42 protein-coding genes and 1 pseudogene are annotated in these 54026 nt (G+C 58.9%); 12 read left to right on the top strand and 31 right to left on the bottom strand.

The genetic code is table 11. The features are described 5' to 3' along the window. Nucleotides 1-311: 311 nt before the first annotated feature. The gene (locus V7730_RS11725; RefSeq protein ID WP_335747776.1) at nt 312-1619 is read right to left on the bottom strand and encodes a tyrosine-type recombinase/integrase; all 1308 of its coding nucleotides are present in this window, start codon (nt 1617-1619) and stop codon (nt 312-314) included. Nucleotides 1620-2142: 523 nt separating this feature from the next. Here V7730_RS11725 and V7730_RS11720 point away from each other — a divergent pair. The 3 genes from V7730_RS11720 (at nt 2143) to V7730_RS11710 (ending at nt 5332) form a co-directional block, all read left to right on the top strand. Beyond that, a complete protein-coding gene (locus tag V7730_RS11720) occupies nt 2143-2889 on the top strand; it encodes a sugar transferase (RefSeq protein ID WP_335747775.1) in 747 nt (248 codons plus the stop codon). Between the two features lie 77 nt (nt 2890-2966). Further along, nucleotides 2967-3890 carry a CpsD/CapB family tyrosine-protein kinase gene (locus V7730_RS11715; RefSeq protein ID WP_335747774.1) on the top strand — a complete coding sequence of 308 codons (924 nt, stop codon included), beginning with the start codon at nt 2967-2969 and terminating at the stop codon, nt 3888-3890. A gap of 146 nt (nt 3891-4036) precedes the next feature. Beyond that, nucleotides 4037-5332: a DUF874 domain-containing protein gene (locus V7730_RS11710; protein ID WP_335747773.1), complete on the top strand. Its 1296-nt coding sequence runs from the start codon at nt 4037-4039 to the stop codon at nt 5330-5332. Here the strand turns inward: V7730_RS11710 and V7730_RS11705 are convergent, their stop codons facing one another. Further along, nucleotides 5333-6679: an oligosaccharide flippase family protein gene (locus tag V7730_RS11705; protein WP_335747772.1), complete on the bottom strand. Its 1347-nt coding sequence runs from the start codon at nt 6677-6679 to the stop codon at nt 5333-5335. A 112-nt stretch (nt 6680-6791) separates the two neighbouring features. Between V7730_RS11705 and V7730_RS11700 the strand changes: the two genes are divergently transcribed. Beyond that, nucleotides 6792-7988, top strand: a complete 1197-nt coding sequence (locus V7730_RS11700; protein ID WP_335747771.1) for a glycosyltransferase family 4 protein — start codon at nt 6792-6794, stop codon at nt 7986-7988. Here V7730_RS11700 and V7730_RS11695 read toward each other — a convergent pair. The 8 genes from V7730_RS11695 to V7730_RS11660 all read right to left on the bottom strand — a co-directional run bounded on the left by V7730_RS11695 (nt 7985) and on the right by V7730_RS11660 (nt 26602). Beyond that, the gene (locus tag V7730_RS11695; protein ID WP_335747770.1) at nt 7985-8821 is read right to left on the bottom strand and encodes a glycosyltransferase; all 837 of its coding nucleotides are present in this window, start codon (nt 8819-8821) and stop codon (nt 7985-7987) included. The two genes, V7730_RS11700 and V7730_RS11695, sit on opposite strands and share 4 nt — an antisense overlap. After that, complete coding sequence (locus V7730_RS11690; protein WP_335747769.1) at nt 8818-11334, bottom strand: hypothetical protein; 2517 nt, start codon at nt 11332-11334, stop codon at nt 8818-8820. The genes V7730_RS11695 and V7730_RS11690 overlap by 4 nt, the downstream gene beginning before the upstream one ends. Then, complete coding sequence (locus V7730_RS11685) at nt 11331-12281, bottom strand: hypothetical protein (RefSeq protein ID WP_335747768.1); 951 nt, start codon at nt 12279-12281, stop codon at nt 11331-11333. Before V7730_RS11685 ends, V7730_RS11690 begins: the two co-directional genes overlap by 4 nt. A gap of 13 nt (nt 12282-12294) precedes the next feature. Continuing rightward, nucleotides 12295-12999 carry a 4'-phosphopantetheinyl transferase family protein gene (locus V7730_RS11680; protein WP_335747767.1) on the bottom strand — a complete coding sequence of 235 codons (705 nt, stop codon included), beginning with the start codon at nt 12997-12999 and terminating at the stop codon, nt 12295-12297. Next, nucleotides 12996-17483, bottom strand: a complete 4488-nt coding sequence (locus V7730_RS11675) for a MupA/Atu3671 family FMN-dependent luciferase-like monooxygenase (RefSeq protein ID WP_335747766.1) — start codon at nt 17481-17483, stop codon at nt 12996-12998. Before V7730_RS11675 ends, V7730_RS11680 begins: the two co-directional genes overlap by 4 nt. Continuing rightward, nucleotides 17480-18454: a glycosyltransferase family 2 protein gene (locus tag V7730_RS11670; RefSeq protein WP_335747765.1), complete on the bottom strand. Its 975-nt coding sequence runs from the start codon at nt 18452-18454 to the stop codon at nt 17480-17482. The genes V7730_RS11675 and V7730_RS11670 overlap by 4 nt, the downstream gene beginning before the upstream one ends. 4 nt (nt 18455-18458) lie before the next feature. Then, nucleotides 18459-24863, bottom strand: coding sequence for a type I polyketide synthase (locus V7730_RS11665; RefSeq protein ID WP_335747764.1), 6405 nt, complete (start codon nt 24861-24863; stop codon nt 18459-18461). Between the two features lie 278 nt (nt 24864-25141). Further along, on the bottom strand, nt 25142-26602 hold the full coding sequence (locus tag V7730_RS11660) for a hypothetical protein (RefSeq protein ID WP_335747763.1): 1461 nt from the start codon (nt 26600-26602) through the stop codon (nt 25142-25144). 196 nt (nt 26603-26798) lie between these two features. Between V7730_RS11660 and V7730_RS11655 the strand changes: the two genes are divergently transcribed. Further along, nucleotides 26799-27545, top strand: coding sequence for a WecB/TagA/CpsF family glycosyltransferase (locus tag V7730_RS11655; RefSeq protein WP_335747762.1), 747 nt, complete (start codon nt 26799-26801; stop codon nt 27543-27545). Here V7730_RS11655 and V7730_RS11650 read toward each other — a convergent pair. The 10 genes and pseudogenes from V7730_RS11650 to V7730_RS11605 form a co-directional block, all read right to left on the bottom strand. Continuing rightward, nucleotides 27546-28466, bottom strand: a pseudogene (locus V7730_RS11650) (glycosyltransferase). 110 nt (nt 28467-28576) lie between these two features. Then, on the bottom strand, nt 28577-29914 hold the full coding sequence (locus V7730_RS11645; RefSeq protein ID WP_335747761.1) for an NAD(P)/FAD-dependent oxidoreductase: 1338 nt from the start codon (nt 29912-29914) through the stop codon (nt 28577-28579). 4 nt (nt 29915-29918) lie between these two features. Next, entirely contained in the window at nt 29919-31418 is a 1500-nt protein-coding gene (locus V7730_RS11640; protein WP_335747760.1) for an aldehyde dehydrogenase, read from the bottom strand. Beyond that, nucleotides 31418-32338, bottom strand: a complete 921-nt coding sequence (locus tag V7730_RS11635) for a dihydrodipicolinate synthase family protein (protein WP_335747759.1) — start codon at nt 32336-32338, stop codon at nt 31418-31420. The genes V7730_RS11640 and V7730_RS11635 overlap by 1 nt, the downstream gene beginning before the upstream one ends. Further along, complete coding sequence (locus V7730_RS11630) at nt 32335-33039, bottom strand: GntR family transcriptional regulator (protein ID WP_335747758.1); 705 nt, start codon at nt 33037-33039, stop codon at nt 32335-32337. The genes V7730_RS11635 and V7730_RS11630 overlap by 4 nt, the downstream gene beginning before the upstream one ends. Nucleotides 33040-33114: 75 nt before the next feature. Continuing rightward, complete coding sequence (locus tag V7730_RS11625) at nt 33115-34143, bottom strand: GGDEF domain-containing protein (protein ID WP_335747757.1); 1029 nt, start codon at nt 34141-34143, stop codon at nt 33115-33117. Next, entirely contained in the window at nt 34140-34727 is a 588-nt protein-coding gene (locus V7730_RS11620; RefSeq protein ID WP_443070211.1) for a heme NO-binding domain-containing protein, read from the bottom strand. Before V7730_RS11620 ends, V7730_RS11625 begins: the two co-directional genes overlap by 4 nt. Nucleotides 34728-34812: 85 nt before the next feature. Continuing rightward, nucleotides 34813-36372, bottom strand: a complete 1560-nt coding sequence (locus V7730_RS11615; protein WP_335747755.1) for a trimethylamine methyltransferase family protein — start codon at nt 36370-36372, stop codon at nt 34813-34815. Between the two features lie 90 nt (nt 36373-36462). Then, nucleotides 36463-37179 (bottom strand): HAD family hydrolase, encoded by a 717-nt coding sequence (locus tag V7730_RS11610; RefSeq protein WP_335747754.1) that lies wholly within the window; start codon nt 37177-37179, stop codon nt 36463-36465. Continuing rightward, a complete protein-coding gene (locus V7730_RS11605; RefSeq protein ID WP_335747753.1) occupies nt 37176-37460 on the bottom strand; it encodes a DUF3572 domain-containing protein in 285 nt (94 codons plus the stop codon). Before V7730_RS11605 ends, V7730_RS11610 begins: the two co-directional genes overlap by 4 nt. A gap of 81 nt (nt 37461-37541) precedes the next feature. Between V7730_RS11605 and V7730_RS11600 the strand changes: the two genes are divergently transcribed. Next, complete coding sequence (locus V7730_RS11600; RefSeq protein ID WP_335747752.1) at nt 37542-38972, top strand: diguanylate cyclase; 1431 nt, start codon at nt 37542-37544, stop codon at nt 38970-38972. Nucleotides 38973-39014: 42 nt separating this feature from the next. Here V7730_RS11600 and V7730_RS11595 read toward each other — a convergent pair whose 3' ends face one another. The 4 genes from V7730_RS11595 to V7730_RS11580 all read right to left on the bottom strand — a co-directional run bounded on the left by V7730_RS11595 (nt 39015) and on the right by V7730_RS11580 (nt 40990). Beyond that, the gene (locus tag V7730_RS11595; RefSeq protein ID WP_335747751.1) at nt 39015-39467 is read right to left on the bottom strand and encodes a periplasmic heavy metal sensor; all 453 of its coding nucleotides are present in this window, start codon (nt 39465-39467) and stop codon (nt 39015-39017) included. A 4-nt stretch (nt 39468-39471) separates the two neighbouring features. Then, a complete protein-coding gene (locus V7730_RS11590; RefSeq protein ID WP_335747750.1) occupies nt 39472-39810 on the bottom strand; it encodes a hypothetical protein in 339 nt (112 codons plus the stop codon). Further along, nucleotides 39791-40384: an RNA polymerase sigma factor gene (locus V7730_RS11585; RefSeq protein ID WP_335747749.1), complete on the bottom strand. Its 594-nt coding sequence runs from the start codon at nt 40382-40384 to the stop codon at nt 39791-39793. Before V7730_RS11585 ends, V7730_RS11590 begins: the two co-directional genes overlap by 20 nt. 63 nt (nt 40385-40447) lie before the next feature. Then, complete coding sequence (locus tag V7730_RS11580) at nt 40448-40990, bottom strand: EF-hand domain-containing protein (RefSeq protein ID WP_335747748.1); 543 nt, start codon at nt 40988-40990, stop codon at nt 40448-40450. 261 nt (nt 40991-41251) lie between these two features. On the opposite strand from V7730_RS11580, the gene V7730_RS11575 reads away from it, so the two are divergent. Next, complete coding sequence (locus tag V7730_RS11575; RefSeq protein ID WP_335747778.1) at nt 41252-41602, top strand: DUF983 domain-containing protein; 351 nt, start codon at nt 41252-41254, stop codon at nt 41600-41602. A gap of 26 nt (nt 41603-41628) precedes the next feature. After that, the gene (locus V7730_RS11570; protein ID WP_335747747.1) at nt 41629-42336 is read left to right on the top strand and encodes an NUDIX hydrolase; all 708 of its coding nucleotides are present in this window, start codon (nt 41629-41631) and stop codon (nt 42334-42336) included. On the opposite strand, the gene V7730_RS11565 is transcribed toward V7730_RS11570, so the two are convergent. The 7 genes from V7730_RS11565 to V7730_RS11535 form a co-directional block, all read right to left on the bottom strand. Next, nucleotides 42333-43238: an EamA family transporter gene (locus tag V7730_RS11565; RefSeq protein ID WP_335747777.1), complete on the bottom strand. Its 906-nt coding sequence runs from the start codon at nt 43236-43238 to the stop codon at nt 42333-42335. The two genes, V7730_RS11570 and V7730_RS11565, sit on opposite strands and share 4 nt — an antisense overlap. Nucleotides 43239-43258: 20 nt before the next feature. Then, on the bottom strand, nt 43259-44185 hold the full coding sequence (locus V7730_RS11560) for a fatty acid desaturase (RefSeq protein WP_335747746.1): 927 nt from the start codon (nt 44183-44185) through the stop codon (nt 43259-43261). 89 nt (nt 44186-44274) lie between these two features. Continuing rightward, a complete protein-coding gene (locus tag V7730_RS11555) occupies nt 44275-45021 on the bottom strand; it encodes an SDR family oxidoreductase (protein WP_335747745.1) in 747 nt (248 codons plus the stop codon). After that, nucleotides 45018-46487: a carnitine 3-dehydrogenase gene (locus V7730_RS11550; RefSeq protein ID WP_335747744.1), complete on the bottom strand. Its 1470-nt coding sequence runs from the start codon at nt 46485-46487 to the stop codon at nt 45018-45020. The genes V7730_RS11555 and V7730_RS11550 overlap by 4 nt, the downstream gene beginning before the upstream one ends. Further along, entirely contained in the window at nt 46484-47017 is a 534-nt protein-coding gene (locus tag V7730_RS11545; RefSeq protein WP_335747743.1) for a lipocalin family protein, read from the bottom strand. The genes V7730_RS11550 and V7730_RS11545 overlap by 4 nt, the downstream gene beginning before the upstream one ends. After that, nucleotides 47014-47925, bottom strand: a complete 912-nt coding sequence (locus V7730_RS11540; RefSeq protein ID WP_335747742.1) for a 3-keto-5-aminohexanoate cleavage protein — start codon at nt 47923-47925, stop codon at nt 47014-47016. The genes V7730_RS11545 and V7730_RS11540 overlap by 4 nt, the downstream gene beginning before the upstream one ends. A 90-nt stretch (nt 47926-48015) precedes the next feature. Next, nucleotides 48016-49059 carry an aldo/keto reductase gene (locus tag V7730_RS11535; RefSeq protein WP_335747741.1) on the bottom strand — a complete coding sequence of 348 codons (1044 nt, stop codon included), beginning with the start codon at nt 49057-49059 and terminating at the stop codon, nt 48016-48018. 157 nt (nt 49060-49216) lie between these two features. Between V7730_RS11535 and V7730_RS11530 the strand changes: the two genes are divergently transcribed. The 4 genes from V7730_RS11530 (at nt 49217) to V7730_RS11515 (ending at nt 53591) form a co-directional block, all read left to right on the top strand. Further along, a complete protein-coding gene (locus tag V7730_RS11530; RefSeq protein WP_335747740.1) occupies nt 49217-50449 on the top strand; it encodes an MFS transporter in 1233 nt (410 codons plus the stop codon). 86 nt (nt 50450-50535) lie between these two features. Then, on the top strand, nt 50536-52248 hold the full coding sequence (gene metG, locus V7730_RS11525) for a methionine--tRNA ligase (RefSeq protein WP_335747739.1): 1713 nt from the start codon (nt 50536-50538) through the stop codon (nt 52246-52248). Continuing rightward, nucleotides 52208-53038 carry an enoyl-CoA hydratase/isomerase family protein gene (locus V7730_RS11520; RefSeq protein ID WP_335747738.1) on the top strand — a complete coding sequence of 277 codons (831 nt, stop codon included), beginning with the start codon at nt 52208-52210 and terminating at the stop codon, nt 53036-53038. The genes metG and V7730_RS11520 overlap by 41 nt, the downstream gene beginning before the upstream one ends. 154 nt (nt 53039-53192) lie before the next feature. Further along, on the top strand, nt 53193-53591 hold the full coding sequence (locus V7730_RS11515; protein WP_335747737.1) for a hypothetical protein: 399 nt from the start codon (nt 53193-53195) through the stop codon (nt 53589-53591). The last annotated feature ends 435 nt before the right edge of the window (nt 53592-54026 follow it).

The raw sequence follows: 54026 nt of genomic DNA, 5'->3' as shown, positions 1-54026 counted from the left end.
TTCGGGTTGGATACATCTTAGCACGCTGTCCAATTTTGCCGGACCACTTCAGGCGCCGTACAGTGATCGAAGTTCAGACGGAGCATAGGTACGCCCCCATTCACACAGTTGTTGGCAAAATTCGATGGCTTCGCGTCTCGTTTTGAACCTATCTGGATGCTCCGAATATGCCCAAATAACTAACGCGGCGCGCATAGAGTCGTCGTCTTTAAACACCTCTTTTCGGGGCCTTCCGCGCGGCTTTGCCTGACGGGGCATCATCTGTTCTAATAATGCACGCACAACAGCAGACTGATTGGTAATTGGATCCGTCAACGCGTTATCTCCAAATATGCGACTGTCTGCCCTCGCTCCCCGGTGAGAAAGCGTCCCCATGCTACCATCATCGCCCGCCGCCTCTCTAGCATGTCGCTGCGTTGATAGGCGCGTTCCACATCGGACCCGATAAAATGTGCCAAGGCGATTTCGGCCATGTCGCGGGGGTAGCCTTGTTCCGCAGCCCATTGCCGAAAGGTCGAGCGCAGCCCGTGCGGCACGGCGGGGCGTTTGCTGCGTGGATCAACAAAGCCATTCCTGCCAGCCTTCACTTCGCTTTCCTGCATCCTGCGCATGACAGCGGAAATGGACATATCTGACAGCATCCCGCCACGCTGTGCAAAAAACACGTAAGGGCTATCTTTCATGCGGGGCAGAGCGCGCAGAATTGCCACGGCTTGCGGTGTCAGGGGCACGCGATGTTCACGCTCCGCTTTCATCCGTGCCGCCGGTATCGTCCATGTCGCAGTTGTCGCAGGTGTCGCAAGGGGGTGCGCGCTAATTCCATCATCCGGTCCAAGGTCCAGTTCATCCCATGTTATGCCGCGCACTTCGCCAGAGCGTGAAGCAGTAAGGGTCAAGAATTGCAAAGCCTGCGCCGCCATGCCATCGCGCAGGGCAAGGCTGCGCCACCATTCCGGCAAATCGCCCAGCGCCAACGCGGGTTGGTTCTGAACCTGCGTCACCTTACTGGGTGCAGGTAGCAGTTCCTTGAGGTTTCCTGCCCAGCGCGCCGGATTATCGCCCTTTCGATGCCCCGCAACCGTAGCCCAGTTCAAAATGGCTTCGACCCGTCCGCGCAATTTTTTCGCAGTAACGGTTCGTTCGCGCCAATGCGGTTCCAGCATCCGCAAAACGTCGGCCACTTCGATGTTTCGCACTGACGTGTCGCCCAAAACGGGAAGTGCGAGACGCTCAATCGACGATACCCATTGCTTGCGGTGCTTTTCACTTTCAAATTCTTTTAGCTTCACGGCTGCATAGGCGTCTACTGCCTGCGCAAAGGTCAGCGATGCGCGCGCCGCCCTTTTTTCCGCGAGCGGGTCGCCCCCCTGCATCGCCATGCCCCGGCTCTCCAACGCCACCTTTCGCGCCGCCGCCAGCGGCACGGCGGGCGGACTGCCTAATCCGAGTTCACGCCGTTTTCCGCGAATTGTGATGCGCTGCACCCATTGCTTCGCACCATTCTTGGCAACGCGCAGGAAAAGACCTTGCCCGTCAAAGTGCTTTCCCGGTTCCGTCACCGTCTCCACAAAACGCGCAGAAAGCGCTCGCTCCGGCTTTCTACAATTTTCCTGCGCCACCTCTCATCCCCCACAACATCCCCCACCATAACCGGAATTGTAGGGAAATATGCCGGAACATGTCGGACAAAGAAAGCCATAAATATCTTTGTAAAAATAGGATTTAATAGAGCACCTCGGAACAGCCCGGAACATGGCATGGCGGCCCTACGGGCTGCCACATCCCCCCATGATAAAAAGCGTCCCGCCGTACACCCTATGGTTGTTTTTGACCGTATGGTGCTCCGGCGAAACAATTTGTTTCGAAAATTCCCCATGAATTGTGGCGAAAATCTGTTATATATCGGTCAGAGGTCGGGCAATAACGTGCACCTTGCCCGAGTCGGAATTGGGGCAGGTCCATTCGACGCAAACGACAAACGGGTTTAACCGGTACCCGCAAAAACCATTCGCCTAAAGGGCACTTTCGCATCTGCCAATGCGGGAACATGACAGCAGGCAGCCCCTGCACTACGGAACGGATGCTTCGAATGAATCGTGGCGCGAATACAGAAGACCCACGAACACTGGGGGGGTTTGGACAATGAAAAGATTTGACCCTGATCAGTCAGGCTACGGGACGGCGCATTTCGCAGCGGCAAGCAGTGAAATTACCACGCCTGTTACCCTGCTGCGATCGGCCAACACCCTGCTTGAACCTCACGCCGAAATGATTCCCCAGTCCCTCTACCGCATGGGCGTCAAGCGGCTGTTCGAAATGCTGCTGGTCATTCTGAGCCTGCCCTTCTTTGTCCCTATTGTCCTGATGTCCGCGGTCGCGCTTTGGTTTGAAGGTGGCAACCCTTTCTACCGTCAGCAGCGTTTGGGTCGGAACGGCAAGGCGTTCTCGATTCTCAAGCTGCGTACGATGGTGCGTGATGCCGATGCCGTGCTGGAGCAGTATCTGGCAAGCAATTCCAACATGCGCCGCGAATGGGACGAGAAGCAAAAGCTGATTAATGACCCCCGCGTCACACGTGTGGGTGCCATCCTCCGCTCGACCTCTCTGGATGAGCTACCACAGTTTTGGAATGTGCTGACCGGCGACATGAGCCTGATCGGCCCACGTCCGATGATGCCCGAGCAATTGCCGATGTATGGCAATCCGGACCATTATTTTGCGCTACGCCCAGGCATTACCGGCCTGTGGCAGATTTCTGCCCGCAACGAGAACCGCTTTTCATTCCGCAACGAAGTCGACGCGACCTACAACCGCTCGCTCTCGGTTTTTGGTGATATTGCGATCATCTTCAAGACAGTCGGCGTGATGCTGCGCAGAACCGGCCATTAGGCAGCAGACCCCATCTTTGAATCCAACCACGCGTGCGTTATATCAGACGTATGATCAAACCCCGAAAGGCAGATGCCATGAAGGATACTTTTTCCTCCTCGCCCGCAAACGGAGCGGCGGCGCGCAGTGACCTTATGGTGCCTGCGCAGGGCAGCTTTACGCGCCCGCGCCGCTTTGACAGCGCGTCAAAGCCACAAGACAAAGACGTGGATCTGGTTTTGGACAATAGTACTACCGAGCCGGTAATAGCCCCTTACAACAATCAAGACGCGCTTACCACGGCAGCATCTCGCGACTTGTGGGACCTGCTTCACCTGCAAGAGCCAGGCACAGATCAGCACATTCTGGATGGTAGCCAAGCCGCAGAAGACTTCCGCGAGACAGAGGTTTCGCGCGCGTTTGACCTGCTGCGCACGCGTCTGCGCCAAACGATAAAGCAGAACGGCTGGGTTAACGTCGCGGTGGCGTCGCCGACGGTGGGCTGCGGCAACACATTTATTGCTGCTAATCTGGCGGCCAGCCTGTCACGCGTTCCATCCTCGCGCACGGTTTTGATGGACTTCAACATGCGCAATCCCGGTCTGGCCAAGACGCTGGATATGGATGCAAGCCAGTCAGGCGATTTGCGTGATTTTCTGGCGGGTGATGTTGCGATCAGTGACTATATTCTGCGCGTGAGCGATACGCTGGCAGTCGGACTTGGGGACAAGACGCACAGAGATGCGTCCGAGATCATGCAAGACCCCGCAACCGCTGCAAGCCTTGCTGAAATGCGCGCATCCCTGCGCCCTGATATCGTTTTATATGACATGCCACCGCTGTTGTCGTTTGATGACACCGCTGCGTTCCTTCCGCAGCTTGATGGTGTGCTGCTGGTCTCTGACGGCACCCAGACGATGGCCAAACATCTGGCAGAGTGCGAACGTATCCTCGACGGTCAGGTACCGTTGTTGGGCGTCATCCTTAACCGCGCCCGCGCGTCCAGCATCGAGCGTTTTTAAGATACCAGCACCATACCGCATTGCGCGGTACAATGGCGTCATATAATAGCCCGAATTTAACTCTACATAGCTAAAAACACCGTCCCCGAACGGGGCGGCATGTCCGGTTTCAAGCGGACGCAAAGACAGGTTCGAGCGAGGCACTCATGAGTCCGATCTATACATGGCAGGATTTCCTGGACATGACCCGGCGCAGGCTGGGCGTGATTGCGTTTGTGATAATCGCAGGTTGCTTCGCATCGCTGTACTGGGCGATGAGCTATGTTCACCAGTACCAGTCTTCCGAGGTCATTCAGATAGAGCAGCCCAAGATCATTGATGATCTTGCCCGTTCCACCGTCGAAGGCTCTTCGGCGCGCCGCTTGCAGCTGATCCAGCAGCAATTGATGGCCCGTGCCAGCCTCCAGAGCATTATCGAAAAATACGACATCTATGCCAACCTAACCGCGCTTAAACCCAGCGAGAAAGTCCAACTGCTGCGTCAAGCTGTGACAATCAACGGCGTCGCTGCAGCTCGCGACGGTTCTTCCGACGACGGCGCCATTTCCGTCCTGACGATCACCGCTCTGATGGAGAAGGCCGAACTGGCCCGCGATGTGGCGCATGAGTTTGCTGAACAAACGCGCGCGCTCACGGCCGCCCAACGCCGTGATCAGACCGTCCAAACACTCGCCTTTTTCCAGCAACAAGAACAGGTGGTGCTGGAAAATATCGCCTCCCTTGAGGCCGAGCTTGAAACCTACCGGACAGAGAATGATCTGATAATCGGAGGGGGCGTGGAATTCCGCCTGTCCGAGATAGCTCAGCTCAACGAGGCCATTCTTGATCTTGACCGTGAGATCATCAGCACCCAACTGGCCCGAACCCAGATTGACCGCACAACTCGCGCCTCAACTGTTGAGCGTGAAGAGCGTGAACTTGACACACAGCTCCAGACATTGGCCCAGCAGCGCACCCTGCTTGACCAGCGGCGCAGCGCCTTGCGCGCAACCATACAGGGTTCTCCCGAGATTCAGCGCACGCTGGCAGATTTTGACCGCCGCATGGAACAGCTGCGCACTCAACTCGAAGTCATTGCAACACGCCGCAACCAGGCTCAGGTCGGTTTCAACCTCGAAGTCGGCGCGCAGGGCGAGCGTCTAACCACCATCGAGGAAGCGCAGGTTCCCGACTTTCCTGTTACAATGAGCAAGAAAAAGCGCGCAATCATTGGCGCTATGGGCGCGACCGGTCTGGCCTTTGTCATCGCATGGCTACTAGAGCTACGCCGCCCGGTTATCCGCTCGGCCCGCCAGATGGAGCGTGAGACAGGCATTCTGCCCGTGGTCGCAATTCCGGAGCTTGCGCCTAAATACCAGAGCTCAAAATGGCGCAGCGCGCGTGAAAAACGCCGCGAGGCAGGTAAGGCGGGACGTGCTGCGCGGTTGGCACGTCACTCCTGATCACGTAAATGCGGTAAGGGCCGTAATAGCATCCCTATTAACCCAAAGCGCCAGCGCAGCCAGTGCGCCTGCACAGAGTGCACAGATCACATCGTGACGCATATCCCACGCGTCGTGTTTACGCGCCAGCCAGATCACCACCGGATGGGTCAGCAGGTGTGCAATTCCCATGCCCACAATCGCCCCTACCAGCCCGAACAAGCTTACCCCGACAATCAGGCATGTGATCTGCATGATCGCACGTGTTGCCGTCAACACGAAAAAGCGTCGTGAATCGCCCGCCGCAAGCGCTGACTGATCATAGCTCATCCCGATGGCCAGCGGAATCTGCGCCACGGCCAGAAGCGTCACAATCGCGCCACCCAAAGCATAGCGTGCGTCATAGAGCACACCAACCAGCCAAGGTCCCGCAAATGCCATCACCAGCAATAGGCCCAGCGTTACTGCGCTTAGGCCCGCGCGCAACTTGGCGATTTTACCCACTTCATGCTTGGCATCACGGTAAACAGGGATCATGACGCGGCCCGATACAGCCATCCCCAATTGCAGCGCAAAACTGGCCAGAAAATAGGCGATATTATAGACGCCAAGGCTCTCAAGGCTCAGGAACTTACCCAGCACCGCGCGGTCGCCCTGACTGGCAAAAAACCAAAACGCCGTGCTGAGGAATATCCATTTCCCGAAAGTTACCAGCTCACGTACCGCCGCAGGCTCCCAGCGAAAGCGGTCGGCCGGACCGGGAAGGAACATCCATGTCAGCACCAGATTTATCAGCGGCGCGACTACCCCGCCGAACACCAGCGCCCAGACTGATTGCCACCACCACGCCAGTGCGACCATCACCACCAGCCCGATGAACTGCGATGTCAGGTCCAGCACCGTCAGGCGCCCCATCAAAAGATGCCGGTGCGCAGTCTCGATCCGCGTCGGGTTAAATCCGGTGATCAGCAACGCAAGGGCGGCAACAGGCAGATAGCTTGCCAGTTCGGGCGCGTCATAGAAGACCGAAAAAGGATAGGCCAAGCCGGTGGCAATCGCCCATAGGCAGACACCGCGGATCACCTGAATGCTCCATGCCGTGTTCAGGAAATCGGGATCATCGCCACGCTTGCTTTGCGCAATCGAAGGGGCAATGCCCACATCCGAAAACAGCATAAGCCCGATAGTGACCAAACTGATCAACGCCATGAGGCCGAAGGCTTCGGGAAACAGCAGGCGCGTCAGGATCAGGTTAGAGGCAAGCCGCAGCCCCTGACTGCCGCCATAGCCCAGCAAAATCCACGACGTGCTGCGAAACACCCGCGCCATCAGGCGACCGCCACGCAGCTCCTGCAAAATACCACCCATTTGCCCTATTCATCTCCGGTTTAACCGCTAGAACCTTGCTAACGCTCCCCCGCCCCTTGTGCCAGCGCCAAGCGACCTTGTAGAACCGAAGTGAGACACGAAGGACGCACCCTTGTACATCGCCTATATCCTTAACAGCTATCCGCAACCAAGCCACAGCTTCATCCGCCGAGAGATCCGCGCACTGGAGACGCAGGGCCATACGGTCACGCGGCTGGCTATGCGGCCGGGCGACGCGCCCTTGGTTGATGTTCAGGATCTGGAAGAAGCAGCCGCCACCCAATATGTACTCAAAGCTGGCGCAGTGACCCTTCTGCGCGCTGCTGCTCAAAGCATCGTTTCATCCCCGAAACGCTTTGCTTCGGCACTTTCACTGGCTTTTCGCTGTGGTCGCCGTTCCGAAGCAGGCATAATAAAACACCTGATTTACTTGGTAGAAGCGGCCTATGCGGTACAGGTCTGCGCTGCGGCCGGTGTCACCCATGCCCACGCACATTTCGGCACAAATGCCGCCGCTGTTGCTATGCTCACGCGCGCCCTTGGCGGGCCCGAGTACAGCTTTACCGTGCATGGCCCCGAGGAATACGACGCGCCGCGCGCCCTATCGCTAGACGAGAAAATCGCCCGTTCGAAATTTACTGTCGCCATCACCAGCTATGGCCGCAGCCAGCTAAGCCGTTGGGCGGAACCGGATCACTGGAGCAAGATCAAAGTGGTGCACTGCGGCATTGAGCCTACTCGTTTCCCCCAACCACTGCCGCTGCCTGAGGGTGGCCCCCGCTTTGTCGCGATTGGCAGGTTCGTTGAACAGAAGGGGCAGCTTATTGCGCTTGATGCGCTTGCCGAGGTGATCAAAACGACCCCGCAGGCACATTTGACCCTGATCGGCGATGGTGAAATGAGGCGCGCGATTAAGGCCCGTATTACAACGCTTGGCCTATCAGATCACGTGACCCTAACCGGCTGGGTAGACGAAGCGCGCATTCTCACTGAACTCCAGAACGCCCATGCTTTATTGATGCCCAGTTTTGCCGAAGGTCTGCCCATGGTTATCATGGAAGCAATGGCTGCCGGCCGCGTCGTCATCGCGACCTATATCGCCGGAATTCCAGAACTCGTCCTACCCGAAAAAACAGGGTGGCTGGTCCCTGCGGGGGACGCAGCTGCGCTGGCAGATGCGATGCGAGAGCTGGCAAAAACCGCACCTGCCGAGCTCGCGCAAATGGCACAAACGGGCCGCAAACGCGTGATGGACCGCCATGACGTGCAAGCAGAAGCCGCAAAACTGGCCGCTTATATCGCATCTTAACGCCCCCGTGCCCAGCGGTCCTGCGCACGGTGCGGCATCCGCACCGCCAACGCGACCATTGCAAATGCTCCGAACCCCAGGGGATCGCGCAACGCACGGCGCCACATCGGGGGGGCATCTTCTGGTACCGGATCGTGGTTGGCCCAAATCGCAGGAAACCGCTCTTTCACCTCTGCCACGCCAATATCCTGACGGCGGCGAACGCGGATCAGCGGCCCTGCCCCTTCGATCATCGGCCAGTCATAACTTGCTGCCACGCGATACCGCTCTTCGGGTCTGAAACTGAGGCGGACAAAAGTGTCATCCGAAATGATGTCGGGGAACTCTCCCCACCGCGTCCGCGCAGCAGAGTTGACGGCAAAGACGCCAAAGCCCGGCACGCCGTGGGTACAAAACGGCAGGCTGGCCCAGAACCGCGCGTAGACCCGCGTGAACGCACTGCCTGAGGCACGCACAACCGGATTGCCACTGGCATAGCGCGGTTCGGGCGCGTCCAGAACCGCCACCAACTGAGCCAGTAGCGGTGCGGATACAACCACATCCGCATCCACATAGACGCGCGCGCCGTGCTGCGCGATGTTGTCGCCCGCATTAAGCGCGCCCATCTTGCCGCCCTTCTCAAGGTCGAGCACCATCAGCGGCCATCCTTTGTCGGAAAAGCGGCCCTCAAAACTGTGCGCTACTGCTACGGTGCGGTCGGTGCAGCCATTGGCCATCACGATCACCTCCACCGCTGCACCGATCCACTCGGAAGCTAGCAAAGCCTCCAAGCAGGGTTCGATATAACCAACTTCATTATGGGCGGGGATCAGGATGCTACACGCCGTGCTCATTGTCCGGTCACCAATGCGTCCCAGCGCGGATTGGCGTCATCAAGGTGGCGCAGCGCGCCCCAGCTGCCCCATTTCGTCGGCACGTAGACATCCGCATAAGCGTTGAACAGGCGTCCGCCTGCTTCCGTCCAGCCCTTCATCAGCTCAGTATAAAGCAGACCCATTTCAGGCGAATAGTTAAAGTGGTGGAAGAAAGCAGTCAGCCTAGCGTCATCCACCTGTGCACCAATACCCACCACGTGGGTCCCTCCTTCGTACATGATCAGTTCAAGCCCTGCCTTCTTCGCCACCTGCGCATGATAGGGCCAGACACGTGTGAGCAGATCGCTCACAGTGTCCACGCCTTGACCGCTGACCGAGCCGTCTGTCAACTCTTGCGCGGCTAAAGTTGTAGCATAATCATATTGCGCAGCCTCGATCGCCTGCTGACGCGCAGATCCGGTGAGGCCTTGAGCCTGTGCGCTATCCGCCGCACGTGCAAAGCTTTCATCAAGCCAGCCTGTCACTGCATCCCGCCGTGCTTCAAGACCCAGAATACCGCCGAAATAGCCGGTGACCGCATAGGCATCAAAAGCCTCCAACGGCTTGGGCGCCCCCTCTGCCACCACCAGTGGGGCATTGAGAATGCTCTCTTCCAGCCCCAGCCAACCGGTCTGGGATGAGATCACATTGACCAACTGCCGCTCAGCGCCCGCAAACTCCGCCGACCATATCCGCGCCACTTCAGCCGCACGCATTGCATAGAATTGCGTGCCCACATCCGCCTGCGCCCAGCGCGCCTGTGCTTGAGCATCGGCCCAACGCGTCTGGGCAAACTGGAAATTCCACACCTCGTTTGAATACTCGACATACACCGTGCGCGCTGGATCAAGCCCCGTGCGCAGCTTGCGGGCGAAGGCTTGCACGTATGCGTCATCTGCCAGATGGGGCATGTTCACCCAGATATTCTTGCCCAGACTATTGGCCAACGCCAGCATCACCTCAAGCGGCACCCCCTTGTGCGCCCAGCTTGCGTCACTCACCTGGGGACGGTCTTCCCAACGCGATTGGGTTGAATTGTTGGTTTCCATCCAGTCCATGAACCGCAGCGTGTCAAACGGAGCTAGGCGCGCAATCCAGTCGGGGTTGAACACCGCACCGCTTTCCCACATCTCCATCCGGCCCTCGCGGACAACTGTAATACGGCGCACCGGATTGCTGGCATTGCTGCGCTGGATGCGGATTTCCACGCTGCCCGGACCGGGAGTATAATCGAACCGCACTTCGCCACGACCATAGCGGATGTTGGTCGCGCGGCCTGTCGGTTCTACCACGCCTGCCCCTTCAAAGCGCAGCACATAGCGGCCTTCCAGCGATGGCGCTGCCGCCTCTGGCAGATCAGTCAGGATCATCGTCCCGATCGAGCCCGCTTCGCGTGGCAGACTGCGCACCCATCCGTCGCTATCGATATGGCCGCCTTTAACGAGGTCTTCATATTCGATCCCACCAAACTGCCCGGCTAGATGTCCCAACCATGGACGGGCTGTCTTCATCACATCAAGGAACGGTTGCTGCGCGGACCAGTCCGTGACCGGAGCAAGCCCGACCGCAAGCGCACCAGCAGGGGTTTCGTTTTTGACGCCAACGGGAACGACTGATGCGCTCTCTACCGGTGGTGCCCGCGGACTTTGGGGAGCGGCCGTTGTCTGAACAGGGGCCGCAATCACCTCGCCGCCGCGATAAGCTTCAACCGCTTCGCGTGCGACCCGTTGCAGGGCGGCTGCCGTGGCAGCATCTGGCCCATCAAAATGCTTGCCGTAACTGTCTTTAACATCATGCGGCAGGCCCTCTGGGCTGACCCCCGTCAGAACCGCATATTGCACCATAGAAACAAAATAGTGGCCCAAAGTGTTCAAGTGGATATCATCGTCGAAGACGCCACTGATCGCACTCAACCCCGGCACCTCATGCGCCGCAATCGCATCATCCAACCGCGCCAAGGCTTGCCCTGCTGGGATCAACTGCACACGCGCGTTGCCATCCTCGACACCTGCACGCAACAGGGTCACGATGCCTTCCCAATCTGCAAGGTCTTCTTGCAGCCGCACGCGCCACGGTGTCGCGGCTTTGTCATCATAGTCGATTTGCGCGCCGGTACCGCTTTTCAGGCTGTGCCATGTCTCTTGCACAAACACGCGTGCATCGGCATTGCCGCTCAGCGCAAGGTCGGCGAAGGCCTGCGCGTAATCTTCGGTTCCGCTCCACTTCAGGTGGTTGGCTAACGGTATCGCTTCGGTGAGGATCAGATCGGTCGCCTGCCCCTGCGGTAGCACTCTACGGGCCTCGATTCCCTGCGCCTCTGGCCCATGCTCCCAATTATATTTCAGCGGCGCGCCATTGATGATCTGGGCCTGAACCGTGACGGTGGAACTAGTCGCTGCCAATGCGTCTTGCAGCATGTCCGGCCCTGTGGTGCCGAACAAACTATGCCCCACCATGACAACGGAAAAAACTGCGCTGGCCAGATCGCTCATGCTGTTACTCCGCTATACGGCAACGCGCGCACCACGTCCCAAACCACCTGCTGCATCAACGTGCCCGCATCGCCATCCGGCGCTCCGGCCGCCGTACCGTCCGCACGCCGCAGGGCCAACGGCAGCCCTACCGGACTGCGCTGATAAAGCGCTGCGTAGTGGGTAAGCGCAATGAGATATGCCCCTATGTCCCCCAAATGGATTGTATCCACCCCACCCTCCGGCGTTCGCGCAAACAGCGCATCGCGTGACGGTACATTGCCGACTCCGCCCTGCGCTTCAACCGCGCGCACGAACGCGGCCAGCACTTGCCCGCCGGGGATCACATAGATCGGACCGCCCGCCGCAACCGCCGCAGGTAGCGTAAGCCTGTCCAACCAAAGCGCTTCAAGGTCGGTGTCGATCCGGTCGAGCCAGCCAGCGGGGTCATCGGTGTTATGCCATGTCTCATAAAGATAAAGCCGCACATCAGGCCGCGCCGCCCGTGCGAACTGTGCCCAGTTTGCCAGATATTCAGGGCTGTCATGGTATTTGATGGCATCGGTAAGCTCGACCATCTCGGTCATCACCACAGCGTCAAAACCGCCGTTTTCCAGCGCGGCGCGTGCGGGAAGGAATTTGCCATGCGCATTCTCGGTCTCGAACCCGTTCACCGGCACGTTTGGATACCAATGCGCCCGCAAAGGCGTGCCCCACCCCAGCTGGCTGCCATAATCGTGACCTTCAGGGGCTAATTGCGCCAGCATCGCAGGCATATCGCGCCCCACCAATGAATGGCCCAAATGAAAGACCCGCAATGCTCCTTCAGGAGCCGCCATTCCGCCAGAATACAAGTCGCGCGCCATATCCAGTTGCATCATGTCCCAGCCCGCACGCACGGACATGGTCGCGCCGATGCCTACCAGTCCCGCAGCGCCCAGTTGCAATATGCCCCGTCGTGACATCATCTTCGCTGCCCTTTCATCCGCCGGTCAATTTTGCTGCTTCAGCTTGCCTCACCGCCACGCCAGTGACAAGCAATCCCGCAGCATGGACATACAAACCGGCAAGAATTGTACCTGCAACAATGGGCCCCTGATCGTCTTGGAAACAAGCCTCGAAGCGGCTTGTATTGCGGTCGATGGAAAGCTCCAGCGCATCGAAGCCAAACAGCGTCCTGCTCAGCGGGTATTGAGCCTTGTACGCAGCCTCTTTGGCGGAAAAAATCAGCTTGGCCATCAGGCCACGGTCTGCCGCAGGCTGCTGTCCAAGCCAGCGTTGTTCGGCTCTGGTACAAATCTCGCCGACCAGCAGAGGATCAAGCCCGGTCGCGTCTTCGAGATCGACACCAACGCCCGCCCAAACCTCACGCAGACCGACAGCGGCAACGCATGTTGTTGCGGTATGCGAAATGCTGCCCGTCACACCGTTGGGCCAAAGCGGCGCGCGATCAGGGCCCATGGGTACAGGACTCGGCGGCAGCCCAAGTGTGACCATCGCCGCACGCGCTGCGGCACGACCTGCATGAAACTCGGCCAGACGACGCGGCACAGCGCCTTTCAGGGCGTCCGCCTCTTGTGGATCAGCGGCCGAAGGCATCAAACGCGGATCACGCACCGCCACAGCCAACCCCGAGGGCAAAACAGATTCAGACAGCGCCTTGACGAGTGCCGGATCAGGGCTCACGTGTCGGCCTTGGCCCGGCCCGCTCGCATAGCGCGGCGTTTTGATATGGTTTCGGCCTTGGCCGGCGCATCCAGCACCTCTGCTTCAGGCGAAGAAGCTACTTTGCCTTTGTCGAGGTGTGCTGCCAGCCCCTCAAGGGTCGGAAAGCGGAAGATATCCGTGATGCCGAGCCGATCTACCCCCAGCGCCGCCTTGATGTCGCGGTGTGCCTGAACGGCCAGCAACGAATGCCCCCCCAACGCAAAGAAGTTATCCGACGGCCTGATGTTCGACACGCCCAAAATAGCGCTCCAGACCTGCGCGATAGCGGCTTGCGTGCCGCCTTCTGGCGCTGCCTCGGCGCTGTTTGGCAGTGCTGCGGTTTTAGGGGCCGGATCAGGCAAGGCTTTACGGTCGATTTTCTTGTTAGGCGTCAACGGCATGTGTGCCACTTCGACGATCCGTGTCGGCACCATGATATCAGGCAAGCGCGCGGTGAGCGCGCCGCGCAGTGCCTCTTCGTCAAATGCCTTAGCCGTGACATACCCAACCAGCTGCGCTCCGCCTGCAGCCTCTCGCGCGACCACCACTGCCTGCGTGACGCCCGCCTGCGCGGCCAAGGCGCTTTCTATCTCGCCCAACTCAATCCGGTGGCCCCGAATTTTCACCTGATCATCGGCACGCCCCATAAAGCCAAGCGTGCCATCCGCGCGCCAAGCAGCCAGATCGCCTGTCCGGTACATCTTGCCACTGCCAAAGGGATTATCGACAAAGCGCTCTGCGGTCATTTCCGCGCGGTTGTGGTATCCTTGGGTGACACCGTCGCCTGCGATATATAGCTCTCCCGCCACCCCGATGGGCCGAGGCGCATGCGCCTCATCCAGCACGTAAACCTGCGTATTAGCGATCGGTGTGCCAATGGCGGCGGTAGCCTCTGCCTGTTCGACCATCTGGGTGGTGGACCAGATCGTGGTTTCGGTCGGGCCGTACATGTTCTGCACGCGTCCGCCGCAGGCTTTCATCAATTCAGCCGCCAATGACCCCGGCAACGCCTCCCCGCCCACCATCAGCTCTCGCAGACCGGACAGGGCGTGGCGTGTTTCATCGTTCATAACCAGCATCTGCGCCATTGAGGGGGTGCATTGCAGATGGCTGACCTTGTGACGCATCAACTGCGCCGCAAGCGAGAAGTCGTCGTCAGCCAGCGCTGCACCCTGGTTCGCGCGCGCCAGAACCCCTGCCAGAGGGGTCAGCCCCGCCATCACCGTATCCACCGCAATGCCGTAATCGATCAAGCAGGCGATTTCGTCTACGCCGATCCGTTTAAGCTGCTCAGCCCGCGCGACCCCATCGGCCACGGTGCCGAATAGACCACTGTCGTTAAAATAGCGCTGGAAGGCGAATTCAAGGATCGCTTCCATTTCTTCATCATCTAACCCGCCAAGATCGACCTCAAAGGGGTTGTTCACACCCTTGGGCTTTTTGAACGCCGGAAACGCCCATGCATATTGCTTGATCAGGCCAGCAGCAGAGCGCAAGTAATCCTTCATCGGGCCACGTGCGGTTTCTTCGGCTTCTGCGCGAGTGTCGGCCAGATAGGTATGCAGCATCACGGTTACGGTAAAGTTAGCCGGATTATGGCCCGCCTCGCGCAGAGCAGTGTGATAGATTTTGATCTTGTCCGCGACCTCATCAACCGACTGGCCCAACAGGTGCGTCAGAACATTAGCACCGATCTGACCCGCCTCTTTCCACGTCTCTGGATTACCCGCTGTGGTCACCCAGATAGGCAACTCTTTGGACACAGGGCGCGGCTGCGTCACCACCGCAAAGGGAGTGCCGTCTTTGTTCGGGAACTCGACCGCATCGCCGCGCCACAGGGCGCGCAACTGATCAATGGCGGCATACATCGCCGGTTTGTTCTCAGGCGGTGCATTCTCGGGGCGCAGCACAAAATCATCGGGCTGCCAGCCGCTGGCAATCGCCAGCCCGACACGTCCGTTGGTAAGGTTGTCAATCACCGCCCATTCCTCGGCAATACGGGCAGGATGATGCAAGGGTGCAACGCAAGAGCCGGCACGTACATCAAGGTTTTGCGTCACCGCAGCCACCGCCGCGCCCGTGACCGAAGGGTTCGGATAGGGACCGCCAAAGGCATGGAAGTGCCGCTCTGGCGTCCAGACAGCGTTGAAACCATGGGAATCAGCGAATTTCGCGCCTTCCAGCAGCAGGCGGTATTTTTCTGGCCCGACCCCGTCATCATTGCCCCAGTAGAACAGGTTGAACGCGATCTTGCGGTCAGAGACTGCGATCGGCCCTTTGGACAGTTCTGTGCGGCTGTCGTCGCCCGCAAGCACCAGTTTGAACCCACGCGACAGCGTCCAGAACAGCTCAAGCACCGAGATGTCAAACGACAGGCTGGTCACGGCAAGCCAAGCATCCCCGTCCTGCCGCGTGATCCGCGCATCCATACCGGCAAAGAAATTCGCCACATTCCCGTGGCTCACCATCACGCCTTTGGGCGTGCCGGTGGAGCCGGAGGTGTAGATCAGATAGGCCAGCGTCTGTGCCACCGCGCCTGCATCAGGATTGGTATCGACCACGTCGACCAACTGTGGATCATTGTCGAGCACGAGCAAATCGGCGTGGCCCTTGGGCAAGCTGTCCACCAGCGCCGATTGTGTGACGATCACTGGTGCGCCGCTGTCGGCGATGTAGTGTTTAATACGGTCTGCCGGATACGCAGGATCAAGCGGCACATAAGCGCCCCCAGCTTTCAGAATTCCCAGCGCGCCAACCAGCAAATCGGGTCCCCGCGAAGTGGAAAGGCCCACTGGTGTGCCGCTGGTGATCCCCATCGCGATCAAACGATGCGCCAGCCTATTTGCTGCTGAATTCAAGGCAGCGAAACTAAGGGATTGGCCCTCGAACACCAGTGCGGTGGTATCGGGCGTCCGCGCAACCTGCGCCTCAAAAGCGGTGTGCACCGGTTCAGGTGTGTAGTCAGTTTGCGTTGCGTTCCACGTCTCCAACAAAGTGGCACGCTCGCCGTGAGGCAATCCTTGCCCACCAGCAAGGCTGTGGCCCAGCCGGGCGGCAAGCACATCCATCGCCGAAGCAGACAGCACCCCCGTATCGCCATGCAGGACAATTCCGGCGCCCGAAATCTGCACCGTCAGCGCGCTGCCCTCTACCGGACTATCGGCCAGCATGATCTGAGGCTGCTCAAGATTCAGTTGCGGATCACGCAGCGACAAATCAGCGGCAAAACCACCTGTGCGCTCAATCCGGTCCATTTGAGCGGCCAGCGGCGCGTCACTACGCAACGGCACCCAAGAGGATGCATATCCTGCCACTGCTGGTGTGATAGCATGGCCAACATCCCCAGCCGCCTGCCATGCACTCAACACTGCTGCTTTCAGAACAGCCACTATCGCAGCTTCTTGTGAAGACCCCTGCGGCAATGCCACGCTGCGCGTATCCCATGAACCAGAGGGCGCGCCCTGCGCCAATGGCACAGGGATCATCTGCGCGGTGGCCAATTTATTGCGCCAGTAAGCCTCATCCGAAAGAAGCTGCTCTTGCGCGGCCTCATGCGTCTTGTCGGCCGCCACCAGCAGGCCCCCCTTTTGAGGCAACGCAGCAATGACGCCCAGCGCCGCCACGCCGGTCAATTTCACCGCGCCATCCGCTGTGGCGACCACCAACGTATCACCAGAAGCGTCTAGCACGTTGCCAACAGCACCCTCACCCGTCACAGGTTCCGCCCCAGCTACCGTGAAGACAGCGTCACCGGACGCGATCTTTGCCACGCCCAGCGGGTTCCAGTAGCCCCCGAAGTCAAGACCCCGCAACAGCGCGCAAACACGCTCTGTGCTCTGGTTGAAATCAATAAGCCCCAATACGGCTGGCCGCTGGTTACGTGCAAAATATCTGCGTTGGCTAAGATCCTGCGCTGTGCGCTCGGGCACGCCTACTTCAAGCTGCGCAATCACGCGGCCAAAGCTTTCCATGCCGGCTGCGTAGCATTTGGAGTTCAGGCTGAAAGCCGTGTCGTCGGCGGCAATGTCGATCAGCTCTTGAGCAAGAAGATCACCTTCGTCCACGCCGCCTTCGATCACGTGCCAGCTTACGCCGTGCTGTGTCTCACCGTTGATGATCGCCCACGCAGGCGTATTCAGACCCGCATACCGTGGCAGCGGGCCATCGTGAAAGTTCACCGAGCCTTTGAGTGGCAGCGCCAAGGCAGCGTCGGGAATGATGCGCAGATTTGCGATGCTCAACAACCAGTCAAACGCGGGCAGCTCTGCTCCGGCCAGATCCGCAGGCTTATCCAGAACAACGATGCCCTTCGCTTGCGCCCAGCCGCGCACATCCGCATCCGAACTAATCACCGCAATGACATTGTGTCCCCCCGCAGCAATCATGTCCGCGCACGCGATGGTCAGTGATTGATCCCCAAGGATCACACAGGAAAATGCAGCTGGATTAATCGGGGAAGTCATGAGCGGTCCTCCGGGGACAGTCGGTATGGAGTGATGGCGTGGGCAGCAAGATCACGCAGGAACCAGTTTGGATCCTGTGGCCGTCGTCCCGCAAGCCCTACACGCAGACGGTGCAAGACCCCGCCTAGCAGATGCGCAAAAAGGGCGGCAGCCGCATAGGCTCGCCCGTGGTTTTTGATAAAATAATGGCGACGCGAGTCGTACCAATAAGACGGCATGCGCCGCTTGGTCTTCATGCCCGTAGAGACTGAGCCGATGTGCACAACACGGCTGTCCGGCACATACCAGCAGGACCAACCTGCACGCGCGGCGCGCAGACACAGGTCTGTTTCTTCAAAATATAGAAAGAATGTCTCATCGAAGGTGCCTATCTGCTTCAGCATGGTGCGGCGCAGCATCATACTGGCTCCCGCGCTCCAATCGACCTGCATGGTGGTCTCGGGCTGAGGCATGGGTACAGGGGCTTCGGGCATTATCCGCTCGATAAAGCCCAGGCGCGCAGCACCCACAAACTCACCCGCAATTGAGGGGAAGCGGAAGGCGGTGGTGTGCACCAGATTATCTTCACCCCGGATATGCGAACAGGCGATGCCTGCGTGTGGATGAGTTTCAAGGTGCCCCAGCAGGGTCGCTGTTGCGCCTTCATCGGGAAAGGCATCGGAATTCAGGATGTAGTAATAGTCCGGTGCGCGCCCGTTACTAAGCTTCATTTTAAGGCCGATGTTGTTACCCGCCCCAAAACCACCGTTCACGGGCGATGCCACAACGCGCACCAATCCGCCGTCGCCCCAGCCACGCGCGGCGACCTGCTCGGCCAGCATCTCATAAGATCCATCGCCGGATGCGTTGTCCACAATCACCAGTTCTCCGCCCAGACCATGCAGATCAGCAAGCGCCGCCTCGGCTGCACGCAGGGTCATCGCAGGCGTGCGAAAGTTCAGCAGGATGCACAAGATAGCAGGTCGGGACATAAGATTACTCAGCCGCCGTAGCTTGGCGCGGCCGACCATCAGCCAGCGCATCGCGGATAACTTCGCGCAGTTCGGATGCCATGACCACCACATTGGGCGATAGAACCATGCTGTCATGGCCCCCCGGCACTTCGATCACCCGAACCTGCGGCGCGTAGCACGTCCAGTCATTATCTGCAAAGACATACTCCCGCTCTGCGCTGACCCAATTGCCACCACTAACCTTGTACTTGCGATCCAGAACCGGACGCAAAAGGGTCATTGACCCGTCCCACTGCGGCGTCTGGTAGTGCGCCACAGCGCGCAAGAAGGCCGCTTCGATCTTGGTGTTGTTAAATTGCGCCGCTTGAGCCTGCTCGGTCTTGCCGACCCGCTTTGTCTTTTCCCAAGCAATGCGGTTCTGCGCCCACTCCAGTAGGTAACGCGGCCCTTTGCTGCGCAATTCGGCCAGCTTGATCAGAGCTTTGTCCAGCTTGCTCAGGCTTGGCCGCACAGGCAAAGGCGTATCAAGCAGCGCCAGCACGGCCACTTCATCGCCCGCCGCGTGCAGCTGGCGCGCCATCTCATAGGCAGTGATGCCACCGCCAGAGAAGCCGGAAAGCAGATAGGGCCCTTGCGCCTGCACCTGCCGGATTTCGGCAATATAGTCTGCAGCCGCTTCTTCCATGGTTTCATGCGGGGCTTTGTCGCCGATCAGGCCGCGCGCCTGCAAACCATATACAGCTCGTTCATTAGAGAATTGTAGCGCCAAATGGCGGAGGTTCAACACGTTGCCAAACATGCCCGCAACCACAAACAGCGGTGCCGCTTTGCTCGGAGTCGCACCGTTGAGCGGCACTAGATGGGCAAATCCCGGTTTGACTGCCTCCGTCTCGGGGCTGTCGGTATTGCCAACTTCACCAGTCTGGGCACTGATGCGCTCAGCAATCAGGGCAATTGTCGGGGCCTCGAACAAGACCGAGATCGGAAATTCCACCCCGAACTCCCGCTTGACGCTAGCAAACAGGCGTACCGCGATCAACGAATGCCCCCCCAGATCGAAAAAGCTGTCCTCTACGCCTACCGGAGAGACCCCCAGCAGCATGGACCACATCTGCGCCAAGGCGGTCTCAATACGGCCCTCCGGCGCGACAAAACCCTCCAGATCGCTACGCTCGAAACTCTGGCCTTTGGGCATCTCGCGCGGCGGCACGTCAGCCTGAGCGATAAGCGCCTGCAACGGTAGCGAAGAAACATAGACCTGCGGCATATCCAGCGCGAGTGCCCGCGCCAATGCCTCTGGCCCTTCCAAAGCTGTGATGCCTTGCGACACCAGATAGGCCAACCGTTCTTCCGCATCGGACTGCGGGCGCGCTTTGGTCTGTGGGGCGTCATCAAAGCTAACTTCAGAGGCCGACAACGGCACGCTATGGGCTGAAAAGCCGCCCTTTAACTGCGTCATGGCAAAATCACGCACCTCAACCAGAACCGCGCCCTCGGCATCGCAGATCGTCACATCGAAACGGACGTCCTCCGCGCTTGAGGAACTCAGGCGGACCCAGCTGTAAATCTCGGACGGCAACGGTGCGTAGACAGAGATTTCGCCATAAGACATCGGCACCCAAAGGTAGGTACCATCATAGCCCGGCGCCAGCGCAATCGCCCAACCGGTTGCAATATCCATCAAACCGGGGTGCAGCAGTTGGCCCGCCACCACGGGCGTCTCCAACGCCAACCGCGCAAAGCCCTCGCCTTCACCCAATTGCCGCGCGCGCAGGACCTGCCATTGCGGACCAAAGCGCAAGTGTGCTTCTTGCAAAGACGGCATATGCGCGCCGCCTGCCTCCTCCACCGTGCCCAAACGGGCCGAGACTGTTTCCAGATCGACTGGGGCGACGGGTGACTGTTCCAAACCGCTAAGCTGCGCTTCGGCATGCATTTGCCAGCCCGCACGGCCATCAAGAATACAATCGCTGCGCAGGGTTGCGGCGTAACCTGCCGCTTGCGGCGCAACCGTGACACGCATATTGCGCGCCATGCCTTCGGGTGCCTCAAACGGGCGCAGGAAATAGAGGTCGCGTAACGCAAAGGGCAGGTTCAGACCCGAAGCGTTCGCGGCTTCAGCCAAAGCCTCTAGCATGCCGGTTCCTGGCATCACTGCGGTGCTGTCCGCCATGCGGTGCTGATCAAGCACCCAATCAGCGTCAGCGCTCAACGTGACCGCAAATCGGGTCTCGTTTTCCAGGACCTCAACAGTGTCGAGCATCGGCAAATCAATGGCGCGAGGGGGCAATGTTTCAACAGGTGTGTGGCCCACAGCTTCGGCTGCCATGCCCACGTCGGCCCAGACGCCCCAGTTGACCGCTGCAACACGGGTCTTGGCCCCTGCTCGCGATTTCGCGAAAGCATTGAGGTAGTCATTGGCTGCAACGTAATCCACCTGCCCCGCCGCGCGCGTGGCGGTCGAGGTTGAGGCGAATAGCACCATGAGATCAACGCTGCCATCAGGCAACAGTTGGTCCAGCACCCGCAGGCCCTGAACCTTCGGTGCCAGAACCGCATCGACCTGAGCTTGGGTCTTACCCAGCAAAGGCGCGTCATCCAGAACACCGGCTGCGTGGATAACACCGTCAATCGGGCCGCGCGCCCGCAGCGCGTCAATCACCTTGCGCATCTGCGCCACGTTGACCACATCGGCGGCGGCCACTTCGACGTTACCGCCCAGCGCTTCGAGCCGCTGCACCGCACGGATGCGCCGCGCGGTGGCATCGCCTGCAGGCGTGCTTTGCAGTAGTTTCGTCCAAGCGTCCCGTCCAGGCAAAGGCGTGCGGCTGAGCAAAACAACATGGGCGTTGTGCTTGACCAGCAAATTAGCGGCGATGGTTTGCCCGATGCCGCCAAATCCACCCGTAATCAGATAGGTGCCGCCGTTTTTGAACGCGGGCGCGTCCTGTTGCGCCAACCGTTGTGGTCGCACCCCTTGAACAAAGCGCCGCGCGCCGCGCAAAGCAACAACCGCGTTGGCGGGCGTGGCCAACAACTCTTCCAGCAAAACACCCGAGATGTCATCGGTGAGCTCTGGTGATGGCGTAAACCACCCCTTTGCGACCGGAGCCTCTGGCAGTTCGACATCCACGGTAGAGACCGTCAATGCAGCAATCTCATGCGGCATCACACCTGCGGGGCCGCTGATCATGGCCTTTTCCGGATAGGGAAGTCCTTCACTGGCAACACGAGCAGCACCGTTTGTGAACACACTCAGGTGGGTCTGCGGCGCGTCCTCACGTTCGGCCAAGGACTGGCCAAGCCACAACAGGCTATAGAACCCCTGCTCCATCATCCGGTCATAGAAACTGCTGCCCGGGCGGTGAGCTTCAGTGCTGGTCACGCCCCAAAAATGCGCAATCCGCGAGGGGATCTGCCCGTTAGACGAAAGGGTCGCAAGCAACGCGTCATAGCCTTCGCGGCCCTGTTCGGGGGCAAGCGTAAAGCCCCCCTCGCCCAATTTGGCAAAGCTGTCGCCGGCCTCTACAACACTCACCTGCGCGCCAGAACTGCGGAGTTGATCGATGACAGGTGCTGCAATTCCGTTCTGATCGGCGAACACCAACCACGTTTCATCCGCTGCGGCGACAAGCGCCGCGTCGAGATTTGCATCAACATCAGCATATTGCGCGCGCCAGTTTGGGACTGCGCCCCATTCCGCCAGATCATCAATTCGTGTCATGGCCGGGGCTGCGATGGCAGCCATCTGTTTGCCCGGCTCAATAAAGTAAGGGCTCCGTTGGAACTGGTAGGTCGGCAGCACCACACGATTGCGCCTCGCCTCACCCCAGATCTGGTCCCAGTCCGCCTCAACGCCGCAAGCCCAAAGCCTACCAATAACGCCCATAAAATAAATGTCATCCGCGATCTCCTGATCGGGATGGCGCAGGGAACTGAGCACTTGGGCCGGCTTCACCGCAGGGCACATCTGCGCCAGAGAAGACAGCGCCTTACCCGGTCCGACCTCAAGGAACACCCGCCCGTCTTGCACGCTCAGCGTCTCAATGCAGTCTGAAAAATGTACGGTACGGCGCAACTGTTCTACCCAATAGTCGGGATCGGTCGCTTGTGCGATGGTGATCTCGATACCTGTCCGATTGGACATGAACGGCATCTTGGGCGCTTGCAGATCAAGGCTGGCCAGAAATGCGCGGTAGTCTGCCAGAATAGGTTCCAACATCCGGCTATGGGCAGCGATGTCGATAGCGATGCGCTGACTCTCAACCTCATCCGCTGCCAACCGCTCTGCCAGCGCCTTAAGCGCCGCATCAGGGCCGGAAACCGCCGTCAACTCAGGCCCGTTAACCGAGGCGATATCAAGATCATCGCCCAGATAGGGTTCGATCGCTTCCAGCGACAAAGGCACGCTGAGCATGCCGCCTGCAGGCACTGTGTCGAACAACCGTCCGCGCAACAGCACCAGATCAATCAAGTTCTCGAAGCTCATCACGCCTGCAAGACAGGCGGCGACGTTCTCGCCCATCGAGTGGCCCACCATGGCCGCAGGCTTCACGCCCCAGCTGATCCACAGCTGCGCCAGCGCATATTCCACAATGGCAATCAGCGGCAACTGAACTGAGGGTTTTTTCAGCGTCTCGGCAGCGGCGGCGCTGTCACCTTCGGGCAGCCAGAGCGCGCGGACGTCATAGTCAAGCTGGGGCGCAAGGTGATCAAGGCCCCAGTCCATCGCTTCGGCAAAGACCGGCTCTGTCTCATACAAGTCACGCGCCATGTCAGGGTATTGCGCACCACCACCGGGAAACATGAACACCACTTCGGGCGAAGTACCCAGAACTTCATGCGAAAACACGCGGCGGGTATCGCCCGCTTCCAGCAGGTCTGCCGCCTCGGCATGGGTTTCGGCCACAACAACGCGGCGCCGCTCAAACCCTCGGCGACCATTCTTCAAGGTATAGGCAACATCGGCAAAATTTTGTTCGGGGTGGGCGCGCAAGTGTTTGGCCAAAGCGGCCGCATTAGCGTCCAGCGCCGCCTTGGAGCGCGCCGAGATGCACAGAACGTGGAACGGGAAATCGCTTTCTTCGGAAGGCGCGCGCACGGGTGCCTCTGCAAGGATCGCATGCGCGTTTGTGCCACCGACGCCCAGCGCATTGATTGCGGCATGACGCGGAGTGGCGCGGCGCGGCCACGCCGTCAGCGCGGCGTTCACAGAAAACGGGCTGCCGTCAAAATCGATGGCAGGATTTGGCGCTTCGTACCCCAACGACGGCGGCATTGCCTCATGGTGCAGCGCCAGCGTGGCCTTGATCAACCCCGCCACCCCCGCAGCCGTGTCCAAATGGCCAATGTTCGTTTTGACCGATCCGATGCGCGCGTAATCCACTTTGTCAGTCTGGGCGCGGTAAGCTTCTGTCAGCGCTGCCACCTCGATCGGGTCGCCCAGATAGGTGCCGGTGCCGTGGCATTCGATCAGCTCGATCTGGTCAGCAGGCACGCCGGAAGCGTCCAGCGCCAGACCAATCGCCGCAGCTTGCCCATCGACTGAGGGTGCAAGATAGCCAGCTTTTGCCGCACCATCGTTATTGATGGCAGAGCCCTTGATGACCGCCCAAATGTGATCCCCATCGGCCTGCGCATCCGACAGCCGCTTAAGCGCGACACAACCTGCGCCAGAGCCAAAAACAGTACCTTGCGCGCGGTGGTCGAAGGCATGGCATTCGCCATCCGGAGACAGGATTTCATTTTCCTTGAACACATAGCCACGGCCCTGTGGCAGCTCAATCGTGACACCGCCCGCCAGTGCCATATTCACCTCACCGGCCCGCAACGCAGCGGCGGCATAGTGAATCGCAACGAGCGAAGTGGAACAGGCCGTTTGCAGGTTGACCGAAGGCCCTTTGAGATCGAATACGTGGCTCACGCGGGTAGACAGGAAGTCTTTGTCGTTGCCCGTATGGCGCAGCAGGAACATGCCCACGTCATCCACCAGATCGGCGTTCGAGCAGATGTTGAAATAGAAATAGCTGCCCATGCCGCAGCCTGCGTAGACGCCGATTGGAGCTGCGACATTTTCAGGCACATGCCCCGCCTGCTCCATCGCCTCCCACGCGACTTCGAGGAATTTGCGGTGCTGGGGATCAAGGATAGCCGCGTCTTTAGGTGAAAAACCGAAAAAGTCGGCGTCAAACGTCTCGAACCCTTTGAGGTCAGCGGCGGCACGCACGTAATTCTTGCGAGCAATGTTTTCAGGTGTTTCGCCAGCGGCAAGCAGTTCTTCTTCGCTCAGCTTGCGGATCGAGGAGATACCATCGCGCAGATTGTCCCAGAATGTGGATACAGTATCAGCGCCCGGCACATTCACTGCCATGCCTACAATAGCGATATCCTCGCCTGCCGGTTTCATCTTGCGGCTGTGCTCAGTCATACGGTCTCACCTTTTGGGCCATTTTCAACTGGGATACACCCCAATAAATTTACTAAAAAACGAACCTAATTTACGGACAATTGCAGCTGCCCCAATGCGTTGGTACAAATTGATATTGTCTATTTGATGGCATTTAGCCATTTTTCAATGCACCCGAAGGGTAGAGTAGCACAGGAAATCCCCGCCGAAAAATAATGATTAATTCCAATTTTGAAACAATCCAAATTAGTCAGGTTGGAGATCGCCGACACTAAGAAATTGCACATTTTCTGACTGGCCTAAAGTAGACTCTGCTGTGTTCGTGTTCGATGGCGCGACATCACGGGTGTACTGCGAAGTGCATGGCGCGGCTTGGCCGCTTGCCTTGAATTAAGTCGCTCTGCATACCCCAGCACCGCCCCCGCCGTGAGCCATGTGAAAGGTGTCAGGGTTGCATTCAACAGCATATCCATCAGCGTGATCCCCAGCACCAATGCCACTGCGCCGAGATAAGGCGAAAGCACCGCGTTATGGTTGCGAATGGCGTATGCCCCGAGCAACAGCAATGGCAATGCAAGCAGGCCGAACTCGGCAATGTAGCCCAACCAGCCGAAGCTCCCGAAAACAAGGATCCAACGACCGTCAGGGATGGTCAGGATCTCACCATCCTCGCTGTCGCGCACAAGGCTCCTGCCCCAACCACTCCAACCAAAGGCGGGCTTTTCGGCAGCTCGTACCAGCAGTTGGGTCTCGTTGTTGAACCGGTAACCAAGCGATTGCGCACGATTGGGATTGAACTCCGCCACCTTTGCGACAATCGCATCGGTGGGAATGGCGCCAATATTGCGCAACATCGGATAAGTGACCGCCACCAGCGCAAAAACAACTGACAGCCAAATCAACCAGCGACGCGGCGCGAAATAGACAAACGGCACCAAAAGCAGCCCGTAGACAATAGAGGCCGCACTTTTGCAGGCGATGAGAAAAAGGACCAGGTAGACCGTCCAAAGGACCCCTTTCCACCGTCCTGCATTCGATTTAGTGCGCGCCAGTGCCGCTGCCGCCATCGCGGCAGTGCACACAAAAATAGCGAGCCACAGGCCGTGCGGCAGGAAAACGATAGGACGGTAGCCGCCCGCACGCATGGTCTGTTCAAAACTGTGCTGGAAGAACCCGTAGACCCAGACGTTCATCTGCGGCGACAAGCGGATTTCGATCAACGACGGCACCGAATAGGCGATGGCCCCAACCATCAACGCCAACAAAATTTCCCGCAAGCCGTTGTCAGAACTCAGAAACTGTCGCGCCACCAGAAATGGCACAATCGTCAACACCTGACCAATCAGGACAGAACCGATGTCGCGGATCGACTGGCCTGGCAAGGCATCCACCAGAAACAGGATCGGGTCTGCGTCGCTCAACACTTCGAAAAGGATCGGCTCGCTGTTGGTCAACACTGTCGGGATAGCCCCGAAAATAAACAATGCAATCAGAATACGTGCCAATCGCCCCTCGGGCAGCAGACGCACCTTATACTTCGGCGCGAAGATCAGAATGGCCAGAACACTCAAATTCGGTATCGAGACCTTGTCCATTGCAGGGACCAGCGGCAGGTTGAATTCTGCTAACGGAGGTAACAACAGATAGCCGCCAAGGATCGACCAGATGATCGCACGCTCAACCTTTTGCGTGCGGAACAGCACAAGGCAGACCGCAGGCCAGATGAGCAGCATTAAATATGCAATTGCGTTGGGCATCATGCTCCTTGGCGCGGGACGTGTGGATATGGGGGTTGCAAATACACGCTAGGCAGGTCCATGTCATCACGCTAGTTTACGAAAGCAATATCTCACCCACGGCCTCCAGAGCTGATAAACCACTGGGAAGGAACGACATTTTGATGCCACCTAAAACCCGAAGCCGCACAAATCTGTGGCAGCCCTGCACAGGTGCGCCATGAAATTTAGCGCCGGCCGTTCTGTTGTTGAGGTCAATATCCCCACCCGCCCTGCATTGTTTCAGGCCATACGCGCAAAATTTGCTGCCGGTGACGGATTCGCGCTGGCCACGCTCAATCTGGATCACCTGACCAAGCTGCCAATCGATGCCGCCTTTGCCAAAGCTTACCGCGCGCAGGATCTCGTTGTTGCTGACGGGCGTCCGGTGGTCTGGCTATCGCAGTTGGCGCAACAACCGGTGGAACTGATGCCGGGGTCCGATCTGGTGATCCCGCTCAGCACGCTTGCCGCCGAAATGCAGATGCCCGTAGCGCTGGTTGGCAGCTCTGATGCAGCTCTGGCGGGCGCCAAGGCCGCACTGGAGGAGCGTGTCCCCGGCCTGAACATCGTCAAAACGCATGCGCCAGCCTACGGGTTTGACCCTTCGGGCACTGCAGCAGCCGAGATTTGCGATATGCTCAATTCCTCTGGTGCGCGGCTGTGTTTCATCGCTCTTGGCGCACCCAAGCAGGAGCTTTTCGCTGCCTTCGCGCGCGGCCGTGCGCCTGCGGTGGGGTTTGCGTCATTCGGCGCCGGGCTAGATTTCTTGTCTGGTCATCAGGTACGCGCGCCCAAAATCATGCGTGCGCTGGCCCTCGAATGGCTTTGGCGTGCGCTTCAAAGCCCGCGCAGAATGATGCCGCGCTATGCTAAATGCTTTGCAATCCTTCCAGGCTTGGCGCTGGATGCTTGGCGGCAAAGATAACTACTTGTATTCAATCAGCCGCTTTTGCCCGCCAACAAAGCGGCGCCAATAATAGCCCAGCGCGCCCTGCGCTTCGGCGAACTTGCCCAAAACGCTGAGGTCAGCCCATCAAGCCGTGACAGGCGCAAGACCTGCGTGAGATAGACAAGTGCCGCCACCAAGCCCAACGGGCCCGCAATCGCGGCAAGCAATATGACAACGAGTGGCCCTACAACTCCCCAAAGTAGCGCGCGGCGCGTTTCTTTGACCCAGTGGCGTTCAGGCGGGGCGCCGTGCAGGGCCGCCCCTTCGGCAAAGGCATGCCCTGCCCGTTTGCTCCGCTTCCACCACTGGCCCAACCGCGTGATCTGCGCATCATCGGCTGTCATCTCTGCGTCTAGCCGCCAAATTTGCCAGCCAGCGTGCCGCAGACGCACACATAGCTCTGGCTCCTCCCCTGCGATCAGATCATCGCGGTAACCAGCCACGGCCCGCAACGCTGCGACGCGCATCAACGCGTCGCCGCCGCAGGCCTTGGCCTCTCCCACTGGTGTGCCCCATTCCGCGTCAATCAACGCGTTATAGACGGAGACAGCCGGATACATTTTCCGCCGGCGCCCGCAGACGACTGCCACCTGCGGATGGTCGGCCAAGAAGCCCTCGGCGCGGGAAACCCAACCATCCTGAACAACGCAATCCCCGTCCAGAAATTGCACAAGCGCGGTGTCCTGAGATAAGGCCGCCAGCCCCACATTCCGCGCCCGCGCGGCTGTGAAAGGTTGGGTCATATCGAGGCGCACCGCGCGCCTGCGCCGCCACCACCGATCCGTCGGTTGAGCCGCTATCGACATAGATGACCGGAGACACGCAATGCAGTGCATCAAGACAGGCGATCAGCCGTGCGCCCTCGTTGCGGCCAATAACAATCGCGGCAATGCTCATGGGGCAGGCTCCGTCGATAGGACGTATAAGTCCCCGTCGCGGCTGTAGGTCATCGTCAAGCGATGCTTGGTCATTCTTGCGGTTTTACGCCAGCACTGCGCGCCGGTCCACTACTCGGCGCGGGCACGGTGCTCTTTCCAACGCAGATAGGCATTTGCGCCCCATGCAGCAAAGGGCTGAGGCGGTAGCTTACGCAGCGCAGGCTCTGCAGAGAAATAGGCCGTGATGTCCGAGCGGTGGCCCAAAGCCGCTTCTGCCGCCGCGATACCAGTAAGCGTGCCGCGCGCAGTGCCAAGGCCATTTTGCACAGCAGCCGCGTAAACGCCTTGATCGATCTCACCCGTCACGGCGACGCCATTTAGGCTGAGGCAAAGGTGTCCAGCCCATTCATACTGCATCGCCATACCGGCAAGTTGGGGAAAGCGTGCATCAAACTTCGATCGCTGCACCGCGCTGGCCCGCGCGACGTCACTGGCTGAGACCTGCATGTCAGGGCGAAGCGTCGCACAGGTACGAATGATGATCCGGTGACCGCCCTGCGCCGTATCAATCCGCCGCACGGTAGTGCCCATCGGGTCCGAAGGCGTAATTCCCCAGCGCGATGCGCCACCAAGAAGGCGCAGTTGCGCGGCATCCAGTTCAGGCGTCATAGATGCGTAGAGGAACAGCTGCATCAGCCGCCCCTTGGCGATGCCAAAGCTTTCCAGATGACCGTTCGTGGCAAGGATAATGCGCGGCGCGGTGATTTGCCCTTTGGCCGTTTGCAGCTGCCATGTATCGCCTTCTCTGGCAAAACTGGTGACCGCACTTTGGGTAAATAACTGCACGCCAGCCTGCGCCAGCCCCGCAGCCAGCCCGCGAATATAACCCGCAGGCTGCAACATAAGCGTGCCCGGCGTATAAAGACCGGACAGGTAGTGGTGGCTGCCGGTCAGCGCGTGCATGGCCTTGGCATCCAGATGCTCTGACGTTTCACCCAATTGCGCCAGATGCGCGGCATAGCTGCGATTACGCGCGTCAGCGGTGGGGGATGCCGCCCCGTTCACCTTACCCGCTGGATCAACATACGCAGGATTGATCCCGTACTCCTGCGCTGCTGAGCGTGCAAATTGGATGGCCTGACGGTTCAACGCGATCAGCGCAGCCTCGTCTCCGCCGCCTGCGTAGTTTTCCGAGGAAAGATCATGCGGCAGGTCAATCATGAAACCGGAATTCCGCCCCGCCGAACCCTCGGCAATATCGAGCGCATCCAGAACGCTGATCCTTAGCGCAGGATCAAGCTGGCGCAGGCGACGCGCTGCGGACAAACCCGCAAAGCCTGCACCGACAATGACCACATCTGCGGCTTGCGCCCCTTCAAGCGAGGGATAAGCCGCACCCTGCAACAGAATCTCGGCCCATGCAGCGGGTGAGGCAAAGCGTGGCGTGCGCTTGGCAGTGTAGCGCATAGCCTTAGTCCACCGCCTCGTCGGCATCGTCGCTCAGGTCTAGCCAGATGGTTTTGAGCTGGGTGTACTGGTCATGGGCGTGTATCCCGTTGTCACGCCCGCCAAAACCGGATTGCTTGTAGCCGCCGAACGGCGTGCTGATATCCCCTTCACCGTAGCTATTCACCGTCACCGTCCCTGCACGCAGCATCCGTGCCCCGCGCAACGCACGCTTGGCATTGGCGGTGAACAAACTGGCGCACAGGCCATATTCGGTATCGTTGGCCACGGTTATGGCCTCGTCGAATGACGATACCTCAATCACACTCAGCACGGGGCCGAAGATTTCCTCCCGCGCCATGCGGTGGGCGTTTGAGGGCAACTCAATCATTGTCGCCTCAATAAAGGCGCCGTCTTTTGTGCCGCCGCCAACGCGCGCAGCAGGCGCATCCGCGAGATAGCCCGCGACCTTGTCGAAATGCGCCTTGGAGACCATCGCCCCCAATCGCGTCTCGGGGTTCAGTGGATCGCCCAAAGGCCATTCGCGCATATGCGCCTCGATCCGGTCCAGCAGTGCCGCCTTCACGTCACGGTGCACGATCAGACGGGAGATGGCAGAACAGTTCTCGCCCATGTTCCACAGCCCGCCATTCGCGACATGGGCCGCAACCCGGTCGAGGTTTTCTGCATCCTCCATGACGATGCAGGGGTTCTTGCCGCCCATCTCAAGCACGACCTCTTTGACGTTGCTCTCTCCGGCATAGCTGAGGAACCGCTTGCCGGTGGCTGTCGAGCCGGTGAAGCTAACCATGTCGACGTCCATGTGACGGCCCAGTGGCTCGCCCACCTCTGGCCCCGAGCCAGGAACGACATTCAGCACCCCGCGTGGCACGCCCGCCTCATGGGCCAGTTCAGCCACCCGCAACGCGGTCAGCGATGTCTCTTCCGCAGGTTTGACAACAACCGAACAGCCAGCGGCCAAGGCTGGTCCGATCTTCCATGCAAGCATCAGCAACGGGAAGTTCCACGGCAGCACCAGTCCCACCACGCCGATCGGTTCACGTACCACCATCGCGATGTGATCATCTGAAGCCGGAGCAACCTGATTGTACATCTTATCAATGGCTTCCGCGTGCCACTTGATGCAATGGATCATCTCTGGAATGTCCACCGCCTCACAGTCGTAGATGGTCTTGCCGCTGTCGAGGCTCTCCATCACGGCCAGTTCGCGCGCATTGCGTGTGAGCATCTTCGCAAAGCGGACGAGCACATCCTTACGCGCCGAAGGGTGCATCCGCGACCAGCGACCACCCTCAAATGCCTCACGCGCCTTGGATACCGCGAAATCCACGTCTTCCGCTCCGCAGGCCGCTACTTGCGCCAGCTCGGCTCCGGTGGCGGGGTTTAGCGTGGCAAAGGTTTCGCCCGACGCTGCGGGGCGATAACCGCCGTCTACAAAGGCTTGGGTGGCGAATGTCATCCCAGCAGCCAAGGCGCCGTATTCTTCCCGAGTGAGCAGTCCCATTATGCTTTCTCCTTCACAATTGCGGCTACGGTGGTTTTGAGCACGCGCACGACCTGCTCTAATTCTCGTTTGTCATCTTTGTTCAGCGGTTTGAGTGGCGGCATCATGCCCCCTGTATCAATGCCATCCATGGTCACGCCGTGCTTGACGCAAGCGACGAATTTGCCGCCCTGCTCCAACACCCGCATGAGCGGCATCATCGCAGACATGATCCGACGGCCCTTGTCGAAGTTACCCTCAACAGCGCAAGCCTGATAAAGTGCGACATGCTCCTCGGGTAAAAAATTGCTGCCAGCACAAACCCATGATCGCGCGCCCCACGCGAAGAATTCCAGCGCCTGATCGTCCATACCGCATGACATCTGGATATGTGGATAGTCCCGCGCCAACAGGTGCACACGGTTGATATCGCCCGAGCTTTCCTTGATCGCGCAGATATTGCGCGAACGGCCCACACGGTCGAGGAACTCCTCCCCCATGTTCACGCCCATCCGGCCGGGATAGTTATATAGCATCACCGGCAGGTTCGCTGCACGGTCGACCGCCAGCGCGTTGAGCGCGTTTTCACGCTCCGTCGGGACCGCATAGGGCGGTGTACCTAATAGAATAGCATCTGCTCCGATCTCCCGCGCTCCGGTAGCAAGGGCGATGCTGTCGGGTGTGCGCATGGTGCCAGTGCCCACGATCAACGGCAGACGCCCATTCAACCGTTGCTTGGTAAAATCAGCCAAGCCAAGACGCTCTTCAACCGTTTGAGCGTAATTTTCACCCGTCGATCCGCCGGAGATCAAACCATGCACCCCCGCCGCGACCAGATGTTCGATTTGGTCGGCCAATGCGTCCATGTTAAAACCGCCATCGGGTAACAACGGCGTGACAAGCGGGGTGTAAATCCCCTCGAATTTGAAGATCGGTGTCATAAGCTCCTCACAGACGGAATGGGTTCGCCAAGACGCTGGGACAGCGGGTCTGGCATCACGAATTGGGCAATGCGGTGACGCGATAGCGCCCAGTGATCCTCAGCCAGCGCCGCTGCCGAATCCGCATCGCCCGCCTCGATTGCTGCGATCATGGCGTCATGCTGGTCCGCCGCCTGATTGGGCTCTTCATGCTGATCATCCCCGTAGAAGGTCATGGAGATACGGGCGTGATCAATCAGCAGCCGGTTAAAGCTGGGCCGCAAGTAGATGTTTGCCGCCATGTCGCCCGTCATGGCATGAAAGCGGTTGTTGGCCAATGCGCGCGCCGCCACATCTCCGCCGGCGAGTGCTGCGCGAAACGCTTGCTGGGCCAGCTTCAGCTCGGATATTTGGGAGGGTTGCGCATGTGTCGCAGCAAGGCGCAACACAGCGCCATAGATCATGGGCGCAGCGAGGAAAAAATCACGCAGTGTGGTGTGACCCAATTCGGACACGCGCGCGCCACGGTTCGGCGTCAGTTCGACATAGCCTTCCCCCGCCAGTTCGCGCAACGCTTCGCGCAGCGGCGTGCGAGAAAGGCCAAACTCCTCTGACAGCATCACCTCATCCAGATCAGCCCCTGGCGGCACGGCCTGCGTCAGGACACGCGCACGCAGAGCGCCAAGGAACGTCGCTTTTCGGGTTCGGGCTGTGTCAACCATGGATATTCACTCCTGAAAAGGGCTTCTCAGGCAATAAACATAAAATCATACAATTTGTATACAAAATGGCTTAGTCTAATTTTCTTTCATTCCCCGGCCTTTGGGAGGTGTAGCGCTGTTGGCCGTTTCGCGCAGTTCAGGTGTGTAAAATGTCTGGCGTGCGCGGCCTTCGTTTTTGGAGGCATAGAGAGCGATGTCGGCGTCCTCCATCACTGTCTCACGTGTGGCGCTTTTGCTGCTCTGTATCCAGACTGTACCGATGCTTGCCGATATTTCGCACAGTTGGTCGTTAAACGGTATAGGGGCTTCGATCCGGTCGATGATGCGACGACCGATCCGTTCCAGGACATTGACATCGCCAACATCGGGCAGAAGTACGGTAAACTCATCCCCCCCTACGCGCGCAACGGTATCGGTAACCCGTGTCTCTTCGATCATGGCTTTTGCCACCACCTGCAACACGTGATCCCCGGCCGCGTGGCCCAGCGTGTCATTGACCGCTTTGAAGTAGTCGAGATCAATATGCATGACCGCAAAACCCACATTTGCAGCCAGCAAACGCTCCAACACCTGATCGAGTTCGCGGCGGTTCTTCAGACCGGTCAACGTATCCGTATAGGCCTGCTCCTCTGCGGCGATTTTTGCCCCCTGCAGGCGCAGGTTCAGCTTTCGCGAAGCTTCCATGGCCGCCGATTTCGCTTCAACCAGATAGAGCATTTCGATGGCCAGATCGGTGGCGGCAAAATCAGCATTGGTGAGGGCATAGTCACGCACCCCGTCCAAAATTGAGATGCCAAAGGACAGGTTCACGATCGCGGTCCCAGCACCGTCGCAAACGAGAACGCCTTTAAGGCGCGCAGGCGGATCACCCCTCATCTCAAGATGTAGCTTGATATGGCGCGTCTCCCAAAGCTGGACGAGGGTGACGATACCTCTGGGTCGCATGACTGCGAAGGTCTCAAGAAATGAGCGCCCTTCCATCGCCATGTCAGGCCGCAGTTTTTGCGTCGTTGGGCCAACGTGCGTTATGACACCCTGAGCGTCCAGCGTCAGGTGCATCGGGCAAAGTACATCCAGAACCATAGGGTCAAACGCATGCTTCACGAGGCCCGCGCCCCTAAATCAAACACACGTCCATCGGAGTAATCGGATTCGATCAACTGAATGTGCACCGTTTCGCTGCCCGGCTCGATTTGCTCAAGATCCAGCACGGCTAACGCACCGTAGTCATCCGCCATCACCCGCAAAACCCCCATCATCAGATGTCCAAAGCCGGGCATGGGGCTTTCACATATCAGACTGTAACGGCCACCCTCATGGCCGTGCAATTCAATCGCCGGCAGCTCAAGATCAGCAACCGCCATACGCGCACGGTCCGGCAAGTCATCCAACGAGTGCAGAAAATCCTCGAAGTTCATGCCGCCAAAGCGCAATAGCCGCCGTACAGCCTCCGTATTAGGGTGCGTGACCAAATAGGTGCCAATGTCCTCCATCACCTCGTCCCGCGACCGGCGCAGCACCAGTGCCATGGCGTCCAGCACAGCGGGCGTGATCGAATCCTCATAGCAAAGCATAGGCTCAAACGACGGAGGCGAAACGCCAGCGCGCGCTGCCACTTCCAACCACGCCCGATCCCCGTAGCCGTCGCGCATGAAACTTTGGAAGCTGTGATTGATAAGCCCGTGCATCATGGCCTCTTGTTACTAGACCCCACAATGATGACCTGAGGGTATTAACAAGCGACTAATGCAAAAGCGGGCTCTGCAGTGGTGGTTAAAAGTCCGTTGGCGCACCACCTTCAGATTTGCGCCGCGCCACAAAAGCTGCCAGCTCTTCACGGATGGCCACGTCCATCGGCGGCTCTTCGAACGAGCCGACGATTTCCTTGAACATGTGATGTGCCCGCTCTTGCGTCCAGATACCGCCCGCGACCTCCCAGCCTTCGTAGTTGGTCCAATCACTCAGAAACGGTTGGTAGAAGGCGGTGGTATAGCGATCCTGCGTGTGCTGGATGCCAAAGAAATGGCCCTGATTGCCGACCGATTTGATCGCGTCCAACGCAATCTCATCCGGACCAGTGGCGCATATCGAGGGGTCCATATAACGCTGGATTTGTTGGAGAACCTCACAATCCATGATAAATTTCTCCGGGCTAGCGATCAGCCCGCCTTCAAGCCAGCCGGCCGCGTGATAGACCATATTAGTGCCGGACTGCACCGCAGCCCAAAGACTGTTGGACGTCTCCCACATGGCCTGCCCGTCCGGCACATTGGCCGCACAGACGCCGGATGAACGCATAGGCAACCCGTAAAAGCGGCAAAGCTGGCCAGTCATCTGCGTGGCACGCATATATTCAGGAGTGCCAAAGGCGGGCGCACCCGTCTTCATATCCACGTTAGAGGTGAAAGTGCCGATAGCCACGCTCGCACCCGGCCGAATGATCTGCGCCAGGACCACTGCGATCAGTGCCTCGGCCAGCGATTGCGCCACAGCGCCCGACATGGTGACGGGTGCCATAGCCCCCGCCAGCGTGAATGGCGTGACCACGAGCCCCTGATTGCGACGCGCAATGCGCATCCAGCCATCCAGCATCGGAATGTCATGCTTGAGCGGCGATGTGGAGTTGATGTTGGTGTACATCTTCGGACTGGCCTCGAACTCCTCGTCCGTCCAGCCGCCGGAAATACGCACCATCTCCATCACGTCCTCAACGCGCTCTTTGCCAAGGCTGTAGGCGTGCATCGCTTTATCGGTCAGTGTCAGCTTGTCATACAGCACGTCGAGGTGGCGCACGCTCGCGTGGATATCCACCGGCTCCACCGGATAGCCGCCGGCAAAGTGGATACAGTTGAAATATTGAGTGAGTTTCAGCAAATCGCGGCACTGTTCGCGGGTACCAGGAACCTTGCGACCCAACGCCATGTCCCAGTAGTTAGGCGGCGAGGAGACATTCCCGAACACCAAATTCTTGCCACCAATGGTAATAGCACGATCAGGGTTGCGGGGGGTCAGGGTGAACTCGGACGGCGCCATGGCGACATATTCCATCACCATTTCGCGGCCCATGCGCACATTCTCTCCGTCAATGGTGCAGCCTGCTCTACGCAAGATTTCCAGCGCCTCATGGTTCAGGATTTCAATCCCGATTTCCTCAAGGATACGCATCGCACCGTCATGGATGGCGGCCACCCCTTCAGGGCTCAGCGGCTCTGTCGGGCGGTCGATATTGATGGGAGGATTCCACGGCATCTGCTCAATGACCGAGGTCCCACGGCGCGTCTTTGCACCTGCGCGACCACCCCCCCGGGTTCTGCGTTTAGGCTCGTCGGTCATGGCAGTCTCCTGTGCTGTCTCACACCAGAAGGCCCCAAGTCAGTTCGCGCAGCCTATCCGTTCACGACGATTTTGGTCGTTTTTGACGCCTCACTGCGCTCCCTGCTCAGTCAGCCAAGCCGGAATTTCGCCGATATCGCGCAATACGATATTGGCATGGGGCGCCAGATCCTGCGCTGTGGCAGCGCCCGTCAGTACACCGATGGTGCGCATGCCTGCCGCACGGCCAGCATCCAGATCATGCGTGCTGTCCCCCACCATCACGATCTGCTCGGGCGGCAGGTTCACAGCCCGCGCAAAGCCAAGCAGCTGCCCCGGAGCAGGCTTGCCGCCAAAGCCACTGTCATAGCCTGCGATAAAGTCGAACAGGTCCGTCACCCCCACCGATGCCAGATGCGCCCGCGCAGGTCCTTCACTGTCGTTCGTCGCCAGACCAAGCGCGAGTCCCTGCGCACGAAACGCCTCTAGCAAAGGTCGCAACGGCACGGCCGGTTGTTGCGGCGCAATCGAGGCCTCCTCATTGATCATATCCAGTATCCCTTCGGGCGACAGATCGCTGAAGTGCGGTACCAAGGCCTGCGTCACCTCATTTGGCGTACCTGCAATCACCAGACTATCGCGGGCGAACTTGCCCGCTGACAAATCGAAACCAATGGCTTCCCCGATCGCGGCCGCACGGTTTTCGTCCCCTTTGGCAGCCCGGCGAAGAAAGGCCTTTGCCCAGGCTTCCCACGTGGCTGCGAAGTCGAACAATGTGCCATCTTTGTCAAAGCACAACCCTTTCACAGGGATCGATTTTCCGCTCATGTCCAATGTATCTGCTCCCCGCCCGGAAGGCTCTGACGCGCTTGGGCTAATTGCTCATAAGGTAGTACCTGCACATCACAGCATGCAATGACCCAAGCGTCATCCATCAGGATGAAGTCCAACACCGAGCCCAAGAACTCGGGGTCTTGCGCGGCACTGCGCATATCCCCCTCCGACACGCCGGAAGACCCTAAAAACACAGGCAATAGTTCCTCGTTTGCGACCAACCAAGCAAGGGACTGGAGGGCGATCGTTTCGGCGGTATTCCGCGTAAAGCTCATAGGGACGGTTCCACTTGAATCAAAATCTCAACGCTTTGTTAACTTATTTCTCACAAAACTACAGGCCAATGAGGCACGTATTTGGGGGGATCGAAAGTGCAGGGTAAAATCCTTATCATCGACGGTATTTCAACCAACCGTATCGTGCTCAAGGTTAAACTGACAGCCGCATTTTATGATGTTGTTCAGGCGGGTACGATGGCTGAGGCACTGGATATGATCCGCGCGGAAAAGCCTGATATTGTGGTTTCCGCGCTGGATTTACCCGACGGATCGGCGGCTCAGCTTTGCGCAACGCTGCGCAGCTCGACGCATACAGAATCCTTACCCGTGCTCGTCATCGCGTGCACCTCGGACAAGGAAGAACGTCTGCACATCCTGCGCGCAGGCGCCTTTGACGTTATGAACAAGCCGGTCAACGAAACCCTGCTGCTGGGGCGTGTCCGCAATATGATCCGCGCGCAAAACAGGCTGGCTGAATGGCAGATGCGCGATGATACAAGCTGCGCGCTGGGTCTAGCAGAGGCACCATCGGAATTTGTGGCACCGGGCAAGTTATTTCTGGTCGGATCGGATGCCGCCCCGCTGCAGGGCTGGACACGGCAACTGCTGCCCCAATTGAGAGCGTGCTATACGGTGACGCTATTGCGCGATGCAATGGCACGATTGCATGCGGGCACTGCGCCCGACGCAGTCATCATTGCCCAGCCCGAAGCTACCGATCAAATAGATGAGAGCTTTCGTTTGATTTCGGCCCTGCGCGCCAGCGCTCACACCCGTGACATTGCCTTATTGATCGTGCAGCACGCTCCGGATCCGCTGCGCGCGACCGCCGCGTTGGACATGGGCGCTGATGATGTCATGACCAAAGGCTTCGAGGCCGAGGAGCTTGCCCAGCGCATGCAGTTTTTGCTGAACCGCAAGCGGCGGGTGGCGCAAATGCTGCAAAGCGTGCGCACTGGTCTGCGCGAGGTGGTCAACGATCCGCTCACCGGCCTTTATAACCGCCGCTATGCCATGCCATATCTCACTCGCCTTATTGAACGCAGCGCGGGCAACCACTCCCCTTTCGCCGTGATTATTGGCGATATGGATTATTTCAAGCGCATCAATGATCAATACGGCCACGCATCGGGGGACGCTGTGCTGGTTGAGGCGGCCAAACGTTTGCGCCATGCGGTCCGCGGCTCGGATGTTGTGGCCCGCATTGGAGGAGAAGAGTTCCTGATCGCGATGCCGTCCACCTGCGTAAACGCTGCGCATGATATTGCTAGCCGTATCTGCACCACAATCAGTGGCACACCTTTTGCAATTCCCGGTGCGTCAAAGCCTGTATCGGTGACAATCAGCCTCGGATTGGCTTTGGGGCAAGACACCTCTCTGACAAATGCCCCCGCGCCAGAAAGAGTGGATGCGCTGCTCGACCGAGCAGACAAGGCACTTTACGGCGCGAAGCTACAGGGGCGCAACCGCGTCAGCCTCAGCAGACCTGAATCGCGCCCCGCCGCATAAGCTTGTGCCGATCCCTCCAAAAGCCACATCGCAATTATCATATTAGGGCCGTTTTTGCGGTGGACGTCTATCGAGCAAGTGCTGCAACCGGTCGGCATAGGCATTGCGCTCTGACACCGTCATTGAGGTCACGTAATCCAGCCACATTGCGGTTGCGGTTCCCTGACGAGCAAGACCGGCATAGCGTTCTGCCACCAGCACGCGCGTTGCGGCAGACGCGTCAAAGGGATCTTGCCGAAGTACCGCGATCATGTCGCCGGTCTCCATCCGCTTGGGCTCTGCGGCGCGCAACTGTTGACGCAGCGCGTGACGCGCCTCGCGCGGAAGCGCTTGCATGTATATCGCACCGCCCCGCGCCACCCGCTCTTCACGGTGATCGCCGCTCCTGTGGCGCCAAGACGCTCCCACAACGGCAGCAGCAACCGCAAAATTCACCGCCAGCGACAAGCCCAGCACAACAGGCATCCAGCGGCGTTTTTGTTTCACTTCAGCCATATCCTTAACCCTCTTCACTGTACCAACCGAACCCTGAGAGGTCCGCAAAATCATCATCTGTCGCCTGCTCGGTTGCACCGATCAGCACCAGCAGGTCAAGCGTGTCCGCAGGCGGCGCAACGCCCAGCCAGAACCCCGCGACAGTCGCCGTCACCAGTCCGCCCAGCCCTGCGGGACCGCCGATGGCATCCAGTAGCCTGCGCCAGATGGGCGCAGGCCGTTGCTGCGCCTGCGTATCGGCTTCAATACGCGCCAGCAAGGCGGTGGGCATCTGTGGTGGAGCCGCACGGGCGGCCTCAAACACCGCTTCAAGATCAAAGCTGTCAGACTGTTTCATCATCATATCCCAATGCATCGCGCATACCGGCCAGATCAGCCGTAAGCGCGCGTTTGCCACGGGCGGTCAGGCTTTCTACAGCCTCAACACCCACGTCCAGTATCTCGGCGATTTCGGGGTTCGCCAACCCTTCGATGTGGCGCAAGACCACAGCCTGACGCTGCCGTTCAGGCAAGCGTAGCAGCGCGGCCTGAAGCGCGTCATGACGCGCGCCATCTTGCAGCCTTGCCTCCACACCAGGCGACGGATCGGCGGGGGCGTCGATCTCGTCCAGTGTTTTGGTACGGCGTTGCCTCAGCCTGTCGGTACACAGATTGGCCACCACACGGTAAAGCCAAGTCGCCGCCTGTGCACGTCCTTCATCCCAGTTTCCAGCCTGTTTCCAAAGCCTCAACATGGCTTCTTGCGTGACGTCTTCGGCCTCGGCCCCGTCACCCAGCACCCGATAGGCATGAGCATAGGCACGCGGCGACAGACGGGCAGCAAGCAACCTTGCCGCCGCACCGTCACCAGCAGCATAGCGCGCCAAAAGGGCGGCATCCGCATCGCGCGCGGCGGTATGGTCCTGAGTATCTTTCAATGTCTCTTTCCGCTATCCATCCGGCCCTCTGCGTACAAGGGCCGGACGGTGTTAAGCAAAAGCTTAGTCTGCGTCGCGCTTCATCTTGTGTTTGCCATGACCGCGCGCCTTTGCAAACTCCTCAAGGCTCAGACCACCGCTCTTGTCGGCATCCAGCTTTGTGACCATTTTGGCCGGATCGCGACGGCTGTGCATTTCTTCCATAGAGATATCGCCACTTTTGTCAGCGTCCATCCGTTCGAAATGCTTGGCGGCGCGTTTGTCACGTTTGCCATCCTTGCTTTTCACCTTGGAGAGTTCTTCATCGCTCAGCTTGCCATCGCCGTCCGCGTCAAAACGCTGGAGCATGTGGTCCTTGTGGCGCTCTTGCATGCTTGCGCTGATTTCCTCAGCGGACAGCGCACCGTTGCCATCAGTATCCGCAGCCTTGAACCGTGTCGCGGCCTGCGCCTGCAACTCTTCTACCGCGACCTGACCATCGCTGTTGATGTCAATCTGGCCAAAGCGCTGTTGCATGCGGGCTTCGCCGCCACCGTCACGTGCCTGAGCCGATGTTGCGACAAGACCTGCTACGATCGCCATTGCGGTGAATGTTTCTTTAAACATGGTGTACTCCGTTTTCATCTCCTGCAACGGTCATTCTTGCCGTGCAGTTGGTATTAGTACGCCGCACCGCCGGAGTTCCGTCGCGGATAGTCGTAGAAAAAAATTGCGCGCCAGAGTTGAGACAAATCGCCACCTTTCATTTCAAGCACACTTGGCCCATTTATAAGCCAACAGACTTAGCAGGATAGAGCCATGCCGAATTCAGCCGCACAGCCAGCCATTGCCACAAACGTTCAAGACACGACACAAGAGCGGCTACGCATGCCTGCCATGCTACGCGGATGGCGTAGGAAGTGCCCGAATTGCGGTGCGGGCCCCCTGCTGTACGGCTATCTGAAGGTGCATGACCATTGCACCGTCTGTGAGCAAGAATTCCAACACCACCGCGCTGATGATGGCCCGGCCTACCTGACCATTCTTATTGTCGGGCATTTGATGGCACCGATGCTGCATGTGGTCTTTGTGCAGTTCCGGCCAGAACCTATTGTGCTGTTTACGATATTTGCAGTTGGCACGGTGGGATTGTCGCTCTACCTTCTTCCTAGATTGAAGGGAGCCTTGATAGGCTTCCAATGGGCCAAGGAAATGGGCGGCTTTGCACGCAGCACCTGACCGGCCCCGCGACAGCATGAGGGCCTATGAGCATTGATAAAACGGCGATCCGCAACGCGGCGACGGTAATTGTGATCCGTGACCGGATGACGACGCCTTCCATCTTGATGGGCCAGCGCGGATCAAAAGCGGCCTTTATGCCAAACAAGTTTGTCTTCCCCGGCGGTGCTGTGGATGCGGCGGACGCCCATGTGCCGCTTGGCTCATCCTTGCCAGCGCAATGTGCTGCAAGGATCGCAGAAGACGCCGATCCTGCCCTTGCCCGTGCCATCCCCGTCGCCGCCATTCGTGAGCTTTGGGAAGAGACTGGCCTGATCCTGGGGACCAAGGGAACGTGGCCAGATGAAATTCCTGCTGACTGGGGAACATTTGCCGCCAGTGGCCACCTGCCGCACGCCGAACCATTGCAGTTTGTCTTTCGCGCCCTGACCCCTCCCGGTCGGCCCCGCCGGTTTGATGCGCGGTTCTTCTTGGTTGATGTGGATGCGATCGCCAGTGATCCGGACAATTTCGACAACGCCTGCGACGAGCTTTCGCACCTACAATGGGTGCCTCTGACCGAAGCCCGCAGCTTTGACATGCCCTTCATCACCGAAGTCGTTCTGGCCGAGGTCGAGGCGCGAGCACGTGAACTGGAGCCACCTGCCTCTGTCCCTTATTTCAAGAACAACGATGAAGAGAGCCTATTCCTGCGGATGCGTGGTCACACCACACCCTACAAAGGGCAGAACTAGATCGCGAGGATCAGGAGTAGGATCGACGCCACCAGAATGGCGATCCCGCAGGCCTCTCGGGCGGTGATCTTTTCGCGGAAGAAAAGCGTGGATGCCAGCACGCTCAGGATCAGCTCGACCTGCCCCAACGCCTTGACGTAAGCCGCGTTTTGCAGCGTGAAGGCGATGAACCAGCACAGCGAGCCACCCATCGAGGTTAGTCCTATCCACAGCGCCACGCGGCGGGCACGCCAAACGCGCACCATCTCTCCGCTTTCGCGGAAATACAGCCAAACGGCCATGATAAGCGTTTGCATGATCACCACCGCCATCAGGGTCACACCGGCGCGCAGCAGCGGGTCATCAGCTGCCAGCGACAAGGTCGCTCCGCGATAGCTGACGGCTGAAAACGCAAACAAGATGCCGGAGGCTATGCCAAGCCCTGCTGCGCGGTTGCGCAAGTCCGACAGGTGAAAGCCCGTCGCCTCTTTGCCACCCGACAGCAGCAGCAATCCCACCAGCCCCAGCGCAATGGCTGCAAAGCCGCCCCAGCTCACCAGTTCCCCCAGCAGCACCAGCCCGACCAATACGGTCTGGATGACTTCGGTTTTCTTGAACGTAATCCCCACGGCAAAGTTGCGTTCTTTGAACAACGCAACAACACAGACCGTGGCGAGGATCTGCGTCGTGCCGCCCAGCAGGCCAAAACTCCAGAAACGCGCACCAAGCTCTGGCAGGCTCGCTTGTGTCATATGCATGTATGTCGCCAGCAAGGCGGCTATGAACGGTGCCGAATAGATGAAGCGCGAAAAAGTTGCCCCTGCGGGCGAAAGCGTGGCCGTGGCCAATACCTTTTGCAGCATAAAGCGCACCGTCTGAAAAGCAGCGGCAAACAGGGTAACGATGATCCAGAGGTCAGGCATGTTCATGCCGTTCTCCTGCATCAATCCGCGTCTGTATGCCAGAGCGGATGCGCAACGGGGTCTTTGGTCCTCCACAGGTAACGGCGAAAGATGGCTCCGTAGGACGGATAGACATAGCCGTGATTGCGCGTCACAAACCGCGCGCGCCGCTCAAGGTAAAGCGGCCAAAGCTCGTACCATGCAGCCTTGGGGTGCATATGGTGCACCACGTGCAGGTTGTTGTTGAGAAACAAGAACCCAAGCAGGCCGCGATCCTCAATGATCACGGTCCGCCCCGAGACACGCGCGTCTGCCTGATGTTCCAGAAAGGTCCGGATTTTCAACACCGACAAAGCACCATAGCACGCAGCAAGATAGAGCCAGATACTCAGATCAGACAGCACGACCGCCCAGAGGGACAGAACAGCACCCGGAATATGTATCAGCCAATCCGTCACAATTTCCCGCTGACCTGACCGAGCGTCAGCTAGGTCTTTACGAATGAATGCCACCATGCCAATCGCAGGGCCCAATGCGATGCGCCCCGCCAGTGTATTGTTGATCCACAACAGGCCACGCTGCCAGCGCGGCAGACGGGCCCAAACTTCGGGATCAAGGTAATTGGTTTCCGGATCGTCGTAAGGATCAGTCAATCTGGCATCGCGGTGGTGGGCAAGATGGGTGCGCTTGAACCGCAGGTAGGGCACAAACAGCCCTGGCTGCCACAAACCCAAAAGGGTCTCGGCGCGCTCTGCCCCAAAAGGGTGGCCATGCAGGAATTCGTGACTAAGAGAGCTGTGCAGAGTGAGCGCGAGAACCAGCAGCACAAAGGCAACCGCCCCCCATCCCGCAGGTAGCAATAGCGCGATACCCCAGAGACCCAAGACACCGGCGAACAGCCCAAGCGTCGGCCAATCCCACTGCACCATTTTGCGCGGTTGCGGTGGGTAGGTCTTGCTGTGATTCATGCAGTGTCTGCGCCCTTGCTGTTGTTGATTGGGAAAGATTAAAGCAATCGGCGCAACAGCGCTGTCCCGAGAACGACATGCCCAAGAGATTAGACTTTGGGGTCAGGGTTTTCAGTATGGCCGTCCACGGCGATCACTTGCCCCGATACCAGCCGTGCCGCGTCGGAGCCCAAAAAGACTGCCATATTGGCGATGTCCTCTGCCTCAACAAACCGGCGCATCGAGGTACCGGAGGCATAGCCGTCATAGACCTGATCACGGGTCATCCCCTTGGCCGCAGCCTCCCTCGCAAGGACGCCTTCCATGCGGTCGCCCTCAACCGCCCCCGGACAGATCGCATTGGCGCGGATACCGAAGGGTCCCAGCTCCATCGCCAATGTTTTCATCAAGCCGATAATCGCCCATTTCGCCGCCGCATAGGGCGCGCGGTTGGGATAGCCGTAAAGGCCCGCAGTCGATGACGTGAGGATGATCGCCCCCTGCCCTGCGGCTTTCATTCGCGGCGCTGCATGCTTGGCCGCCAGAAACGCGCCCTCAAGATTGACACTGACGCAGGCACGCCAGTCTTCCAGCGCGATGTCCTCGACCAGCGCCGTTGGGCCAGCAATGCCGGCATTGGCGCAAAGCACGTCAATGCTGCCCATCTCGGCCACCACCTGCGCCATTGCGTTTTCATCCACGGCGTTCGCCTTGCGGCTGCTCCACGTCGTCGGCAGCGCCGCCAAGGCATCCTCATCCAGGTCTGTTACCCAAACCTCCATACCCGCCGCCTCGAACGCGGCGCCCATAGCGCGGCCAATGCCCGAAGCGCCGGCTGTGATCAGGACGCGCTTCATTTTGCCGCGCCGATTGAGCGGCCCAGCCCTTCGGGAGACGGCAATCCTGCGTGGCCGGCCGCAAAGCGCACCAGTGCTGCTTCGATATGCGGCGCGGGGGGCGTGGATTTGCGGGTCTCAAGGCTTACGTGCAGCAAGAAATGCTCTCCTGTGGCCAGCAAACGGTCGCCTTCGTACATCTCGTGCCACAGGTGCATCTTTTTGCCCTCACCCACAACCACACGGGTGCGTACGGTAACGCGCGCGCCTGCGTGGACTTCATCCAGATGGCGGATATGTGTCTCGGCGGTAAAGTAGCTGCCGCCGGACGAGATATACTCTGCATCACAACCGATGATCGCCATGAACCGGTCCGTCGCATCCGCGAAGGCCTGCAAATAACGCGATTCCGTCATGTGACCGTTATAGTCTGTCCAGTTGAGCGGCACTGTGCGGTGCGCTGTCTCAACCAGTTGATCGGCAGGTAGGTCCGCCGCCACAGCGCCATGCACCGTGCCTACGCGCATTTCACGTTCTTGCGCGTTCAGCAAAGCACCCGCGCCCCAATCCTGCGCCTTCAGACCGCGCATCATCACAACAAGGTTGTTGTCGCGGATGCGTTCCAGTTCGCGAATCGAGTGCATGCCTGATTGCTCATCCGACTGGCCTGCGATCAGATCCACGAGTTCGTCGTTGAAGTCGGGGACATCCATCAGCTTGGTCCATGGCCATTTCAGCGCGGGTCCAAATTGCGCCATGAAGTGCTTCATGCCGGCCTCACCGCCAGCCACGCGGTAGGTTTCGAACAGGCCCATCTGCGCCCAGCGGATACCAAAGCCATAACGGATCGCGTTGTCGATTTCTTCCGTGGTTGCGATGCCGTCCTTAACCAGCCACAGCGCCTCGCGCCAGACCGCCTCAAGGAAGCGGTCGGCCACATGGGCGTCGATCTCTTTCTTCAGGTGCAGCGGGTACATCCCGAGCGAAGAAATAATGCCCTTCGCGGTCTCGACAAGCGCGGGATCAGCATCGGTTGTGACCAGCTCAATCAGCGGCAGCAGGTAGACCGGATTGAACGGGTGCGCGACCATGATCTGCTCGGGGCGCGTGGCGCCTTGCTGCAATTCTGATGGTTTGAAGCCCGAGGTGGAAGAGCCGATCACTGCATCAGACGCACAGGCGGCTTGAATCTCGGCGAATGTCTTATGCTTGATCTCCAAGCGCTCGGGCACGCTTTCCTGTATCCAAGCGGCACCGGACACGGCCTCCGCTATCGTGTCGTGAAAGCTCAGGGTGCCTTCGTCAGGCAGTGCCAGATCCGTCAGACCTGGCAGCGAGCGCCTCGCGTTCGCCATCACTTCGCCGATCTTGCGTTCGGTTTGCGGATCAGGGTCAAAAATCTGTACGTTCCAACCATTGAGGATAAAGCGCGCGGCCCATCCCCCGCCAATTACACCGCCGCCAATAATTGCTGCTGTTTTGCTCATTTTACCGTCCTTAGTTGGCGGACATCATATCCGTTGAAATCTAGTATCTCGCGCGCGGCCTTGATTCGGTCTGCACCACCTTTGGTACTGCGATCCACGATCCAGCCGAAATCGCCCGTTTTGTTGCCTAGAACCGCCGTGCGGAATCCTTCGTCGACCCAAAGCACCCAGAAATTACGGGTTTGCCCATTTGGCATTTTCACGCGGAACTGGCCTTTGCCCTGACGTGTCAGCGGCAAGTCTTCGGAATAATCTCCACATACGCCCGCAGGATCGCAAACAAACACCCCAAGCCGCATCACAGAGCCCTTGGGACCGTCAATGATACGAAACGCCATGCGGTCAATATCCCGATCAAAACCCGCACGGACGTACCACACGCCCCCGAACTTCTTTTCGTCAAAGCGGGAGGTCACCCCGATCAACGCGCTTTGGTCGCGGTAGATAGGGCCGACGGGCAGCGGCGCGGGCAGCTCTCCGGCGCAAGCGCCCAGCGCCACCAACGCTGCCGTAAGAAGCCCTCGGATCACTTCGGCATCCGCTTTTGCAGACCCAGTTTCTCACGTACCTGCGCAGGTCCGATCAACGTGGCGCCCATCGCCTCAATGATGCCACGCGCGCGGGTGACCAGTTCGTGGTTCTCCGCCAGCACGCCTTTGTCGAGCCACAGGTTATCTTCCAGTCCCACACGCACATGGCCACCCGCCAGCACGCTTGCCGCGACGTAGGCCATCTGGTTGCGCCCCAACCCGAAGGCCGAGAACGTCCAGTCATCGGGCACATTGTTTGCCATCGCCATGAAAGTATTGAGGTCATCCGGAGCGCCCCATTTGACGCCCATACAAAGCTGCACCAGCGCGGGGCTGTCCAGAACGCCCTGCTTGACCAGCTCTTTAGCGTACCAAAGGTGACCAGTATCAAAGGCTTCGATCTCGGGCTTTACGCCCAGATCGGTCATCATTTGCCCCATCGCCACCAGCATTCCCGGCGTGTTGGTCATCACGTAGTCTGCCTCGGCAAAGTTCATGGTGCCGCAATCAAGCGTGCAGATTTCCGGCAAACATTCAGTGATGTGGGCCATCCGCTCGGTCGCACCCGCCATGTCTGTACCAGCAGCGTTGAGATCCATCGGGTTCTCGACACCCCCAAAAACGATGTCCCCGCCCATGCCCGCCGTGAGGTTTAGCACAACATCCGTATCGCTGTCACGAATACGCTCTGTAACCTCGCGGTACAGCGCCACATCGCGGCTTGGCGCGCCTGTCTGTGGGTCGCGCACGTGGCAATGCACCACTGCGGCACCGGCCTTGGCCGCGGCAATCGCGCTATCGGCGATCTGCTCGGGACTACGCGGCACATGATGGCTGCGGTCTTGAGTGGCACCCGATCCGGTGACGGCACAGGTGATAAAGACCTCGCGGTTCATGGCTAGTGGCATGATATTCTCCCAGTTATTTTAGCGTGATACTGCGCGAGGGCATGGCACTTTTCCATCCCCAAAAGCGGCAGGATTTGTCGTCTTTAAGCTTTAGTAAGGCATCGGATGCGCGCGGTGTGCCGCATCGATATCCACCATAATCTCATCGCCCAGCACCAGATCGGCACCAGCCAGAATGTGATCAAGCTGCGCCACAGAGGTCGCGCCAAAAATGACACTGGCCATAAAGGGCCGGTCGCGAACAAAAGCCATCGCCATATGCACAGGATCGATCCCGTGCTTGTCCGCCACATCCAGATAGGCCTGAACCGCCTCAAAAGCGCCCGGCGTTTTGCGCCCGCCCAGCTCGGGGCTTAACGACAGGCGTGAACCTTCGGGTACCGCGCCACCTTGATATTTACCCGTCAACAACCCCGTCGCCAAAGGCGAGAAAGACAACATGCCGATATCTTCGTTATAGCAAGTCTCTGCCACGTCGGTATCTGCCAGGCGGCACATGAGAGAGTATTCATTCTGCACTGTTGCCACACGTGGCCCGCCTACCCGCTCCGCCGCGTTGGCCCACTGAGTCAGGCCCCATGCGCTCTCGTTGCTCATGCCGAAAGCACGGATTCGCCCGCGATCAACCTCGCGCTGAAGCGCGCCAAGGCAATCTTCCATGTTCTGGATCGTTTCCGCGCGCGACTGGCTGGATGGGTCGTAACGCCAGTTTTGGCGGAACATATAGCTGCCGCGATTGGGCCAATGGAACTGGTAGAGGTCGATATAGTCAGTCTTGAGCCGCGCCAGTGAGCCGTCGAGCGCTAGGGGGATCGACTCTGCCGTGATCGGCGCGCCGTCCCGCACATAGGCAATACCTTCGCCGGAGTGTTTCGTGGCCAGCACCATATCGCTACGCCGCGAGGTGGCTGCAAACCATTCCCCGATGACCTCTTCGGTTCTGCCTTGCGTCTCGGCGCTGAGCGGATTGACGGGATACATCTCTGCAGTGTCGACAAAGTTGATAGCTGCGGCCAAGGCGCGTTCGATCTGCGCGTGGCCCTCTGCAAGGGTGTTCTGCGTGCCCCAAGTCATTGAGCCAAGACAGAATTTGGACACTTCGATGCCCGTGCGACCCAGTGTTGTCATATGCATGTGCGACTCCTCGTTCCTATGAATTGCGGGCAAGGTACGCAGGCCACCGCCAGCCGCAAGCACGATTCAGAGCCAAGCCTAGGGTATTGTAAAAGAATCCGACATTCGTGTCGGTTTTCGCTAGCCTTCGATCAACAAAAGCGCGCAAACATTCGGTATGCGGATGATGATCTCCTTTGCGGCGCTGTTTCTTTCGGTTGTCCTTTTGCAGCTTTCTTCTGGCGGGGTTGGCCCGTTGGATGTGCTTTCAGGCTCGGCGTTGGGGTTCAGCAACCAAGAGATCGGGATGCTCGGCTCAGCGCATTTCTTCGGTTTTTTCATTGGATGCTGGTTTGCCCCACGCCTGCTGGGCACGGTGGGGCATAGCCGCGCCTTTGCCGCCTTCACTGCCGCTGGCAGCATCGGATTGTTGGCGCACATGATGGTCATCAATCCCTACGCATGGGCGCTGATGCGCGTGGCGTCAGGCCTATGTGTGGCGGGCTGTTACACGGTGGTCGAGGCATGGCTTCAGTCCAAAGTCACCAATGCAACCCGTGGCCGCGCCATGGGCACCTACCGTATGGTCGACATGACGGGCAGCCTGTGTGCCCAAGGCATCGTCGGCATTTTGGCACCGGCAGACTATATCTCATATAATATTCTGGCGATCCTTTGCTGTGCGGCCCTTTTACCGATCACTCTTACCACCGCGACGCAGCCAGAGACGCCGAAGTCCCCCCGACTGCGGCCCGGTCTGGCCTATACCCGCTCCCCACTGGCGGTGGCCGGCGTAATCGCCGCCGCCCTTTCCAGTGCATCCTTCCGGATGGTGGGCCCGATCTATGGCCAGGAAATGGGGCTGAGTGCAGGGCAAATTGCGTGGTTTCTGGCATCTTTCGTCGTTGGCGGCGCGCTCGCGCAATTTCCTGTGGGCTGGATCGCGGACAAATTTGACCGCCGCAAAGTGCTGATCTGGCTGTCGGTCGCGGCCATTGGCAGCTGCGCTGTGACAATGTCCACGGCACACCTCGGCGTGATGGGGATACTGCTTTCCTCAGCGCTGTTCGGGCTGACGACTTTCCCGATCTATTCCGTCGCTGCCGCGCATGCCCATGACTTTGCCAGCTCCGATGAGAGGGTCGAGCTTTCTGCCGCGCTGATGTTCTGGTTTGCCATGGGTGCTATCGCAGCCCCCTACGGCGCGTCGATTCTGATTGACGTTTATGGCCCCAAAGCGCTGTTTGTCATGTTGGCCGCAGGCCATGGTCTGCTGATCGCTTTCGGCGTCATCCGCATGCGATCTGGTCGCACACCGCGCAAACGGACCGCATACATCAACGCGCTGCGCACTAGCTTTATTATCGGACGATTGACCGGACGCACCCGCGAAAAACCCCGCAGCGAGTGATCAGGCACGTCGTTGCGGGCAGCCTGCCTCTGGCAGGACCGCGCCTGCCCTGCTAAAGCACACCCAAGCACAGAAAAGGCCGCATTATGACACGTCATCTGATCACCTCCGCAATTCCCTATATCAACGGCATCAAACATCTCGGCAATCTGGTAGGCAGTCAGCTGCCAGCAGACCTTTATGCCCGCTACCTGCGCAGCCGCGGCAACGAGGTTCTGTTCCTCTGCGCCACGGACGAGCACGGCACACCGGCCGAACTGGCCGCTGCAAAGGCTGGCAAACCCGTCGAGGAATACTGCGCCGAGATGTACGCCGTGCAACGCGACATCGCGCAGGGCTTCGGGCTCAGCTTTGATCACTTCGGCCGTTCGTCATCAGAGCAAAACAGGCACCTGACCCAGCATTTTGCAGGTGCGCTGGCCGATGAGGGCCTTATCGACGAAGTTGAGCAGAGCCAGATCTATTCCGAGACAGATGGCCGCTTCCTTCCTGATCGCTATGTCGAGGGCACCTGCCCCAACTGCGGCTTTGAAGACGCGCGAGGCGATCAATGTGACAACTGCACCAAGCAGCTTGACCCCGAAGACCTGATCAACCCGCGCTCAACCGTGTCGGGTGCTACCGATCTGGAAATGCGTGCGACCAAGCACCTGTTCTTGAAGCAGTCCCAGATGAAAGACCGCCTGAACGACTGGATCGAAAGCAAGACAGACTGGCCTGTCCTTACCACCTCAATTGCCCAGAAATGGCTGCATGACGGCGACGGCCTGCAAGACCGTGGCATTACCCGCGACCTCAAATGGGGTGTGCCCGTTAAACGTGGTGACGAAGATTGGCCCGGCATGGAAGGCAAGGTTTTCTACGTCTGGTTTGACGCACCCATCGAATACATCGCCTGCGCACAAGAATGGGTCGATGCCGGCAAGGGCACTGATTGGGAGCGCTGGTGGCGCACCGATAAAGGCGCCGATGATGTGCGCTATACCCAGTTTATGGGCAAGGATAACGTGCCCTTCCATACGCTCAGCTTCCCAGCCACGATCATGGGCTCAAACGAGCCGTGGAAACTGGTCGATTACATTAAATCGTTCAACTACCTCAACTACGACGGCGGCCAGTTCTCCACTTCGCGTGGGCGCGGTGTGTTCATGGATCAGGCGCTGGAAATTCTGCCCGCCGACTACTGGCGCTGGTGGCTGCTGAGCCACGCGCCAGAAACATCTGATTCCGAATTCACGTGGGAGGCATTCCAGACAGACGTAAACAAAGACCTCGCGGATGTTCTGGGCAACTTCGTCAGCCGCATTACCAAATTCTGCCGCGCCAAGTTTGGCGAAGCTGTGCCAGAGGCAGGCGAATACGGCAAAGCCGAGAATGCGCTAATCGCTGATCTAACCGAACGTGTGGCGCACTACGCCGAGCAGATGGACAAGATGGAAGTCCGCAAATCAGCCGCCGAGCTGCGCGCAATCTGGGCTGCTGGCAACGAATACCTGCAAGCGCAGGCACCGTGGACCACGTTCAAGACCGATCCCGACAAAGCGGCAGCGCAAGTGCGGCTCGCCCTGAACCTGATCCCGCTCTACGCGACACTCGCAGCCCCCTTCATTCCCGATGCCGCGGAAAAGATGCTGGCGGGTATGAAAATCGCTGATGTCGGCTGGCCGGAGGATATTCCCGCGGCAGTGGCGCAGCTGACCGCAGGTCACGTGTTCGAGGTCCCAGAGGTTCTGTTCGCCAAAATCACCGATGAGCAGCGTGAAGAATGGGCAACGCGCTTTGCGGGCAAGCGCGACTGATATGGCGCTGGTTCAGATCAAGCATGCGGGCCGCATCGCTACAGTCTCCTTTGACCGCGGCACCAAGGCAAACGCCCTATCGCTTGATCTGATGAAGGAATTGACTGTAGCCGCCCGCAGTTTCGAGGACGATCACGAGACCGCATGCGTAGTCCTGCGCGGGCGGGACGACAATTTCTGCCTTGGATTTGATCTGACAGATCCCGCGACCCTAGCGCTGAAAGAGATGCCTCTGTCGCAACGCCGTATTGCCCTCTCTCTTGGATCACGGTTGTGCAAGGCATGGGAGGACATCGCCCCCCTCACGATCTGCGCAGTTGAAGGCTGGTGCGTAGGCGGTGGCTTGGCGCTGGCAGCAACCTGCGATCTTCGTGTTGCCTCTGACAGCACGTCCTTCTACATCCCTGAAATCGCGCGCGGGCTGAACATGTCTTGGGGCTCGGTCCCAAGGATTACCAATCTGGTAGGCCCAGCCAAGGCCAAGCGGCTGATTCTGTTAGCTGAAAAACTGACTGCAGCCGATGCTGTTCTCTGGGGGCTCGCAGACCGCCTTGCACCATCAGGCGGAACGTATGACGCGGCCCAAAGCTGGGCCGAAACCGCAGCCCATATGCCACCCGTTGCCCTGCGCATGTGCAAAAGGGACATCAACGCCTACGCAAATGCTCTCGCACATGTGGCAAGCCATAGCGACTATGACGGCTTCACCCTTATGCACGCTAGCGATGACGCAGCTGAAGGCGTCGCGTCTTTTGTTGAAAGGCGCCCGCCGGATTTTACCGGTAGCTGAAAAAATTGGTCCGGGCGGTGCGCATTGCAATCATGTTTTTTTGTTATTCCCCTGAACACCGACCAGCGCACTATACTGCTGCATTATTGAACTTTCCATGTAACATGGCACTCCATGATGCCCTAACCCATACCTTATCTTTAGGGTGTTGCACTTGCCTGAGAAGCAATCCCGCAAGCGTACGAAGGGCTGCAGCGTGCAGGGCAAGTCCATTCCGAGGGATAAGCTCGAAAATCAGTTCGAAGAAATGCTTCAGAACCTTACTCCGACGGCCGGGACGTTCGAACTAGCCAAGCTGATGTTTGACGAAGCGTGGGAACACCGTCGTTCAGACAATCAAGCAGAGGTCTCGCGGCATAAATCTCGACAGAGACAAATTGAGAAAGAGGTCAGGTCGCTTGTCGACAGGGCTGCTCGAACTCAGCACGATGAGACGGCCCGAGCTTACGAGAGCAGGGTGGCTGAGTTGCGCTCTGAAACCGCCCTTTTGGAGGAAAATTTAGCTTCACAGCACATCCCAGAGAAAAATTCCGTGAAATGTTCGAACTTGTGATGAATTACCTCTCAAGACCTTGTAATATATGGGAAAATATATCATATGAACTGAGGAGAGCAGTGATCGGGCTGACCTTCACATCGCCCCTGAGCGTGTCGCGAAAAGAGGGGCTTCGAACTGCAGAAATTACCTTACTCATCAAGGCGTTACAGTTTCTATCCGTATCAGAAAGTAAAATGGTGCACCCAAAGGGAGAAACATCGAACTTACTATTTGAGGAACTGGCTCGTTGGGAGAGCGCATTAAGGCGATAAATAAATGTACTTTGGGCGGAGAGCCGCCGTTCGCTGCGATCTGCACCAAGGTCAGCTATGCGCGGCGGTCTCAACTGATCGACGCAACACATGCATTGAAACGCTCTGCGGGAGTTTCATACCCCTGAAGTGGTCCTGCTTTTTAGGACAGTTTTGCGGCTTGGCTAAGATGCATCTG

The sequence above is a fragment of the Sulfitobacter sp. genome (assembly GCF_036961165.1).
Classification (GTDB): Bacteria; Pseudomonadota; Alphaproteobacteria; order Rhodobacterales; family Rhodobacteraceae; genus Sulfitobacter.
Note: the sequence above shows the minus strand (reverse complement) of the source record. Positions and strands in the feature narration are given on the sequence as shown.

Excerpts from the sequence above, each read along its gene's own strand:
- V7730_RS11665 (WP_335747764.1), bottom strand. The coding sequence starts at position 24,863 with ATGACTGAGCACAGCCGCAAGATGAAACCGGCAGGCGAGGATATCGCT.
- V7730_RS11540 (WP_335747742.1), bottom strand. The coding sequence starts at position 47,925 with ATGCCACTAGCCATGAACCGCGAGGTCTTTATCACCTGTGCCGTCACC.
- V7730_RS11640 (WP_335747760.1), bottom strand. The coding sequence starts at position 31,418 with ATGGGACTGCTCACTCGGGAAGAATACGGCGCCTTGGCTGCTGGGATG.
- V7730_RS11610 (WP_335747754.1), bottom strand. The coding sequence starts at position 37,179 with ATGAGCGGAAAATCGATCCCTGTGAAAGGGTTGTGCTTTGACAAAGAT.
- V7730_RS11620 (WP_443070211.1), bottom strand. The coding sequence starts at position 34,727 with ATGCACGGGCTTATCAATCACAGCTTCCAAAGTTTCATGCGCGACGGC.
- V7730_RS11720 (WP_335747775.1), top strand. The coding sequence starts at position 2,143 with ATGAAAAGATTTGACCCTGATCAGTCAGGCTACGGGACGGCGCATTTC.
- V7730_RS11690 (WP_335747769.1), bottom strand. The coding sequence starts at position 11,334 with ATGAGCGATCTGGCCAGCGCAGTTTTTTCCGTTGTCATGGTGGGGCAT.
- V7730_RS11595 (WP_335747751.1), bottom strand. The coding sequence starts at position 39,467 with ATGGCTGAAGTGAAACAAAAACGCCGCTGGATGCCTGTTGTGCTGGGC.
- V7730_RS11550 (WP_335747744.1), bottom strand. The coding sequence starts at position 46,487 with ATGAGCAAAACAGCAGCAATTATTGGCGGCGGTGTAATTGGCGGGGGA.
- metG (WP_335747739.1), top strand. The coding sequence starts at position 50,536 with ATGACACGTCATCTGATCACCTCCGCAATTCCCTATATCAACGGCATC.
- V7730_RS11555 (WP_335747745.1), bottom strand. The coding sequence starts at position 45,021 with ATGAAGCGCGTCCTGATCACAGCCGGCGCTTCGGGCATTGGCCGCGCT.
- V7730_RS11560 (WP_335747746.1), bottom strand. The coding sequence starts at position 44,185 with ATGAATCACAGCAAGACCTACCCACCGCAACCGCGCAAAATGGTGCAG.
- V7730_RS11655 (WP_335747762.1), top strand. The coding sequence starts at position 26,799 with ATGAAATTTAGCGCCGGCCGTTCTGTTGTTGAGGTCAATATCCCCACC.
- V7730_RS11605 (WP_335747753.1), bottom strand. The coding sequence starts at position 37,460 with ATGAGCTTTACGCGGAATACCGCCGAAACGATCGCCCTCCAGTCCCTT.
- V7730_RS11695 (WP_335747770.1), bottom strand. The coding sequence starts at position 8,821 with ATGAGCACGGCGTGTAGCATCCTGATCCCCGCCCATAATGAAGTTGGT.
- V7730_RS11615 (WP_335747755.1), bottom strand. The coding sequence starts at position 36,372 with ATGACCGACGAGCCTAAACGCAGAACCCGGGGGGGTGGTCGCGCAGGT.
- V7730_RS11575 (WP_335747778.1), top strand. The coding sequence starts at position 41,252 with ATGCCTGCCATGCTACGCGGATGGCGTAGGAAGTGCCCGAATTGCGGT.
- V7730_RS11530 (WP_335747740.1), top strand. The coding sequence starts at position 49,217 with ATGCGGATGATGATCTCCTTTGCGGCGCTGTTTCTTTCGGTTGTCCTT.
- V7730_RS11715 (WP_335747774.1), top strand. The coding sequence starts at position 2,967 with ATGAAGGATACTTTTTCCTCCTCGCCCGCAAACGGAGCGGCGGCGCGC.
- V7730_RS11570 (WP_335747747.1), top strand. The coding sequence starts at position 41,629 with ATGAGCATTGATAAAACGGCGATCCGCAACGCGGCGACGGTAATTGTG.
- V7730_RS11645 (WP_335747761.1), bottom strand. The coding sequence starts at position 29,914 with ATGCGCTACACTGCCAAGCGCACGCCACGCTTTGCCTCACCCGCTGCA.
- V7730_RS11580 (WP_335747748.1), bottom strand. The coding sequence starts at position 40,990 with ATGTTTAAAGAAACATTCACCGCAATGGCGATCGTAGCAGGTCTTGTC.
- V7730_RS11635 (WP_335747759.1), bottom strand. The coding sequence starts at position 32,338 with ATGACACCGATCTTCAAATTCGAGGGGATTTACACCCCGCTTGTCACG.
- V7730_RS11535 (WP_335747741.1), bottom strand. The coding sequence starts at position 49,059 with ATGCATATGACAACACTGGGTCGCACGGGCATCGAAGTGTCCAAATTC.
- V7730_RS11630 (WP_335747758.1), bottom strand. The coding sequence starts at position 33,039 with ATGGTTGACACAGCCCGAACCCGAAAAGCGACGTTCCTTGGCGCTCTG.
- V7730_RS11660 (WP_335747763.1), bottom strand. The coding sequence starts at position 26,602 with ATGATGCCCAACGCAATTGCATATTTAATGCTGCTCATCTGGCCTGCG.
- V7730_RS11710 (WP_335747773.1), top strand. The coding sequence starts at position 4,037 with ATGAGTCCGATCTATACATGGCAGGATTTCCTGGACATGACCCGGCGC.
- V7730_RS11685 (WP_335747768.1), bottom strand. The coding sequence starts at position 12,281 with ATGATGTCACGACGGGGCATATTGCAACTGGGCGCTGCGGGACTGGTA.
- V7730_RS11670 (WP_335747765.1), bottom strand. The coding sequence starts at position 18,454 with ATGTCCCGACCTGCTATCTTGTGCATCCTGCTGAACTTTCGCACGCCT.
- V7730_RS11590 (WP_335747750.1), bottom strand. The coding sequence starts at position 39,810 with ATGATGATGAAACAGTCTGACAGCTTTGATCTTGAAGCGGTGTTTGAG.
- V7730_RS11705 (WP_335747772.1), bottom strand. The coding sequence starts at position 6,679 with ATGGGTGGTATTTTGCAGGAGCTGCGTGGCGGTCGCCTGATGGCGCGG.
- V7730_RS11675 (WP_335747766.1), bottom strand. The coding sequence starts at position 17,483 with ATGACTTCCCCGATTAATCCAGCTGCATTTTCCTGTGTGATCCTTGGG.
- V7730_RS11565 (WP_335747777.1), bottom strand. The coding sequence starts at position 43,238 with ATGCCTGACCTCTGGATCATCGTTACCCTGTTTGCCGCTGCTTTTCAG.